The 55,089-nt window shown below is 68.6% G+C and carries 63 protein-coding genes (2 of these 63 only partly in view); 41 read left to right on the top strand and 22 right to left on the bottom strand.

Features of this window, described 5'->3' with window-relative positions; all coding sequences use genetic code 11:
* Together D1610_RS06255 and D1610_RS06250 are read right to left on the bottom strand one after the other, a co-directional pair.
* Nucleotides 1–448 carry the 5' portion of a polysaccharide pyruvyl transferase family protein gene (locus tag D1610_RS06255; protein WP_245942011.1) on the bottom strand. Its footprint begins 665 nt before the window's first position, so 448 of the gene's 1,113 nt are visible here — the first part of the coding sequence; its start codon is at nt 446–448; its stop codon lies beyond the left edge, outside the window.
* Between the two features lie 11 nt (nt 449–459).
* Nucleotides 460–1,260 (bottom strand): TIGR04290 family methyltransferase, encoded by an 801-nt coding sequence (locus D1610_RS06250; protein ID WP_118863283.1) that lies wholly within the window; start codon nt 1,258–1,260, stop codon nt 460–462.
* Between the two features lie 283 nt (nt 1,261–1,543).
* Here D1610_RS06250 and D1610_RS06245 point away from each other — a divergent pair, with 283 nt between their 5' ends.
* Both D1610_RS06245 and D1610_RS06240 read left to right on the top strand, forming a co-directional pair.
* Nucleotides 1,544–2,404 carry a glycosyltransferase family 9 protein gene (locus tag D1610_RS06245; protein ID WP_245942010.1) on the top strand — a complete coding sequence of 287 codons (861 nt, stop codon included), beginning with the start codon at nt 1,544–1,546 and terminating at the stop codon, nt 2,402–2,404.
* On the top strand, nt 2,394–2,867 hold the full coding sequence (locus D1610_RS06240; protein ID WP_222926942.1) for a DUF6165 family protein: 474 nt from the start codon (nt 2,394–2,396) through the stop codon (nt 2,865–2,867). The genes D1610_RS06245 and D1610_RS06240 overlap by 11 nt, the downstream gene beginning before the upstream one ends.
* 81 nt (nt 2,868–2,948) lie before the next feature.
* On the opposite strand, the gene D1610_RS06235 is transcribed toward D1610_RS06240, so the two are convergent.
* Both D1610_RS06235 and D1610_RS06230 read right to left on the bottom strand, forming a co-directional pair.
* A complete protein-coding gene (locus D1610_RS06235; protein ID WP_118863281.1) occupies nt 2,949–3,161 on the bottom strand; it encodes a helix-turn-helix transcriptional regulator in 213 nt (70 codons plus the stop codon).
* A gap of 2 nt (nt 3,162–3,163) precedes the next feature.
* Complete coding sequence (locus D1610_RS06230; protein ID WP_118863280.1) at nt 3,164–3,592, bottom strand: DUF2178 domain-containing protein; 429 nt, start codon at nt 3,590–3,592, stop codon at nt 3,164–3,166.
* A gap of 123 nt (nt 3,593–3,715) precedes the next feature.
* On the opposite strand from D1610_RS06230, the gene panB reads away from it, so the two are divergent.
* From panB to D1610_RS06200, 6 genes are all read left to right on the top strand, one after another.
* Nucleotides 3,716–4,576, top strand: coding sequence for a 3-methyl-2-oxobutanoate hydroxymethyltransferase (panB, locus tag D1610_RS06225; protein ID WP_118863279.1), 861 nt, complete (start codon nt 3,716–3,718; stop codon nt 4,574–4,576).
* A gap of 75 nt (nt 4,577–4,651) precedes the next feature.
* Nucleotides 4,652–5,353, top strand: a complete 702-nt coding sequence (locus tag D1610_RS06220; protein WP_118863278.1) for a tetratricopeptide repeat protein — start codon at nt 4,652–4,654, stop codon at nt 5,351–5,353.
* Nucleotides 5,350–6,678 (top strand): outer membrane protein assembly factor BamB family protein, encoded by a 1,329-nt coding sequence (locus D1610_RS06215; protein WP_118863277.1) that lies wholly within the window; start codon nt 5,350–5,352, stop codon nt 6,676–6,678. Before D1610_RS06220 ends, D1610_RS06215 begins: the two co-directional genes overlap by 4 nt.
* Before the next feature lie 227 nt (nt 6,679–6,905).
* Nucleotides 6,906–8,258: a ribosome biogenesis GTPase Der gene (gene der / locus D1610_RS06210; protein WP_118863276.1), complete on the top strand. Its 1,353-nt coding sequence runs from the start codon at nt 6,906–6,908 to the stop codon at nt 8,256–8,258.
* Nucleotides 8,258–8,458, top strand: a complete 201-nt coding sequence (locus D1610_RS06205) for a sulfurtransferase TusA family protein (protein WP_118863275.1) — start codon at nt 8,258–8,260, stop codon at nt 8,456–8,458. Before der ends, D1610_RS06205 begins: the two co-directional genes overlap by 1 nt.
* 80 nt (nt 8,459–8,538) lie before the next feature.
* Nucleotides 8,539–8,964, top strand: a complete 426-nt coding sequence (locus D1610_RS06200) for an Hpt domain-containing protein (RefSeq protein ID WP_245942009.1) — start codon at nt 8,539–8,541, stop codon at nt 8,962–8,964.
* Here D1610_RS06200 and D1610_RS06195 read toward each other — a convergent pair whose 3' ends face one another.
* The 11 genes from D1610_RS06195 to D1610_RS06145 all read right to left on the bottom strand — a co-directional run bounded on the left by D1610_RS06195 (nt 8,965) and on the right by D1610_RS06145 (nt 17,112).
* Nucleotides 8,965–9,357 (bottom strand): PIN domain-containing protein, encoded by a 393-nt coding sequence (locus tag D1610_RS06195; protein WP_118863274.1) that lies wholly within the window; start codon nt 9,355–9,357, stop codon nt 8,965–8,967.
* 4 nt (nt 9,358–9,361) lie between these two features.
* Nucleotides 9,362–9,628, bottom strand: a complete 267-nt coding sequence (locus D1610_RS06190; protein ID WP_118863273.1) for an AbrB/MazE/SpoVT family DNA-binding domain-containing protein — start codon at nt 9,626–9,628, stop codon at nt 9,362–9,364.
* Nucleotides 9,629–9,683: 55 nt separating this feature from the next.
* Nucleotides 9,684–10,169 carry a bacterioferritin gene (gene bfr / locus D1610_RS06185; protein ID WP_118863272.1) on the bottom strand — a complete coding sequence of 162 codons (486 nt, stop codon included), beginning with the start codon at nt 10,167–10,169 and terminating at the stop codon, nt 9,684–9,686.
* Between the two features lie 96 nt (nt 10,170–10,265).
* Nucleotides 10,266–10,436, bottom strand: a complete 171-nt coding sequence (locus D1610_RS06180) for a (2Fe-2S)-binding protein (protein WP_118863271.1) — start codon at nt 10,434–10,436, stop codon at nt 10,266–10,268.
* Between the two features lie 43 nt (nt 10,437–10,479).
* Nucleotides 10,480–11,739 carry a DUF418 domain-containing protein gene (locus D1610_RS06175; protein WP_118863270.1) on the bottom strand — a complete coding sequence of 420 codons (1,260 nt, stop codon included), beginning with the start codon at nt 11,737–11,739 and terminating at the stop codon, nt 10,480–10,482.
* Nucleotides 11,740–11,923: 184 nt separating this feature from the next.
* Nucleotides 11,924–12,391, bottom strand: a complete 468-nt coding sequence (locus tag D1610_RS06170) for a hypothetical protein (protein WP_118863269.1) — start codon at nt 12,389–12,391, stop codon at nt 11,924–11,926.
* 13 nt (nt 12,392–12,404) lie between these two features.
* Entirely contained in the window at nt 12,405–12,791 is a 387-nt protein-coding gene (locus tag D1610_RS06165) for a VapC toxin family PIN domain ribonuclease (RefSeq protein ID WP_118863268.1), read from the bottom strand.
* Nucleotides 12,791–13,000 (bottom strand): type II toxin-antitoxin system VapB family antitoxin, encoded by a 210-nt coding sequence (locus D1610_RS06160; RefSeq protein WP_118863267.1) that lies wholly within the window; start codon nt 12,998–13,000, stop codon nt 12,791–12,793. The genes D1610_RS06165 and D1610_RS06160 overlap by 1 nt, the downstream gene beginning before the upstream one ends.
* A 39-nt stretch (nt 13,001–13,039) precedes the next feature.
* Complete coding sequence (purL, locus tag D1610_RS06155) at nt 13,040–15,271, bottom strand: phosphoribosylformylglycinamidine synthase subunit PurL (protein ID WP_118863266.1); 2,232 nt, start codon at nt 15,269–15,271, stop codon at nt 13,040–13,042.
* Between the two features lie 91 nt (nt 15,272–15,362).
* Nucleotides 15,363–15,734: a hypothetical protein gene (locus D1610_RS06150; protein ID WP_118863265.1), complete on the bottom strand. Its 372-nt coding sequence runs from the start codon at nt 15,732–15,734 to the stop codon at nt 15,363–15,365.
* 73 nt (nt 15,735–15,807) lie between these two features.
* Nucleotides 15,808–17,112, bottom strand: coding sequence for a Y-family DNA polymerase (locus tag D1610_RS06145; protein WP_245942008.1), 1,305 nt, complete (start codon nt 17,110–17,112; stop codon nt 15,808–15,810).
* A 223-nt stretch (nt 17,113–17,335) separates the two neighbouring features.
* On the opposite strand from D1610_RS06145, the gene D1610_RS17015 reads away from it, so the two are divergent.
* Nucleotides 17,336–17,557: a hypothetical protein gene (locus D1610_RS17015; RefSeq protein ID WP_118863263.1), complete on the top strand. Its 222-nt coding sequence runs from the start codon at nt 17,336–17,338 to the stop codon at nt 17,555–17,557.
* Nucleotides 17,509–18,216 (top strand): alpha/beta hydrolase, encoded by a 708-nt coding sequence (locus tag D1610_RS06135; protein WP_118863262.1) that lies wholly within the window; start codon nt 17,509–17,511, stop codon nt 18,214–18,216. The genes D1610_RS17015 and D1610_RS06135 overlap by 49 nt, the downstream gene beginning before the upstream one ends.
* A gap of 14 nt (nt 18,217–18,230) precedes the next feature.
* On the opposite strand, the gene D1610_RS06130 is transcribed toward D1610_RS06135, so the two are convergent.
* Together D1610_RS06130 and D1610_RS06125 are read right to left on the bottom strand one after the other, a co-directional pair.
* Nucleotides 18,231–18,467, bottom strand: coding sequence for a hypothetical protein (locus D1610_RS06130; RefSeq protein WP_118863261.1), 237 nt, complete (start codon nt 18,465–18,467; stop codon nt 18,231–18,233).
* A gap of 315 nt (nt 18,468–18,782) precedes the next feature.
* Nucleotides 18,783–19,964, bottom strand: a complete 1,182-nt coding sequence (locus D1610_RS06125; RefSeq protein ID WP_118863260.1) for a BaiN/RdsA family NAD(P)/FAD-dependent oxidoreductase — start codon at nt 19,962–19,964, stop codon at nt 18,783–18,785.
* A gap of 64 nt (nt 19,965–20,028) precedes the next feature.
* Here D1610_RS06125 and D1610_RS06120 point away from each other — a divergent pair, with 64 nt between their 5' ends.
* Complete coding sequence (locus D1610_RS06120) at nt 20,029–20,748, top strand: TonB family protein (protein ID WP_118863730.1); 720 nt, start codon at nt 20,029–20,031, stop codon at nt 20,746–20,748.
* A 101-nt stretch (nt 20,749–20,849) separates the two neighbouring features.
* Here D1610_RS06120 and D1610_RS06115 read toward each other — a convergent pair whose 3' ends face one another.
* Genes D1610_RS06115 through D1610_RS06095 form a run of 5 tightly spaced genes read right to left on the bottom strand, consistent with a single transcriptional unit; the run spans nt 20,850 to nt 22,421 of the window.
* Nucleotides 20,850–21,029 carry a hypothetical protein gene (locus D1610_RS06115; protein ID WP_118863259.1) on the bottom strand — a complete coding sequence of 60 codons (180 nt, stop codon included), beginning with the start codon at nt 21,027–21,029 and terminating at the stop codon, nt 20,850–20,852.
* Between the two features lie 8 nt (nt 21,030–21,037).
* The gene (locus tag D1610_RS06110) at nt 21,038–21,439 is read right to left on the bottom strand and encodes a type II toxin-antitoxin system VapC family toxin (protein WP_118863258.1); all 402 of its coding nucleotides are present in this window, start codon (nt 21,437–21,439) and stop codon (nt 21,038–21,040) included.
* Nucleotides 21,436–21,705: a type II toxin-antitoxin system VapB family antitoxin gene (locus D1610_RS06105; RefSeq protein WP_118863257.1), complete on the bottom strand. Its 270-nt coding sequence runs from the start codon at nt 21,703–21,705 to the stop codon at nt 21,436–21,438. Before D1610_RS06105 ends, D1610_RS06110 begins: the two co-directional genes overlap by 4 nt.
* Nucleotides 21,705–21,866, bottom strand: coding sequence for a type II toxin-antitoxin system VapB family antitoxin (locus D1610_RS06100; protein WP_182466720.1), 162 nt, complete (start codon nt 21,864–21,866; stop codon nt 21,705–21,707). Before D1610_RS06100 ends, D1610_RS06105 begins: the two co-directional genes overlap by 1 nt.
* A 51-nt stretch (nt 21,867–21,917) precedes the next feature.
* Complete coding sequence (locus D1610_RS06095; protein WP_118863255.1) at nt 21,918–22,421, bottom strand: DUF1993 domain-containing protein; 504 nt, start codon at nt 22,419–22,421, stop codon at nt 21,918–21,920.
* A 121-nt stretch (nt 22,422–22,542) separates the two neighbouring features.
* Here D1610_RS06095 and D1610_RS16815 point away from each other — a divergent pair, with 121 nt between their 5' ends.
* From D1610_RS16815 to D1610_RS05950, 30 genes are all read left to right on the top strand, one after another.
* Nucleotides 22,543–23,316: a hypothetical protein gene (locus tag D1610_RS16815; protein WP_147414272.1), complete on the top strand. Its 774-nt coding sequence runs from the start codon at nt 22,543–22,545 to the stop codon at nt 23,314–23,316.
* 63 nt (nt 23,317–23,379) lie between these two features.
* Nucleotides 23,380–25,251 (top strand): ABC-F family ATP-binding cassette domain-containing protein, encoded by a 1,872-nt coding sequence (locus tag D1610_RS06090; RefSeq protein WP_118863254.1) that lies wholly within the window; start codon nt 23,380–23,382, stop codon nt 25,249–25,251.
* 174 nt (nt 25,252–25,425) lie between these two features.
* Nucleotides 25,426–25,647: a DUF885 family protein gene (locus tag D1610_RS17345; RefSeq protein ID WP_245942007.1), complete on the top strand. Its 222-nt coding sequence runs from the start codon at nt 25,426–25,428 to the stop codon at nt 25,645–25,647.
* Nucleotides 25,648–25,782: 135 nt separating this feature from the next.
* Nucleotides 25,783–26,550 carry a hypothetical protein gene (locus tag D1610_RS06080; RefSeq protein WP_222926941.1) on the top strand — a complete coding sequence of 256 codons (768 nt, stop codon included), beginning with the start codon at nt 25,783–25,785 and terminating at the stop codon, nt 26,548–26,550.
* A complete protein-coding gene (locus D1610_RS06075; RefSeq protein WP_118863251.1) occupies nt 26,550–26,882 on the top strand; it encodes an Mpo1-like protein in 333 nt (110 codons plus the stop codon). Before D1610_RS06080 ends, D1610_RS06075 begins: the two co-directional genes overlap by 1 nt.
* A 67-nt stretch (nt 26,883–26,949) precedes the next feature.
* Nucleotides 26,950–27,273: a hypothetical protein gene (locus D1610_RS06070; protein ID WP_147414270.1), complete on the top strand. Its 324-nt coding sequence runs from the start codon at nt 26,950–26,952 to the stop codon at nt 27,271–27,273.
* Nucleotides 27,274–27,536: 263 nt separating this feature from the next.
* Complete coding sequence (locus D1610_RS06065; RefSeq protein ID WP_118863249.1) at nt 27,537–28,532, top strand: cysteine synthase A; 996 nt, start codon at nt 27,537–27,539, stop codon at nt 28,530–28,532.
* Nucleotides 28,533–29,003: 471 nt separating this feature from the next.
* Nucleotides 29,004–29,294: a hypothetical protein gene (locus D1610_RS06060; RefSeq protein WP_147414269.1), complete on the top strand. Its 291-nt coding sequence runs from the start codon at nt 29,004–29,006 to the stop codon at nt 29,292–29,294.
* Nucleotides 29,291–30,238 (top strand): motility-associated ABC transporter substrate-binding family protein, encoded by a 948-nt coding sequence (locus tag D1610_RS06055; protein ID WP_118863247.1) that lies wholly within the window; start codon nt 29,291–29,293, stop codon nt 30,236–30,238. Before D1610_RS06060 ends, D1610_RS06055 begins: the two co-directional genes overlap by 4 nt.
* A gap of 185 nt (nt 30,239–30,423) precedes the next feature.
* Complete coding sequence (locus D1610_RS06050; RefSeq protein ID WP_118863246.1) at nt 30,424–30,861, top strand: division/cell wall cluster transcriptional repressor MraZ; 438 nt, start codon at nt 30,424–30,426, stop codon at nt 30,859–30,861.
* Entirely contained in the window at nt 30,858–31,799 is a 942-nt protein-coding gene (gene rsmH / locus D1610_RS06045) for a 16S rRNA (cytosine(1402)-N(4))-methyltransferase RsmH (RefSeq protein ID WP_118863245.1), read from the top strand. The genes D1610_RS06050 and rsmH overlap by 4 nt, the downstream gene beginning before the upstream one ends.
* Nucleotides 31,796–32,503, top strand: coding sequence for a colicin transporter (locus D1610_RS06040; RefSeq protein WP_147414268.1), 708 nt, complete (start codon nt 31,796–31,798; stop codon nt 32,501–32,503). Before rsmH ends, D1610_RS06040 begins: the two co-directional genes overlap by 4 nt.
* Nucleotides 32,500–34,197: a peptidoglycan D,D-transpeptidase FtsI family protein gene (locus D1610_RS06035; protein WP_118863243.1), complete on the top strand. Its 1,698-nt coding sequence runs from the start codon at nt 32,500–32,502 to the stop codon at nt 34,195–34,197. Before D1610_RS06040 ends, D1610_RS06035 begins: the two co-directional genes overlap by 4 nt.
* The gene (locus tag D1610_RS06030; protein WP_118863242.1) at nt 34,197–35,612 is read left to right on the top strand and encodes a UDP-N-acetylmuramoyl-L-alanyl-D-glutamate--2,6-diaminopimelate ligase; all 1,416 of its coding nucleotides are present in this window, start codon (nt 34,197–34,199) and stop codon (nt 35,610–35,612) included. Before D1610_RS06035 ends, D1610_RS06030 begins: the two co-directional genes overlap by 1 nt.
* A 46-nt stretch (nt 35,613–35,658) precedes the next feature.
* A complete protein-coding gene (locus tag D1610_RS06025; RefSeq protein WP_245942006.1) occupies nt 35,659–37,032 on the top strand; it encodes a UDP-N-acetylmuramoyl-tripeptide--D-alanyl-D-alanine ligase in 1,374 nt (457 codons plus the stop codon).
* Nucleotides 37,033–38,103, top strand: coding sequence for a phospho-N-acetylmuramoyl-pentapeptide-transferase (gene mraY / locus D1610_RS06020; protein WP_118863240.1), 1,071 nt, complete (start codon nt 37,033–37,035; stop codon nt 38,101–38,103).
* Nucleotides 38,100–39,464 (top strand): UDP-N-acetylmuramoyl-L-alanine--D-glutamate ligase, encoded by a 1,365-nt coding sequence (gene murD, locus D1610_RS06015; protein WP_118863239.1) that lies wholly within the window; start codon nt 38,100–38,102, stop codon nt 39,462–39,464. Before mraY ends, murD begins: the two co-directional genes overlap by 4 nt.
* Nucleotides 39,461–40,681 (top strand): FtsW/RodA/SpoVE family cell cycle protein, encoded by a 1,221-nt coding sequence (locus tag D1610_RS06010; protein ID WP_118863238.1) that lies wholly within the window; start codon nt 39,461–39,463, stop codon nt 40,679–40,681. The genes murD and D1610_RS06010 overlap by 4 nt, the downstream gene beginning before the upstream one ends.
* A complete protein-coding gene (murG, locus tag D1610_RS06005) occupies nt 40,678–41,844 on the top strand; it encodes an undecaprenyldiphospho-muramoylpentapeptide beta-N-acetylglucosaminyltransferase (RefSeq protein ID WP_118863237.1) in 1,167 nt (388 codons plus the stop codon). Before D1610_RS06010 ends, murG begins: the two co-directional genes overlap by 4 nt.
* On the top strand, nt 41,841–43,250 hold the full coding sequence (gene murC, locus D1610_RS06000; RefSeq protein WP_118863236.1) for a UDP-N-acetylmuramate--L-alanine ligase: 1,410 nt from the start codon (nt 41,841–41,843) through the stop codon (nt 43,248–43,250). Before murG ends, murC begins: the two co-directional genes overlap by 4 nt.
* Nucleotides 43,247–44,161 carry a UDP-N-acetylmuramate dehydrogenase gene (gene murB, locus D1610_RS05995; protein WP_118863729.1) on the top strand — a complete coding sequence of 305 codons (915 nt, stop codon included), beginning with the start codon at nt 43,247–43,249 and terminating at the stop codon, nt 44,159–44,161. The genes murC and murB overlap by 4 nt, the downstream gene beginning before the upstream one ends.
* 162 nt (nt 44,162–44,323) lie before the next feature.
* Nucleotides 44,324–45,244, top strand: a complete 921-nt coding sequence (locus D1610_RS05990; protein WP_118863235.1) for a D-alanine--D-alanine ligase — start codon at nt 44,324–44,326, stop codon at nt 45,242–45,244.
* A complete protein-coding gene (locus D1610_RS05985) occupies nt 45,241–46,179 on the top strand; it encodes a cell division protein FtsQ/DivIB (protein ID WP_245942005.1) in 939 nt (312 codons plus the stop codon). Before D1610_RS05990 ends, D1610_RS05985 begins: the two co-directional genes overlap by 4 nt.
* A gap of 4 nt (nt 46,180–46,183) precedes the next feature.
* Nucleotides 46,184–47,446: a cell division protein FtsA gene (gene ftsA, locus D1610_RS05980; protein WP_118863234.1), complete on the top strand. Its 1,263-nt coding sequence runs from the start codon at nt 46,184–46,186 to the stop codon at nt 47,444–47,446.
* A 108-nt stretch (nt 47,447–47,554) separates the two neighbouring features.
* On the top strand, nt 47,555–49,033 hold the full coding sequence (gene ftsZ, locus D1610_RS05975) for a cell division protein FtsZ (RefSeq protein WP_118863727.1): 1,479 nt from the start codon (nt 47,555–47,557) through the stop codon (nt 49,031–49,033).
* Nucleotides 49,034–49,144: 111 nt separating this feature from the next.
* A complete protein-coding gene (locus D1610_RS05970) occupies nt 49,145–50,998 on the top strand; it encodes an SPOR domain-containing protein (RefSeq protein ID WP_118863233.1) in 1,854 nt (617 codons plus the stop codon).
* 39 nt (nt 50,999–51,037) lie between these two features.
* Complete coding sequence (locus D1610_RS05965; protein WP_118863232.1) at nt 51,038–52,213, top strand: deoxyguanosinetriphosphate triphosphohydrolase; 1,176 nt, start codon at nt 51,038–51,040, stop codon at nt 52,211–52,213.
* Between the two features lie 60 nt (nt 52,214–52,273).
* A complete protein-coding gene (locus tag D1610_RS05960) occupies nt 52,274–53,680 on the top strand; it encodes a DUF1800 domain-containing protein (protein WP_118863231.1) in 1,407 nt (468 codons plus the stop codon).
* Between the two features lie 5 nt (nt 53,681–53,685).
* Complete coding sequence (locus tag D1610_RS05955; protein WP_118863726.1) at nt 53,686–54,834, top strand: DUF1501 domain-containing protein; 1,149 nt, start codon at nt 53,686–53,688, stop codon at nt 54,832–54,834.
* A gap of 201 nt (nt 54,835–55,035) precedes the next feature.
* Nucleotides 55,036–55,089, top strand: the beginning of a protein-coding gene (locus D1610_RS05950) for an anthrone oxygenase family protein (protein WP_118863230.1). 414 nt of this gene lie beyond the right edge of the window; only the first 54 of its 468 coding nucleotides appear in the window; it begins with the start codon at nt 55,036–55,038; its stop codon lies beyond the right edge, outside the window.

The raw sequence follows: 55,089 nt of genomic DNA, 5'->3' as shown, positions 1-55,089 counted from the left end.
CGCGCAGCCGCTCCCCGAAGAAGATGGGCCTCGACCCGTACCAGGGATGGCGGAAGTTCCACACCTCGTCGCTGCCGACCAGGACGGCGTCATAGTTTCCCGCCTCTTCGGGCCGGTCGAGCGCGAAGCGGCGCGATTCGGGCAAGTGCTCGAACGCTGAGAGAAAGCGTCGCGCCTTGGCGGCATAAAGCGGCAGGTCTGAGCGCGGCCCGCGCACCGGCAGCCGCGGCTGGAACGCGCAGCGCCACTCGGCGCGGCGCACCTCCGGCGCGTCATGGTCGAGCAGCTCGGCCTCGTGCCCCATCGCGCGCAGTCCCTCGACCAGGCAGCGCGCCTGCCAATAGGACCCGTAATTTATGCAGCGGTGGAAGGTCAGCACGCCGACCCTCATCGCGTGCCGGCTCGCCGATATGGCGGGGAAGCGCGGCGGCGCGGACGAAGCGCTCATCCCGGCTTCGTTCAACGCGCCGTCTCCCGGGCGGGATAGACCGCCGCCGGCCCGTGCTCGGCATAGGGGACCGGCGCTACGCGGCAGAGATAGACGTCGGGCTCGGGCGACGCCTCGATCGCGAAGCCGGCGGCGCGCAGCATCGCCTGGCTGCACGCCGCATTGGGCGCCCACCAGTTGGTCCAGTCGTGCGCGAATGCGCGTTCGATGAAATGCATCTTCGGATAGGCCGGATTGTCGAAATAGGGGGGCGGCGTGATCGTGCCCGGAACGAAGAAGGGGTGATCCTCCGGCACCTGAAGGATGTCGTTCGATCCCTGCTGCATCGTCTGGAACAGCATCAGATCCCCGGCGACATGTTCGCGGATCAGGTCGAGCGCGAGCAGCGGGTGCCGGAGATGGTAGAGCACGCCCATGAAGATGACGAGATCGAACCGCTCGCCCAGCGCCGCCACGTCATAGACCGAAAGGTTGCGGAACTCGATATTCTCGAAGCCGAGCGCCTCCGACACCAGCCGCGCCTGATCGAGATAGCGCTCGTCGCTGTCGATCCCGACCACCCGATCCGCGCCCCGGCGCTTCATCTCGACCGAGTAGAAGCCCGCGTTGCAGCCGATGTCGAGCACCGACTTGCCGGAAAGATCGGCGGGAATGGCGTGCGCGAACTTCTCGAACTTGAAGTTCGGATAGTCGCCCAGGAAATGGTCGGGCGCGGTGATCACCCCGCCGCCCAGATCGATATTGTGGAACCAGGGGCCCAGCGCGTCGATCCGCTCCTGCAGCGTGGCCGCGTCGCGTTGCCGGAGGGACATGATCGTGGCTCGATTCAACGAACATCCTTTCGTGCCGTACGGTTGAGGGGCGCTAGGGGAGCGCAACACCCGCAAGTTGTGGACCAAGGTTCGTTTCGCAAACGATCGGAATGGACAGCCGTTCCCCAGCATCTACTTAGCTTCTTATAAATTGATCCATGTAATATTGTTCAACTAACCTATGTGATCGCTTGAATCTTTTAAGAAAAATCGAGGAACTGCGCGCCGAAATACAGCTTTAGCTTTCGGTATGAACGACGCGTTGCAGCATTGGACTTCGGCCATGCGCGCCGGACATTATGGCGCCGCCTGGGCGATCGCGCAGGCGACGCTGGAGGCGCGCGATCCCGCTTCGCGCGACGATCCCTCGCTGCCCTATCATCTGCGCTGGGTGTGGGACGGCTCGGATGTGCGCGGCCGCGACGTGCTGGTCCGCTGCTATCATGGGCTGGGCGACACGATCCAGTTCGCCCGTTACCTGCCGCTGCTGGCGGAACGGGCGCGGTCGGTCACCATCGAAGTCCAGCCGCGGCTGCTCGACCTGCTCGCGCGCGCCGGGCCGATCGGTCGGTTGGTCCCCTTCGATCCCGAAGCGCCATTGCCCCGTTCTGAATGCGATATAGAGATCACCGAGCTCGACCTCGCGCTGCGCACGCCTCCGGAGGCGGTCGCAATACCCTACCTCCAGGCATCGCGCGCGGTCCTGCCCAGGGGGACGATCGGACTGTGTCACAGCGCGGGCGATTGGGTCGCGGATCGCAGCGTGCCCGCCAACCTGTTCAAGTCGTTCTGCGGGATCGCGTCGTGCATCACCCTCACGCCCGCGCCGACGGCACTGCCGGTGCTCAATCCGAAAGGCTGCCCGTTCGATATCGGCGCGACCGCCTCGTTGGTCGCCGGGGTCGATCTGGTGATCACGGTCGACACGATGATCGCGCATCTCGCCGGCGCGATGGGCAAACCGACCTGGCTGCTGCTCAAGGCCGATCCCGATTGGCGCTGGCCGCCCCGTGCGGCGACCAGCGGCTGGTATCCGTCGATGCGCCTTTATGCGCAGCCTTGGGCGGGCGACTGGACACCCGTCGTCGAGCGGGTCGCACGCGACCTTGCGGCGCGCGCGGAGAGGCGGGAAGATGGACGATAGCGGCTCCCCCTCTGTCCCCATCTCCTGGGGCGAGCTCCTCGACAAGCTGACGATCCTGGAGATCAAGCGCGAACGCATCGTCCGCCGCGATGCGCTGGCCAATGTCGAGAAGGAGCTGGCGTTGCTCGCCGCGCGCGCGGTCGAGGTGATGGAGGTCGCCGGCGTCGAGCCGCTCGTCGGGAAGCTGAAGCGGGTCAACAAGGCGTTATGGGAGATCGAGGACGCGATCCGCGAGCAGGAGGCCGAGGCCGACTTCGGCGCCGGCTTCGTCGCGCTCGCCCGGTCGGTGTACAAGACCAACGACGAGCGCGCCGCGCTCAAGCGCCGGATCAACGCGCTCCTCGATTCGGACCTGACCGAGGAAAAAAGCTATGCCGACGCACCAGCCGACGCCGCGGCCCCCTCCCGGCTGTTCGCCGAGCCCGCCTCTCCGCCCAAGCGGAGCGGGGCCGGCGCGCCCTAAGGGTCTGTCCTGTTCTGCATGATTCAGCGCCTGCCTGCGAAGGGGAGACGGGAACGGTCAGCTCGATTTGAACGGACTATGTCAGCATTCCCACTGGAAGACCTCTTCGAGGGGCTTGCCGAAGACCTGGGCGATGCGGAAGGCGGCTTCGAGCGAGGGGGAGTATTTGCCCTGCTCGATCGCGGCGATGGTCTGGCGGGTGACGCCGATCGCCTCGCCGAGCTCGGCCTGGGTCATCTCGCCGGCGAGGAAGCGCAACGTTCGGATCTGGTTGGAGAGCCGCGCCTCTGCCATTGTCAGAACCCCCGGCGATAGGCGATCGCCTCGCCGGCGTAGCGGACGATCTCCGCGCACACCAGCAGGCAGACCAGCGCATGGACGAGCTGGAACTGGCTGAGACCGGCAAAGGTGACGGTGATGATCGCGCCGAGCCCGATCGTGATGACGCCGTAGGCGCGGGTCGAGGCGCGCGCGGCGATCGTCCGGTCGCGCTCGTCGGCGGGGGCGTAGGACTCCTTGGGCGCGGACAGCGCCGCGGCGATCGAGCCGATGATCGCGAGGATGGTGGCGAGCACGCACATGCCGATCAGCGGCGGCACCAGCGACCAGACCGGTCCGCGCCAGCCAATCTCTCCGACGATCGCGTCGACCACATAGCAATAGACCGCGAACCCTCCGATGGCCGTGGCTAGCAAGGCCCAGGCCAGTTTCTCCCTGAACGCCATGACGCTCTCCTATGTTTGCTTCACGCGACTTTAGGTAAAGAATATCTAACATTGAGTCAAGAGGTGTTAACGTAACTGCCTCTACGGCTTGGCGGCGGTCGCACGGGCTTCTAGAGCGCGGCCATGTCCACGACCTTCACCCTCGACACCTCGACCAGCCGGGCGCACCCCACCCCGGTGCCGATGAAGCGGCTGACGGTGCCGGCGATCCAGGCCCGCAAGGGCAAGGAACCGATCGTCATGCTGACCGCCTACACGGCGCGCATGGCGCAGCTGCTTGACCCGCATTGCGACATGCTGCTGGTCGGCGACAGCCTGGGGCAGGTGATCTACGGCCTGCCCTCCACGCTGGCGGTGACGCTGGACATGATGTGCGCCCACGGCGCGGCGGTGGTGCGCGGCAGCTATCATTCGGTCGTCATCATCGACATGCCGTTCGGCAGCTATGAGGCGAGCCCCGAACAGGCGTTCGCATCGGCGTCACGAATCATGGCCGAGACGGGCGCGGCGGGGGTCAAGCTGGAGGGCGGCGAGGCGATGGCGCCGACGGTCGCCTTCCTGACCCAGCGCGGCATTCCCGTGGTGGGCCATGTCGGGCTGACGCCGCAGGCGGTGAACATGCTGGGCGGCTATGGCGCGCGGGGGCGGTCCAACGAGGAGCACGCCAAGATCGTGGGCGACGCGCGCGCGGTGGCCGAGGCGGGGGCGTTCGCGGTCGTCGCCGAAGGGGTGATCGAGCCGCTCGCCCGCACCATCGTCGGCGAGGTGTCGTGCCCGGTGATCGGCATCGGCGCGTCGGCCGATTGCGACGGGCAGGTGCTGGTGACCGAGGACATGCTCGGCATGTTCGAACGCACCCCGCGCTTCGTGAAGAAGTTCGACGACATGGCGGGCCGCATTTCCGCCGCAGTCGAGACCTATGCCAAGGACGTCCGGTCGCGGGCGTTTCCCGGCGTGGAACAGACCTATCAACCCAAGCCCTGAGACGGCTTCCCCGGTTCAGTCTGTGCGGCTAAGGTCCGCCGCCAATCTTCCCTTCACCTTATCGGAGCATTCACCTTGGCGCTGACGCCGCAGAACAACGAAGCCTTCCTGCGCGAGGTGGACGAGGAGCTTCGCCGCGACCAGCTGCGCGAATTCTGGACCAAGCGCGGAATCCTGCTGATCGCCGTGCTGGCGATCGCGCTCGCGGCGTTCGGCGGCTGGCTCTATTGGCAGCACCACAAGACCAGCCAGGCGGCGGCGCAAGGGGAGCGCTTCTCCGCCGCGCTCGATGATGTGGGCGCGGGCGCGCGCGACAAGGCGGCGCCGGTGTTCGCCGAGCTGGCCAAGGAAGGCACGCCGGGATACCGGGCGATGGCCAAGATGATGCAGGCCGATCTGGCGCTGGAGCGCGGCGAGCTGCCCGCGGCCGCCGCGATCTTCGGCGAGATCGCCGCCGACACCACGCTGCCGCAGCCGATCCGCGATCTGGCGCTGATCCGCCAGACCGCGGCGCAGTTCGACACGCTGAAACCCGAGCAGGTGATCCAGCGGCTGAAACCGCTGGCGGTGAAGGGCAATCCGTGGCTGGGAAGCGCGGGCGAGATGGTCGCGATCGCGCATCTGAAGCTCAACCAGACTCGTGAGGCCGGGGCGATATTCCAGCTAATCGCGCAGGAAGAGGGGGTGCCGGACACGCTGCGTTCACGCGCGGTGCAGATGGCGGGCGTACTGGGGGTCGACGCGGTCGACCAGAGTGAGGACAAGCAGGCACAATGATCATCAAGATGCGCTCCGCCGTGGCGATTGCGGCGCTCGTCGCGCTGAGCGGCTGCGGCATTTTCGGCGGCGGCAAGCCCAAGACGCCGGTGCTGGGCGAGCGGGTGCCGATCCTGCTGTCCGAGGACGCGGCAGAGGTCGATCCGTCGATTGCCGACGTGCAGGTGCTGCTACCCTCTCCCGAGGTCAATGCGGCTTGGGGCCAGCCCGGCGGCAATGCTGCTAAGTCGATGGGGCATCTCGCGCTCGCGGCATCGCCGACGCGCGCCTGGACCGCGCAGATCGACGGCGGCAGCAACCGCGCGCGGCTGGCGGCGGCGCCGGTGGTGGCGGGCGGGCGGCTCTATGTCGTCGACGTGGCGGGCGTGGTCCACGCCTTTGCCGCAGACACCGGCGCGCGGGTGTGGAGCCGGTCGACCAGCGACGATTCGGACAATTCCGCCGCGCTGTTCGGCGGCGGCGTCAGCGTCGAGGGCGATCGCCTTTACGCGACCAACGGCCTGGGCGACGTGATCGCGATGAACGCCGCCGACGGCGCGCAGATCTGGAAGGTGAAGCCCGGCGGCACCAGCCCCCTGCGCGGCGCGCCGACGATCTTCGGCGGCCAGGTCTATGTGATGAGCCAGGACAACCAGCTGATCGCGCTGAACGCGGCGGACGGCGCGGTGGTGTGGACCGCGTCGGGCGCGCTCGAGGCGTCGGGCGTGTTCGGCGTGGCGGCCCCTGCGGCTGCGGCGGGGACGATCGTCGCCGGCTTTTCCTCGGGCGAGCTCTCCGCCTATCGCTACGAGAATGGGCGCGTGGTGTGGCAGGACACGCTGTCGCGCACCAGCATCTCGACCTCGGTCTCGAGCCTCGCCGATATCGACGCCGATGCGGTGATCGATCAGGGCCGCGTCTTCGCGATCGGCCAGGGCGGGCGGATGGTGAGCGTCGAGCTGACCAGCGGCCAGCGCATCTGGGAGCAGTCGATCGCGGGCATCTCCACCCCGTGGATCGCCGGCGAATGGCTGTTCGTCGTAACCGACGAGGGGCGGCTTTTGTGCCTCGCCCGCTCCAACGGCAAGGTGCGCTGGGCGACCCAGCTGGCGCGCTGGCGCGACGAGGAGGACAAGAAGGGCCCGATCAGCTGGTTGGGCCCGGTGCTGGCCGGCGGACGGCTGGCGCTGGTCAATTCGGAAGGGCAGATCGCCTATGTCTCGCCTGAGACGGGGCAGGTGGCGGCGACGGTGCCGACCGAGGACAATTTCAGCCTGCCGCCGCTGGTCGCGAACAGCACGCTCTATCTGCTGGGGGACAGCGGCCGCATTTCCGCTTACCGCTAATGGCGGCAAATTCAGGCCGCAGATTCCCTGTTCCCGTCACCCCGGACTTGTTCCGGGGGCCATCGTGCCGCAAGCTTGGCGTTCACGCCTCTTGCTCCTGCCCAAGCCGCTTGATGGACCCCGGAACAAGTCCGGGGTGACGAGTAAGGTAGATGGCCGCCAGGTCAGGTGTCGCGGCGCTGAATGTCGATCCGCCAGTTGATCCGAGTTAAAGGCAAGATGCTCTCATGGCCCGATTACCCGTTGTCGCCATTGTCGGGCGGCCCAATGTCGGCAAGTCGACTTTGTTCAACCGGCTGGTCGGCAAGCGGGTGGCGCTGGTCGACGACCGGCCGGGGGTGACGCGCGACCGGCGCGAGGGAATCGCGACCCTGGTCGGCGCGGATTTCACCGTGATCGACACCGCGGGCTTCGAGACCGACGATCCGCAGACACTGCCGGGACGGATGCGCGCGCAGACCGAGGCGGCGGTGGCGCAGGCCGACGCGGCTTTGTTCATGATCGATTCGCGGGCGGGCATCACCCCCCTCGACGAGGAGATCGCGCGGTGGTTGCGCGCGGCCGACACGCCCGTGATCGTCGTCGCCAACAAGGCCGAGGGCAGAGCGGGCGAGGCGGGCATCATCGAGGCGATGGCGCTGGGCTTCGGCGATCCGGTGCCGCTTTCCGCCGAGCATGGCGAGGGTGTGGTCGAGCTGTTCGAGGCGCTGCGCCCGTTCATCGACGTCGAGATCGAGGATGAGGGCGAGGAGGCCGAAGACGGTCCGCTCAAGCTCGCCATCGTCGGACGGCCCAATGCGGGCAAATCGACCCTGGTCAACCGGATGCTGGGCGAGGACCGGATGATCACCGGGCCCGAGGCCGGCATCACCCGCGACGCGATCGCGATCGATTGGGAATGGACGCCCAAGGAGGGCGAACCCAGAAAGGTGCGGCTGATCGACACCGCGGGGCTGCGCAAGAAGGCCAAGGTGCAAGACAAGCTGGAGAAGCTGTCGGTCGCCGATGCGCTGAACGCGATCGACTTCGCCGAGGTTGTGGTGCTGCTGCTCGACGCGACGCGGGGGCTGGAGGCGCAGGAGCTGCGCATCGCCGACCAGGTGCTGCAGGAGGGCCGCGCGCTCGTCATCGCGATCAACAAATGGGATGTCGCCGAGGGCGGCAGCGCATTGTTCAACGGGATCAAGGCGGCGCTGGACGAGGGCCTCGCCCAGGTCAAGGGCGTGCCGGTGCTGACCGTCTCCGCCGCCACCGGCAAGGGCATCGACACGCTGATCCAGGTCGCTTTCGAAACGCGCGAGGCGTGGTCGATGCGGGTATCGACGGGCGTGCTCAACCGCTGGTTCGAAGCTGCCGTGGAGAAGAACCCGCCGCCCGCGCCGGGTGGCAAGCGGATCAAGCTGCGCTATATGACGCAGGCGAAGACCCGGCCGCCGGGCTTCGTCCTGTTCGGCACGCGGGTGGACCAGCTGCCGGTGAGCTATCAGCGCTATCTGATCAACGGCATCCGCCGCGATCTGGGCTTCGGCGCGGTGCCGGTGCGGCTGACGCTGCGCGCGCCGAAGAACCCGTTCGACTGATGGTGGTCGACGCGCGGGGGATGCTGTGCCCATGGCCGGCGATCCGGCTGGCGCGCGCGATCCGCGAGGGCGCGTCGGGCGAGATCGAGGTGCTGGCCGACGATCCCAAGGCGGCGGGGGAGCTGGCCGAGGTTGCGGCGGCGGCGGGGTGGACGTTCGAGAGCGGGGTGGGGCTATTCCGCGTTCGCCGCGCCGCGTAACCTCGCCTTTACACCTCCATGCCAAGGATGGGCCCGCCGGAATCGGCCCCACATGACCCGGTGAACATGGAGACTATCGCGTGCCCGTGCCTGGAGACGAGCTGATCGACTGGGAAGCTTACGGCGAATGCCGGGCGGAGCTGGGCGCCGATTTCGTGCGCATCCTGGGCTATTTCCGCGAGGACGGGACCAAATCGGTGCAGCGGATCGAGGAGGCGATGCGCGCGATGAACGCGGTCGCGCTGGTCATCCCCGCGCATACGCTGAAGGGCGAGGCGCGCCAGTTCGGCGCCGAGCCGCTCGCCGACCTGGCCGAGCTGATCGAGACCGGCGCGCGCACCTGCATCGAGCATCGCGACCGGCCCGACGCGTTGATCGCCGAGGTGGTCAAGCTGAGGCCGCTGTTCGAGGAATCGCTCGCGCTGCTGGAGCGCGAAAGCAACCCGCTGGTCGAGCGTCGCAGCCGCCCGCCGCTGCAGGCCGCGGGGACCTTCGGCCGGGCCTGATCAGGGCGCCGGCCAGACCTCCAGGTTCAGGCCGGGAATATCGGTGAAATCCTTACCATTGATGGTGATCAGGCGAGCGCCGGCCGCGATCGCTTGCGCGGCGATCATGCGATCGAGCAGCCGCGAACGGTTATAGCCGCTGGACTGGACGATATGGCCATATTCGACCGCTTCGGCCATGCCGAACGGGAGTACGTCAACCCAGGACAGCAATTCGTCTATGCGTCGGCGGTGCTCAGATGAGGCAGCGGAGTGCGCGGCGCCACCTTCGAGTTCGACCAGGGTGACGATCGATATGAACGGGCGCCCATCGAGACCGGCCATCCTCTCCAGGACGACCGGATTGCTGTCGCGCAGATAGATCGCGATATTGGTATCGACGAGGTCGGCCACGCGATCAGAGACCCGGCCGCTCCGGAATATCCACCGGAAGCCTGCCCTCCGCCCCATAGGAAGGCGGACCGAGACGCGCCAACGCATCGATCATTGCGAGCAGCCTGCGCTTCTCCTCCGCCGGATCGACCACGCGGCTGATTTCGATCTTGCCGTGCGGGCCCTGTTCCACAACGACATCGGTGCCTTCGGCGATGTCGAGGCTCTTGGGCAGGCGGATGGCGACGCTGTTGCCGCTCTTGAAGGTCTTGGTGCGGAATTGAATGGTCATCGCTCGGCCCTCGTATCTACCGTATATACGGCAGACCCCCGCGCCGCGCAATCCGCTACTCGCTGCCCTCCTCCGCCTTCGAATTGAGCTGGATGTAGTTCTGGATGCCCATTCGCTCGATCATCTCGAACTGGGTCTCGAGCGTGTCGACATGCTCCTCCTCGCTGTCGAGGATGCGGCGGAAGAGGTCGCGGCTGACATAGTCGCGGACCTTCTCGCTGTGCTCGATGGCGTCGCGCAGCAGCGGCAGCGCCTCCATCTCGAGCGCGAGATCGGCCTTCAGCACCTCCTCCACCGTCTCGCCGATGCGCAGGCGGCCGAGCAGCTGAAAATTGGGCAGGCCGTCGAGGAACAGGATGCGCTCCGACAGCCAGTCCGCATGCTTCATCTCGTCGATCGATTCGTGGCGCTCGAATTCGGCGAGCTTCTTGACGCCCCAGTGATCGAGCAGGCGATAGTGCAGCCAATATTGGTTGATCGCGGTCAGCTCGTTCTTGAGCGCCTCGTTGAGGAACTCGATGACCTTCGCGTCGCCCTTCATGCTCGCCTCCGTAAATCAGGCGGCGATCATACCCCGCCGACGGCCGAAGGACAGCCGAAAAATGGCGGAAATCTGCGGTTTTTGGTGTTGCGAGCGTTACGCAGTCGCGCGTTCGGAATCGATAATGGATCGCGCGAACGGGACGCATTGGCCGCATTTGGGCTGGTGGCCGAGCGCGCGATAGGCCTGGCACGCGCTGATCGCGCCCGAGCGCGCCGCGGCCCGCACATCGCGTTCTCTTATTGCGTTGCAGATACAAACGACCACGCGGCACTCCCAGTCCTCACGCGATCATCTAGGGATATTGCGACTAACTCGCAAGATGATTCGTGCGGCGCATCGGCTGAGGGCGCAGACGGGCGAGGCTGCGCCAGGCCCATTCGAACGGACCATAGACGAATCGGTCGAGCCACGGCTTCGACCAGGCGAGCATCAGCGCCCACATGGCGAAGACGAACAGATAGACCTCGGCGCGGCCGACATGGCCGAACAGGCCGAGGCCGTAGCCGTAGAAGATCGTCGTCATCACGATCGACGTCATCAGATAGTTGGTGAAGGCCATGCGCCCGGCGGCGGCGATGCGCGCGACGATCGCGCTTTCGCTGAAGCGCGTGACGAGGAGCACGATCAGCGCGGCGTGGGCCAGCGTCATCACCACGCGGAAGGGAATCGACCAGCCGAGAAACACCCCCATCAGCACGATGGGATCGAAGCCCGAGGCGATCTGCCAGAGCGTGATCGCCGCCATCGCAGGGAGCGAGACGGCGTAGCAGACGATCATGAACCTTCGCACGCGCGCCCGGTCCCAGCCGCCGGTGAACAGCCCGCTCTTCATCAGCGCCATGCCGAGCAGCATGTAGCCGAGCGTCTCCCCGCCGAGGATGAAGAGCAGCTGGACCGGGATCGTCGCGCGATGTTCGAGGCGATAGTCGAGCACGGTCGCGTAGTCGCCGCGATAGCCGGCGAGATCGCGCGCGATGGTCGGGCTGTCGGGACCGGGGAAGCCCCGCATCATCGCCTGATATTGCCGGACCATCTCGGCGGTCGCGTCGGGGGCGGTGGCGATCGACTGGAAATAGAGCGCGCCGGCGAACTGGACGCCCCAATAGAGCGTATGGAGCGCGAGCAGGACGATGGCGGCGCGCACCAGCGCCTTGACGCTCCAGCCCCGCACCAGGAGCAGCAGGCAGCCGAGGACGGCGTAATGGAACAGCACGTCGCCTTCCCACACCAGATAGCAATGAGCGAGCCCGAACAGCGCGAGCGCGGCCATGCGGCTGAGGTGAACGCGGGCCGCGCCTTCCGATTTCGCCTCGGCGCGCGCCATCACCAGCATGGCGCTCGCGCCGAACAAGAGCGCGAACAGTCCGCGCATCCGGCCCTCGAAGAACAGCTGGTTGATCGTCCAGACGACGATGTCCGGCAGGTCCAGCCCGCCCCAGACGCGCGGACTGACATAGGCCTGTTCGGGCATGGAGAAGCTGATGATGTTGATGAGGAGGATGCCCATCACCGCGGCGCCGCGCGTGGCGTCCAGCGTCGCGAAGCGTTCGGTTGCCGCAGTCGCCATCAATGCCCCCCGAGCTTGTGCTTTCGAGTCTGTCCTGCTTTGGCTGACCCAATTCGCTCCATCGCCCCTGCGGAGGGGGTCTATCCCGCCGCTCCTTTGGGTGTCAGCGCTTGTGGAGCCGCGGATAGGCCCCTGCCTGCGCAGGGGCGACGAAAGAAAGAACTCAGCCTAGTCAGGACGGACTTCAGGAGGCTAACGCGCTTTTCCGGCGGCCGCCAGCGGCGATCAGCGCGATCGGCAGGCCGACGAGCAGGGTGTGGAAGGCGATCGCCCAGGCGATGCGGGCGGGATCGGTCAGCGGGAAGCTGCCCGGCCAGCGCAGCGGCAGGACGATGAGGTACATCACCGCCCAGACCGCCAGCCCGTAGAGCGGGCCCCAAAAGAGCGGGCGGCGGACGAGCGCGGGAATGCGCTCCGCGGCGAGGACGAACACCGCGACGATCACCGCCATGATTGCGAAATGGATGAGGAGACCGGCCGCCGCCATGCCCGCGCCGCCGGCAAGGGCTCCGTCGCCGAGCGGCCCCGCCGCGACCGAGCGCAGCACGGCGGCGGGCGCGGCGCCGTTGGTCAGTCCTTGGATGATCGCTGCGAGGATATCGAGCGTGCCGGCGACGAGGGTGGCGAGGAGAATCGTGCGGGCGGTCTTCATCCGGTTCCCTTCCTCAATCGAGATCGGCGGCGACTCCCAGCCGTTCGGCCTGCGCGCGGAGCCGCTTGTCGCGGGTCCAGAGACTGACCGGATTGTCCGGTCCGGCGGCGCGGGGGGCGGTTAGCAGGTGCGCATCGACATAGCCGATCCCGCAATCGAAGAGGCCTAGCCACTCGATCATCGCCATGACCTCGGCGTGCGATGCGGGGGCCGCCTGCGGCAGCGCCTGGAGTTCTTCCAGCACGATCCGGCGTCGGGCGATCGAGCCCAGCGCCACTTCGCCGATAATCATCGGGTGCAGGAGGATCCGGCGGCGCTTGAGCTGCGCCGCAAGCTCTGCATCGCCCTTGCCGAGATGGTCGATCCAGATCGCGCTATCCGCGATGATGCGCCTCGCCATCAATCGGGATTGACGAAGCGCGGAGGTCGACGCCGCGGGGCGGCCTTTGCGTCCGGGTCCGAACCGCCGAGCGCGATCAGCCGCTCGGCGGCAAGTCGCTGGCGCATCTCGACAAGCGCTCGGCGCACCAAGGCGCTCGTTTCCTGGATGCCAAGGCCTTCGCGCAAGTTGGCGACCAGCTCGTCGTCAAGGGTGACCGTCGTGCGCATGCATCAAGGATAACACCAGCTGATGCGCCCCACAATGCGTCAGGCCAGCGCCGCATCCTCTCCCATGAGCTGCGGGAAGAAGCCCTCATGCGCCTTGCGGAGGTCGTCGAGGGGGATGGCGAAGTCGCCCTGGTTGAGCTCGAAGATCAAGCGGCTGGCGATGGTTCGGCCGAGCGGCTCGGCCTCGATGCCGGCGTCGGTGGCGTGGAGCAGGAAATCGAGCAGCGCGGCGTCCTGCACGGTGACGATATAGAGGCCCTGATCCTCTGCGAAATAGGAGGCGGCCACGCCGAGCGGATGCGGCGCGTTGATGAGCGCGCCGTGGCCGCCGGCGAGCGCCATCTCGGCGAGCGCGACCGCGATGCCGCCGTCCGACACGTCGTGGCAGGCGGTGACCTGCCCGCTGGCGATGGCGGCGCGGACATAATCGCCGACCAATTTTTCGGCGGCGAGATCGACGCGGGGCGGGGGACCCTCCTCGCGGCCATGGAGCTCGCGCAGCCAGAGCGACTGGCCGAGATCGCCGCGGCGCGCGCCCAACAGGATGATGACGTCGCCGGTGCCCTTGAAGCCGATCGTCGCCGATTTGCTCCAGTCGGCGAGCAGGCCGACGCCGCCGATCGCGGGAGTTGGGAGGATGGCGGAGCCGCCGCCCGTCGCCTTCGATTCATTGTAGAGCGAGACGTTGCCCGACACGATCGGGAAGTCGAGTGCGCGGCAGGCGTCGCCCATGCCTTCGAGGCAGCCGACGATCTGGCCCATGATCTCCGGACGCTGCGGGTTGGCGAAGTTGAGGCAATTGGTGATGGCGAGCGGGGTCGCGCCGACGGCGGTCAGGTTGCGCCATGCCTCCGCCACCGCCTGCTTGCCGCCTTCGACCGGATCGGCGAAGCAATAGCGCGGCGTGCAATCGGTGGTGATCGCCAGCGCCTTGCCGGTGCCGTGGACACGGACCACCGCAGCGTCGCCGCCGGGGCGCTGTACCGTGTCCGCGCCGACCATATGGTCATATTGCTCCCAGATCCAGCGGCGCGAGGCGATGTCGGGCGAGGCCATCAGCGCGAGCAGATCGGCGCGGAGATCGGCGCATTCGGGAATATCGACCAGCGCCTTGGCGGGCGGCGTCGGAACGTGCGGGCGATCGTAAAGCGGGGCATCGTCGGCGAGCGGGCCGAGCGGGATGTCGCAGACGGTGTCGCCTTGCCATTTGAGCACCATGCGGCCCCCATCCGGACCCGCTTCGGTGACGCGGCCGATGACGGCGAAATCGAGCTCCCATTTGCGGAAGATCGCCTCGGCCTCGGCCTCGCGGCCGGGCTTCAAGACCATCAGCATGCGCTCCTGCGATTCGGAGAGCATCATCTCATAGGGGGTCATGCCGGATTCGCGCTGGGGCACGTCGTCCATGATCAGCTCGATGCCGACGCCGCCCTTCGACGCCATCTCGACCGAGGAGGAGGTGAGGCCGGCCGCGCCCATGTCCTGGATCGCGACGATCGCGTCCGACGCCATCAGCTCAAGGCACGCCTCGATGAGGAGCTTCTCGGTGAAGGGATCGCCGACCTGGACGGTGGGGCGCTTTTCCTCAGCATCCTCGCCGAAGTCCGCGCTCGCCATGGTCGCCCCGTGGATGCCGTCGCGGCCGGTCTTGGAGCCGACATAGACGATCGGATTGCCGACGCCCGAGGCGGCCGAATAGAAGATCCTGTCGGTGTCGGCGACGCCGACGGTCATCGCGTTGACCAGGATGTTCCCGTCATAGGCGGGGTGGAAATTGACCTCTCCGCCGACCGTCGGCACGCCGACGCAATTGCCATAGCCGCCGATGCCGTGGACCACGCCGGCGATCAGGTGGCGCATCCTGGGGTGATCGGGCCGGCCGAAGCGCAGCGCGTTCATGTTGGCGATCGGCCGCGCGCCCATGGTGAAGACGTCGCGCAGGATGCCGCCGACCCCGGTCGCCGCGCCCTGATAAGGCTCGATATAGCTCGGGTGGTTATGGCTCTCCATCTTGAAGATGGCGGCCTGACCGTCGCCGATATCGACCACGCCGGCATTCTCGCCGGGGCCGCAGATCACCTGGGGGCCGGTGGTTGGCAGCTTCTTGAGGTGGATGCGGCTCGACTTGTAGCTGCAATGCTCCGACCACATGACCGAGAAGATGCCGAGCTCGACCAGATTGGGCTCGCGGCCGAGCGCCGCCAGGACGCGGGCATATTCGTCTTCGGACAAGCCGTGCTCGGCGACGATCTGGGGGGTGATCTGGGTCATGCGCGTGCCCTTAGCGAGGGCGTGGCGCGCGGCCAAGCAAAAGGGCCGGCGAATTGCTCCGCCGGCCCTTGTTGGTGTCGGAAGGTTGCGATCAGGCGTGGCAGTCCTTGGTCTCGCCTTCGGGGGTCTTGAGGGTGATCTCCTCGGGCGTGCCGGTGACGGTGTAGCCGTTGCCGGTGAAGCCTTCGCCCTCCGCGTTCTTCTCGAGGCGGACGGGCGGCCCGCGGCGCTCCGCCTTGTAGTTGACGAAGCTGCCGTCGAAGAAATCGACGAAGGCGAGGCTGTTGTCCTTGCAGCGGAACGAGACGCTCGCCGACACCGCCGGGGGAAGCGTGACGGGCGCGGCGTTGGCCAGCTCGTCCGCCATCGGATCGACCGGGCCCTGGACGATGGTTTCGGGTTCGGAATTGCAGCCGGCCAGCGAGAGCAGGGCTGCGGCGGGGAGAAGGAGGATACGGGTCATATCGCCCCGCGCTTTCGCGATTGCAGCAAGATTCGTCAAGTGGGTATGAGATGATGTCACCGCATCCTGCGTATCATTCATGGAATTCGCTCAGCTCCGGTATGCGGCCGAAGGCGATCTTCGCGCCGACCCGATCGAGCCGGTTGCCGGTGAGCGGGCCGACCGAGACGGCGTTGCGGCCGAAGCGCTGGTTCAATCGGTCCATCGCGCGGCTGAGCGCCAGCGTGCGCGTTTCGCGGGCGAGCGGATCGTCGGGATCGAGCCAGGCGAACAAGGACGCCTGATCGCCCTCCACCATCTCGATCTCCGCGAGCGTGACGCCGACCATGCGCAGCCGCAACCCGCCATGGCGCTCGCGTCCGGCGGCGGCGAGGCGGGGGAAGATGGTGTCGAGCGCCGACAGGATGACGAAGCTGTCCTGCGTGGCGGGCAGCCGCACCGACGTGCGCCAGTTCGCCTTGTCGTCCTCGAACTTGCCGTGGAGCACCAGCAGCCGGCTGCGATAGCCCTTGCGGCGTAGCCGGCTGGCGGCCTTCAGGGCGAGGCGGCGGGCGGTGAGGCGGACCGGCTCGAGCCCGCGCTTGCCGGGCGAGAGGACATGGCTGTGGCCGATGGTGCGGCTCTGCGTCGGCTTTTCGGGCAGCTCGACGCCGTGAAGCAGATACCAGAGCCGGTCGCCGTCGGTGCCGCCCCAGGCATGGCCGGCGTCGCGCGGGCGGCGGGCGATCAGATCGGCGATGTCGTTGACGCCGTCGCGCGCCAGCCGCGCCTCCATCTTCGCGCCGATCCCGGCGATGTCGCGCAGCTTCAAGTCGAACAGGCGGTGGGGGAGCTGGTCCTGCGTGAGGACGACGAGGCCGTCGGGCTTCATCATGTCCGATGCGAGCTTGGCCAAGAGGCGGTTGGGCGCGATGCCGATCGAGGAGGTGAGGCATTCGCCGATATTGGCGGCGATGCCCGCCTTGATGCGCATGGCGAGGGCGCGGGCGGAAGCCTCGTCATTCTCGTTGTCGAGCAGGCGGCAGGCGACCTCGTCGATCGAGCAGACGCGGGTGACGGGGACGTGGCGCCACACCTCTTCGATGATGCGATCGTGATATTCGACATAGAGCTTGTGGCGCGCGGGCGTGACGATGATGTCGCGGCATCTCTGCTTCGCCTCCCACACCGGGGTTCCGGTGAAGATGCCGTAGCGCTTCGCCTCGTAGCTCGCCGCGATGGCGACGGTGGTGTCGCTGCCGACCGGCGCGACCAGCACCGGCTTGCCGCGCAGTTCGGGCTGGAGCTGTTGCTCCACGCTGGCGAAATAGCTGTTGAGATCGAGGAACAGCCAGCGCAGCGGGCGCGGGGGCAGCAAAACTTCTCGATCTTCGCGCATGTGCGGCATGGAAATATGGGTTCCGGCGACTCGGTCGAAATGAGCCGACGGGAACATAACAGGAACTTGTGATGTAGGACATCCCCGTCATGTCGCTCATGGACGTGGCTGAACGCTATGGGCGCGGCGGCGTTGTGAGACGATACGTCCCGATTTCACCGCTGCGGACCTGGCGGAGGCGCGCCGGCTCAACGCCAGGCTCGATCGGCTGCCCCGGCTGCGGATGCAGACGGTGGTGGGACGGCTGGTGCTGAACGGCCTGCTGCGCGTCGCCGAGCTTTATCCGCTGCTGTGGCCCGCCGAGCGGGGCATAAGAAGCGCATCGCGAATGGTCACCGCGCTCGACCGCGAGATCGAGCTGCGCATATTTCGGCCCGCCGGGCGGTGCAGCGGGTCGTGCTCGACGTCCATGGCGGCGGCTGGACGATCGGCAACGCCCGGATGAACGACAGCAAGAACGCCGAGCTGGCGGCGAGGATCGGCGTGGCGGTGGTCAGCATCGACTACCGGCTGGCGCTGTCGCAGCCGATCAGCGCGGTGGTCGACGATTGCGAGGCCGCGGCGATCTGGACGATCGCCAACGCCGGGCGGATGTTCGGCTGCGCCAGGATCGCCATGGTCGGTTCGTCGGCGGGATCGCATCTGGCGGCGGCGGCGATGCTGCGGCTGCGCGACCGGCACGATGCGGCCGGCAGCATCGCGGGCCTCCTGCTTTATTACGGCCTCTATGATTTCCACGGCACCGACATGGTCCGTCAGGCGGATAAGGAGACGCTGCTGCTGCACGGGCCGACGGTGCGGTCGACCTTGTGCAAGCTGACCCCCGGCATGACCGGGGAGGAGCGGCGCGATCCGGCGATCTCCCCGGTTTACGCCGATCTGGGCGGGCTGCCGCCGGCGCTGTTCGTCGTGGGGGAGAAGGACATGCTGCTGGAGGACAATCAGCGCATGGAAGCGCGCTGGCGCGCCGCCAACGGCAATGCGGAGCTGCTGGTGGCGCCCGAATCCCCCCATGCGTTCGACCGGATGGGCACGCGCATCGCAGGCAAGATCGAGGCCTATACCGTCGAATGGATCCTCGAGCGGCTGAGGTCCGCGCCCTAGGAGCGACTTCATCGTCAGTGGGGCAGCTCGCTCGCGAGATCGGGGGTGCCGCGGGTGGTGAACAGGCCGGTGCCGAAGGCGCTGCCGCCTTCGAGCGGGAGCGCCGTCGCGCAGAAGGCGCATTCGGCGGTCATCCGCCCGACGATCCAGTTGGACTTGCCACAACCGGGGCAGACATTGCGTTCATCCAAGTGAAACATGATCCGGTAGCCGGACAGACCGGCGGCAACATTGCAGGGATACGCGAACATGACGTTTCTCCTCCTGTGTGCTTTCAACAGAAGATACGTCCCTATTGTTCCCGAATCGCAACGATACTTGCGGCGAGTGGATCATTTCGGGACTGGTCGTAGGACGATCGGCTGGGTTGAACCAACTTGCGATCTCGACACAATGACAACCTCTCTTCCCGTCACCCCGGACCTGTTCCGGGGTCCATCAAGCCGCAGGCGCAGTGCTTGAATCTCCAGCTTTGACCTCGCCGCCCGATGGACCCCGGAACAAGTCCGGGGTGACGGAGGTGGGAGCGGTGACCCCATCCAAAAGGCGAATCTCGATCGGACTGATCAGATCGCCTGGCCCGCCGCCCAGCCGCTCGCCCAGGCCCATTGGAAGTTGTAGCCGCCGAGCCAGCCGGTGACGTCGACCGCCTCGCCGATCGCATGGAGGCCGGGCAGGTGGCGCGCGGCCATGGTTTGCGAGGAGAGCCCGGCGGTGGCGATGCCGCCCACCGTCACCTCCGCCTTGGCGAAGCCCTCGCTGCCATTGGGGGTGAAGCGCCAGGTGGCGAGGCGGCGCTCGACCTCGGCGAGCGCGGCGTCGCGCTGGTTGGCGAGCTCGCCGGGCAGGGCGAGGCGGTCGGCGAGCGTTTCGGCGAGGCGATCGGGCAGGCGCTCGGCAAGCGCGGCGCGGAGATGCGCGCGCGGGCGGGCGCGCTTGGCGGCGGCGAGCCAGCCGGCGGGCGCATCGGGGAGGAAGTCTATCGCGATGCTCTCGCCATTCTTCCAATAGGACGAGATCTGCAGGATCGCGGGGCCGCTGAGGCCGCGATGGGTGAACAGCGCCGCTTCGCGGAAAGCGGCCTTGCCCGCGCTGGCGACGACTTCGGTGGCGACGCCGGAGAGGGTGCGGAACAGCGCTTCCTCTCCGCCCAGGGTGAGCGGGACGAGCGCGGGGCGGGGCTCGACCACCTTGAGGCCGAACCTGCGCGCGAGATCATAGGCGAAGCCGGTCGCGCCGAGCTTGGGGATCGAGGGGCCGCCGGTGGCGATGACCAAGGCGGGGGCGGTGGCGGTGCGGCCGCCGTGGGCGATGGTGAAGACGCCATCGGCGTGGGTGACATCGGTAATTGGCGCGGAGAGGCGGATTTCGACCCCGCCGCCTTCGCATTCGTCGAGCAGCATCCGGACGATCTGTTTGGCCGATCCGTCGCAGAAAAGCTGGCCCAGCGTCTTTTCGTGCCAGGCGATGCGGTGCTTTTCGACCAGATCGATGAAGTCCTGCGGCGCGTAGCGGCCGAGCGCGGACTTGGCGAAGTGCGGGTTGGCCGAGAGATAGCGATCGGGCGCGGTGTGGATGTTGGTGAAGTTGCAGCGCCCGCCGCCCGAGATGAGGATCTTCTTGCCCGGCGCATCGGCATGGTCGATCACCAGCACGCGCCGTCCGCGCTGGCCGGCGGAGAGCGCGCACATCAGCCCGGCGCCGCCCGCGCCGAGGATGATCGCGTCATAATGGTCGGCGGCGGGCATGGCCGCGCCCTGTCATGCCGCGAGGATATCGGCAAGCCGGGGTTCGTGGCATGATGCGGGGATGATGCTGGGCCACCGGGATGACAGGCGCGAGCGGGCGGCGTCGGCGCTGGGCGTCGCGCTGGTCCACGCGCTCATCGGCTGGGCGCTGCTGACCGGGCTGGGCTTCGAGCCGGTGCGGCAGGCGGAGGAGACGCTGGCGGCGTTCGACGTGACCGAGCCGCCGCCGCCGCCCGAGGCGAGGCCCGCGCCGGAGAAGGCGGCGGCGCGCGCCGAGGGGGCCGCCGCGCCGCCCGCGCTGGAGGCGCGGCCGAGCCCGATCGTCGCGCCGCCGCCGGTCGTCCCGACGCCTTCGCCGGTGATCGCCGCGCCGGTCGCCAGCCCCGACGATGCGCCGATATCGGGCGCGACGCCGCTGCCGGGGCCGGGCACGGGCGGCGGCGGGATGGGGACCGGTACGGGGAGCGGCGGCGCGGGCGACGGGCCGGGCGGCGGGGGCGGGGCGGTGCGAGCGAAGCAGATCGCCGGGGCGATCACCCCGCGCGACTATCCCGCCGGCGCGCGGCGCGCGGGCGCGAGGGGATCGGTGACGGTGCGCTTCACCGTGGGGACGGACGGGCGGGCGCGGGATTGCGCGGTGGCGATCTCGAGCGGGCGGAGCGACCTGGACGCGACGACGTGCCGGCTGATCGAGGCGCGCTTCCGCTATCGGCCGGCAAGGGATGCGGCGGGGCGCGCGGTGGCGGAGGAGCGCGGGTGGCGGCAGGATTGGTGGTTTGAGTGATTCCGTCGCCCTTGCGCAGGCAGGGGCCTCTGAGTTCGTGGCCCGTCTGAACCCTGTGTCTGCCTCCTGAGGCCCCTGCCTGCGCAGGGGCGACGGGATATCTACCGCAGCTTGGCGATGCTGAGGCCGTCGAGCTTGGCGCGGTCCTTGACCGATTCCTCGCTGCGGGTGAGCGCCTTGGCGATCGCCTTCAGCGCCATGCCCTTCTTCGCCAGCGTGTGGAGCTTCTGGAGCTCGTCGGGGCGCCAGGGCTGGCGGTGGCGTTCGAAGCGTTCGGCCATGACGGCTCCTATGCGGGAAGGGCGCGGGCGACGTCGGTGTGGGCGAAATCGGCGCCTTTGAACAGCAAAGGCTCGCCGGTCGCCTTGGCGAGGGCATAGGCGAAGCAATCGCCGAAATTGAGCTTGGCGGGGTGGCCGGTGCCCAAGCCATAGCGACGATAGGCTTCGCGGGCGATTTCGGCCTGTTCGATAGTGACGGGAGCTATTGAGATCGGCGCGGTTTCGATCAGGTCTTCGGCATCCGCCCATAGATGATGTTGTCCGGAGCGCGTGATAACCGCCGCCAGTTCGATCCAAGACCCTGCCGACAATGACACCTTGTCACCACCAACAACAAGGGCAGCGGCCATTGCACTGCTGTCGCTCTCGCCGCGCAATATGGCCACGATTGCCGATGTATCGACGATCACTTGAAGCCGCCGTCCTCGTCATACAGCAAGTCGCCATGCTGCGTGGACAACTCCATGTCGGCGTATTCCGGTTTCCAATGGCGCGAGGCGCGCCGCCCGATCGCCAGAATTTCCTCGACCGAGGCTCGCTTCGCCTTCGCATCATCATCAGCGAGCTTTTCCAGCGCCGCACGCACGGTGGCAGTTACCGACTTGCCGTGTTTGTGCGCTAGGCGGCGGGCCAGATTGACCGTGTCTTCGTCCTTGATGTTCAACTGCACACCCATCAGTCGATTGCCCCCTTTTTGACCTTGGACGTGAGCCGCGCGGCACGATCTTCCAATGCATCACAGACCGTCGCAGTGATAGATTTGCCCTCCAAGGCCGCGAGCCGATGAGCGAGCGCCACCGCTACGGGATTTTTGATATTGATGCGGGCGTCCGGCATGTTTCTACCTTTTCTGTGAGACATTCTACCACAGGCCGCCGTCGCCCGCAATCAGCCGCCGAGATAGTCGCGCTTGCCGATGGGGACGCCGCGCATGCGCAGCAGGGCGTAGGCGGTGGTGAGGTGGAAATAGAAATTGGGGAGGACGAAGCCTGTCGCATAGCTCCGGCCGGTGAAATCGAGGCTGCCGGTGGGGAGGGGGAGGGAGACGGGCGCTTCCTCCCTGCCGTCCACGTCCGCGCGGGGGACGGATTTGATGAAGGCAACGGTCCTGTCGATGCGCGCGTGGAGATCGGCGAAGCTGGCTTCGTCGTCGGGCATCGCGACATTCTCGGCGCCGGCGACGCGGACGAGGAACAGCTTGGCGGTGTCGCTCATCCGCTGCACCTGCGCGGGGAGGGGGTGCATGTCGGCGATCAGGCGGGTGCCGAGCAGGTCGGCCTCGGATATGCCGTTCTCCTTCGCCCAGACCTCGCCCGCGGTGAGCAGCTTCGCGCAGGTGGAGAAGCCGCGCAGGAAGGCGGGAACGGTGAGATCGTAGAGTTCGGTGGCCATGACGCGTTCCCCCTGTGTGTGGAGCGGGATGTGGGTGGGGGCGGGGTGGGGTGCAACGGTGGGCTTCTCTCTCGGGCCCATTTGTTGCAGATCAGGAACGCAATAGTGAGAGGGTTCAACCGTGACTGTATTTTTGGCCTACGATCCTCGTGATCAGGTGCGGACTGACCTTGAATTTGAAGACTTCATTGAGGTCGCGCAGGGCGGGACAATACGGAGTTGCGCGACGTCTGATAAGTTTGTTGAGATCGGTCTATCTGACGAAATTAACATCAGATTTCAAGCAATAGACTCTGGTGAACTTGTTGTTATACTAATGTCTACGTTGAATGAAGAAGATATATCGCCGCTGCGAATTCGTATCGTGGGCGAGGAAGGCGTTCCTACAGCGGCGCACATCGAGGAACAAATACGAGCCCTTAGGCAGTCCTACGCAATATCATATTTGATAAATACAGGTCGCGCCCACGAATTAGAACAGGCAATCAATGAAAATCCCGATGCTGATCTAGAAGTCGAACTGTTAGATGACATTGAGAGATTATATATTTCTGCGGCCTCCCCTGGGTCGCTTTGGCTCACCATCATAACGAAAAGCGCAAAGGCTTATGAAATCGCCAAATATTCTCTTGCTTTGCCCTACAAGGAGGGGCGGGAGGCGCTTCTGAAGCGCGTTAAAGCTGACACCAAACTAAAGGAATTAGCCGTCGAGGAAAAGCAGCTCGAAATCGGTCTCAAACGCGTTAGCGGATTGGTTGATACGCTCAGCAGTATCGACCGATTGGAGGACGTTGAAAGCCGAACTGTTTTGAGAAGGTCGTTAATTGGCAATCTTGAAGGACTTGGAGCAGCAGAAATGCTTGCACTTCCACGGCAGAAAGAGGCGGACGAATAAGTCAACGATGGGGGCACACGTCCCCTCGCCACGCGCCGCATCCCCTGCTAACCGCGCGGCGTCATGCTCAATATCAACGATATCACGGTGCGCCTGGGCGGGCGGGTCATTCTTGACGGTGCGTCTGCCGCCTTGCCGCCGCGCAGCCGGGTCGGGCTGATCGGGCGGAACGGGGCGGGGAAGTCCACGCTGGTGCGGGTGATCGCCGGGTTGCTGGAGCCGGACAACGGCGCGGCGGAGATGCCGCGGGGGGCCCGGCTGGGCTATATCGCGCAGGAGGCGCCGGCCGGCAGCGCGACGCCGTTCGAGACGGTGCTCGCCGCCGATGTCGAGCGGGCGGCCTTGCTCGCCGAGGCGGAGGCGTGCCACGATCACGACCGGATCGGCGAGATCCACGAGCGGCTGATCGCGATCGACGCGCATGCGGCGCCGGCGCGGGCGGCGCGCATCCTGGTCGGCCTGGGGTTCGACGAGGCGGCGCAGGCGCGGCCGCTCGACAGCTTTTCGGGCGGGTGGAAGATGCGCGTGGCACTCGCCGCCCTGCTGTTCTCGCAGCCCGACGTGCTGCTGCTCGACGAGCCATCCAACCATCTCGACCTGGAGGCGGTGCTGTGGCTGGAGGATTTCCTCAAATCCTATCGCGCGACGATATTGATCGTCAGCCATGAGCGCGATTTCCTGAACAATGTGGTGGACCATATCCTCCACCTCGATCGCGGCAAGCTGACGCTCTATCCCGGCGGCTACGACGCGTTCGAACGCCAACGCGCCGAACGTCAGGCGCAGCAGGCGGCGGCGCGCGAGAAGCAGCTGGCCGAGCGGGCCAAGCTGCAGGACTATGTCGCGCGCAACTCCGCCCGCGCCTCGACCGCCAAGCAGGCGCAGAGCCGGGTGAAGGCGCTCGCCAGGATGCAGCCGATCGCCGCGGTGGTGGACGATCCGTCGCTGAGCTTCGATTTTCCCGATCCGAGCGAATTGCGGCCGCCGCTGATCACGCTCGACATGGCGAGCGTGGGGTATGGCGAGACGACCATTCTCAGCCGGTTGAACCTGCGGCTCGATCCGGACGACCGCATCGCGCTGCTCGGCCGCAACGGCAACGGCAAGACGACGCTCGCCCGGCTGCTGGCGGCGCAGCTGGCGCCGATGGAGGGCGGGATGACCGCCTCGGGCAAGATGCGCGTGGGCTATTTCACCCAGTACCAGGTCGAGGAGCTCGATTCGGGCGACACGCCGCTGGAGCATATGACCCGCCAGATGAAGGGTGCGACGCCGGGCGCGGTGCGCGCGCAGCTGGGGCGGTTCGGCTTTTCGGGGGACAAGGCGACGACCAGGGTGGGCAAGCTCTCGGGCGGCGAGCGGGCGCGGCTGGCGCTGGCGCTGATCACGCGCGACGCGCCGCACATGCTGATCCTCGACGAGCCGACCAACCATCTCGACGTCGATGCGCGCGAGGCGCTGATCCAGGCATTGAACGCCTATTCGGGCGCGGTGGTGGTGGTGAGCCACGACCGCCACATGCTGGAGACCACCGCCGACCGGCTGGTGCTGGTCGATCAGGGCACGGCGCGGGAGTATGACGGGTCGCTCGACGACTATATCCAGCTGGTCCTGTCGGGCGACGCCAAGGATGCGGCGAAGGCGGGCAGGAAGGCCAGCAAGAAGGAGGACCGCCGCGCCGCGGCCGAGGCGCGCGAACGGGGCCAGGCGCTGCGCAAGGACGCGAAGGCGGCGGAGGCCGAGATCGCCAGGCTGGGCGCGGAGCGATCGGCGATCGACCATGCCATGTTCGCGCCTGCGGACGCGCGGGCGGACCTCGCCAAGCTGACGATGACCGAGCTGATGAGGCGCCGCGCCGAGGTGCAGGCGAAGCTCGACGCGGCCGAGGCGAGGTGGCTGGAGGCGAGCGAGGCGCTGGAGGCGGTCGAGGCCTGACGGGTTCTCAAATCCCTGGCGATCGCTCTATGGTCTTGCCCGACACGATATCCGATAGCGGGAGAAGGGCATGATCGATCGTCGCAACCTGTTGGGCTCCGCCGTGGCGCTGGGGGCGGGGGCCTTGCTGCCGATGCGCGCGCTTGCCCAAAGGCCAACCGGCGAGGCAGCGGCGTGGCGACCGAGATCGAGCGATACAGCGTATGGCCCGGCCAGGCGACGAGCTATATGGTCGGGCAGACGCGCTGGCTGGCGATCCGCGAGAAGCTGAAGGCGAAGATGGGCGCGAAGTTCGACATTCGCGGCTTCCACGACACCGCGCTATCGGCGGGCGCGATGCCGATGTCGGTGCTCGAGACGGTGATGGACCGCTGGGCCGACGAACGGATGGGGTGAAGTCCAAGCCGTTGTAATCACGCGGTGCCTGGCATAGTTTCGTCCGGAATTCTGTGGGAGCAACGCATGGGCTGGACCAGCGGACTTGGCGGCGCGGCGTTGATGGCGACCGCTATGCAAGGCCTGCCTCCGCCGGTGGCTTCTCCATCTGAATTGGACGCGCCGGTCGACGGCTACGATCTACGCACACCCTATCAGGTGTGGCGCTGGTGGATCGAAAGTCGCAAGGGCGAGGCGATCGAACAGGTGCTCGGCACGCCCGACGAGATCGCTGGCAAGCGGCCGTTCGGGCTACCGCTGATACGCTTCACCAAATTCAACGATTTTGGGGCGTTCGTGACCGGCGAAATCAGGCTCTATTGCGATCCGATGGAGGCCGGCGCGGTGAAGCGCGAGGACTGCATGTACCGGTTGCGCCGCGCCTATGTGCCGCACGCCGCAGGCCATTATAAGCCGGACAATCCGGTTGCGATCTGGACGCGCGAGAATTTTGACGCGCGCAGGCTCGCGGCGCACCTCAAGGCCGAGGGGATCGCGCCTGATACCGATTGGTGGCGGGCCGACCGTGCCAAGCTGTTTTCGGTCTTGCCGTCTCCGTTGCCGATGCTGGTCGAGCATGCAACGGTCGTGCGACTGGATTCGGGCGAATGCCCGGCAATGGTTGCGGCGATGAACGCGGCGGAGAATGGACGGATCGATTGGCGCACCGACATGTACGGCATCGGTGACGATGTCCGCTCCAAGCCGCCCGGACCGCATGCCGTGACCGTGCAAATGACGCTGAGGATCGCAACCCCAACGGGACCGGCGACGATCGAGGCCCCGGCTGCGGCGTTCGAAGAGATCGTAACGCCGATCCTGACCGCGGCCGATGGTTGCGAGAAGGCGCGGGAGAAAAGCTGATGGCGAACCGCATCACGACCTATGCCGAGTTCTGGCCCTTCTATCTGCGCGAGCATTCGCGGATGGCGACGCGGCGGCTGCATTATGTCGGGACCGCGCTGACCTTCGTGTTCCTGGGCCTCGCGATCTGGTCCGGCGGGTGGTGGTGGCTGGCGGTGCCGGCAGCCGGATACGGATTTGCATGGTTTGCGCATTTTCGCGTCGAGCGGAACCGGCCGGCGACCTTCACCCATCCCTGGTGGTCGCTGGTGAGCGATTACCGCATGTTCTTCCTGGCGATCGCCGGCCGGCTGGGGCCGCACCTGCGCGCGGCGGGGGTGGGACAAGGCTGACCGCGCCGCATCATGGTTAACCGCTTGTTAGGACCCCGGCTGCATAACTTGCGCAGTGGGGACCGATATGAGCACAATCCGGCAGATGGCGAACGACGTGGGCGCGAAACACGCCTGGCTGGCCTATGTTTACGAAGTGGCGGACGCGGTCGCGGATGCGCCCGCCGGCAACATCCCGCCAGGAACGACGAGCGTGCTGCACCGGGCGATCGACGCGCTGAAGGCGATGGCGCCCGGCGACGACCATATCGCGCGCGCCGAGGCGATGTCGCTGACGGTGCACCGGCTGGAATGGGCGCTGCTCGGCCGATCGACCGATGCGGCGGCGCTGCGGCGGCAATTGCGCGCGCAGAGCCGCGAATGGATCGAGGCGACGCCGCTGTTCCATTGAGCAGGGCTCGACCGATCCCAAATCACGATGCCCGTCGCCCCTGCGAAGGCAGGGGCCCATCGGACGTCAACCATTGGGCGGTAGTCCGGGTTGAGAGACCGGATGGGCCCCTGCCTTCGCAGGGGCAACGGTTCAGTTTGCCGATCAGGGCCGTTCTGCCGCTGTATCGCCCTATCGTTGTCGGCGAGGCGCGCAGGCGCAGGTTTTCGTCGCCAAAGTTTCGGTCGCTTGCCGATGGAGCGGGGGCGGTCCATCTATCGCGCATGGATAGTCTCAAGGACACGATCGCATTGATCGGCAACACGCCCCTGGTTCGCCTGAAGGGGCCGAGCGAAGCGGCGGGATGCGACATCTTCGGCAAGTGCGAGTTCGCCAATCCCGGCGCGAGCGTGAAGGACCGCGCCGCGCTCTACATCGTCGAGGACGCCGAGGAGCGCGGGTTGCTCAAGCCCGGCGGGACGATCGTCGAAGGCACCGCGGGCAATACCGGCATCGGCCTGGCGCTGGTCGCCAACGCCAAGGGATACCGGACGATCATCGTCATGCCCGAGACGCAGAGCCGGGAGAAGATGGACACGCTGCGCGCGCTGGGCGCCGAGCTGGTGCTGGTGCCGGCGGCGCCCTATTCCTCCCCCTGCCATTTCGTCCACACCAGCCGCCGGATCGCCGAGGAGACCGAGGGCGCGGTGTGGGCCAACCAGTTCGACAACATCGCCAACCGCCGCGCGCATATCCACGGCACCGCCGAGGAGATCTGGGCGCAGATGGACGGGCGGATCGACGGCTTCGTCTGCGCGGTGGGCACCGGCGGCACGCTCGCCGGGGTGGGGCTGGGCCTGAAGGAGAAGGACGAGGGCGTCACCATCGCGCTCGCCGATCCGCACGGCGCGGCGCTGTACAATTACTACGCGCATGGCGAGCTGAAGGCGGAGGGCAATTCGGTGGCCGAGGGGATCGGCCAGGGGCGGATCACCGGCAATCTCGAAGGCGCGCCGATCGACACGCAATTCCGCATCTCCGACGAGGAAGGCCTCGAATGGGTCCGCCGCCTCTTGGCCGAGGAGGGGCTCTGCCTGGGGCTGTCCTCGGGGATCAACGTCGCCGGCGCGGTGGCGCTGGGGCGGCAGTTGGGGCCGGGCAAGCGGATTGTCACTATCCTGTGCGACACCGGGTTCCGCTATCTTTCGTCGCTGTACAATGCGGACTGGCTGGCGGCGAAGGGGCTGCCGGTGTTTCCGTGGCTGGAGGGGGATGCCTGACATTTCCCCCTTGGGCTGAGCTGGGACGGATCGACATTCGGAAGATTGGTTCACGCGAAGGCGCGAAGCCGCGAAGAGAAGGAAGATTGGTTCGCGCAGAGACGCAGAGACGCGGAGAGGTGGTTCTGCCGCGTCAGCGGCTCTCATCTCTCCGCAAGGTCCCGCTTGCCGCAACGTAGCGAAGTGAGATGCGCTTCGCGCTGGGTTCGGCATCTCTGCGTCTCCGCGTCTCTGCGTGAACCCCTTCTTCTTTCTTCGCGGCTTCGCGCCTTCGCGTGAACCCCAAATCCTGCAAGGCCGGTAAATGTCGATCCGTAGTCGAAGCCCCGTACTTCCTGTCGGACGTGGCGAAGAAGGACGGTCCTTCGATACGCGGCTGCGCCGCTACGCAGGAGGAACGGGAGGAGTGGGGCATCGATAGGGCGAGCCTGATCCTCGACAGGGCGTGTTCGGCGCGTTAGACGGCTTCCCATGGCAATGAAAGCGGCTGACCGCGATCAGGGCGAACGGGTGCAGCGCGTGCGCGCCGGGGTGACCGGGCTCGCCGCCGTGCTGGTGATCGGCGGCCTTGCCGGCGCGATCTTCAATTCGGCGAGCGAGGAGCGGCCGGTCGGGCCGACGGGCACGAGCGACGCCGAGGCGGTCGCGGCGATCACCGGCAACACCGCCACCGCGATCGAGACCACCCCCAACGAACCCCTCGCCGAGCTGGGCGTCGCGCCGGCCACCACCAACGAAAGCGCCGTGGCAGCGCCCAAATGACGACGGCGCGCCGGCTGCGGCTGGCGGTGCTGATCGCGGCGCTGACGGGGATCGCGCTGGTCGTCTTCGTCGCGCGGAACCTTGACCGGGGCGAGCGGACGGGCGGGGCGGTGACGCTGTTGAGCGCGCTGCCGCTGGCGCGGGGCGAGGGCGACGTCGCCGATGTGCTGGCGGGAAGGAGCGCGCCCGATCCGCTGTATCGCTGGCTGGAGCGGCGGCGGGGGATCGCGCCGATCGACGCGGTGGGCGCCGGGGCGCTCGGCCGCGCGCCGGTGCTGCTGGCGATCCAGCCGCGCGCGCTGGCGCCCGAGGAACTGGTCGCGATCGACGACTGGGTTCGTGAGGGCGGACGCGCGGTGATGTTCGTCGATCCGCTGCTCGGCTGGCCGAGCCGCTATCCGATCGGCGATGCGCGACGCGCGCCGCTGAGCGACATGCTGGGGCCGATCGAGACGCATTGGGGGCTGACGATGACGCCGGGCGCGGACGGCGTGCGGCGCCTGCCCGGCGGCGGCCGGGTGACGGTCAGCGGCGCCGGAACCTGGGCGAGCGATGGGCGGTGCCGGGTGACGCTGGGCGGGCTCATCGCCGATTGCGCGATAGGGCGCGGGCGGGCGCTGCTGGTCGCCGATGCCGACCTGCTGCACGCGGCGCTGTGGGAAAAGCCGTTCCTGTGGCGCGGGTCCGAGGCGCCGCAGCTGCTGCTCGCGCTGATCGAGGCGGCGGAGCGGGGCGCGCCGCCGGCGGCGGTGCCCGCGACTCGACGGGTCGCGATACCGCTGGCGGTGATCGGCGCGGCGCTGCTGTTCGCGCTCGTCATCCCCCTTTTGCTGTTCCTGCGCCTGCGGACCGGGCTGCGAGCGCGGAACGCAGCGGGAACATCGGGCGGCGCGGCCCGGCCGGACCCATCGGAGGGGCAAAAAGTGGGTCAGAATCCCAGCTGAACCCAATTTCTCCCATTGTGTCCCAAGCGTACCCCTGATACCAAAAGCCTTCGTAAGAGGGCGGTGTTTACGCATGACGATTCCCTTGCCGGACGCGATTCCGGCGGCGGGAGAGCCGTGCGCGCCCTGACAAAGGGGCGGTTGTGGCCAATTGGGAGCTCATTGGGGGTCATTCCCTGGCGACGGTGGACGCGAAAGGCCGCGTCGCGCTGCCGCTCGACTTCCGCACCGCGATCCAGACCAACGCCGGCCAGCGCAGCGTGTTCATCGCCCGGCACGACAGCGATCCCTGCCTGACCGGCTACGACAAGAGCTGGCAGAACGAATATCACGACCGGCTGGACGCGCGCGAAGAGGCGCTGACCGCCGCGGGCGAGCCTATCGACTACAACGTCAAGCGCCGCTTCATGGGTGGCGGCCTCGCCGTGACCTTCGACGAGGCGGGGCGTTTCATCCTGCCCGATTACCACCGCGACCGCGCCAATATCCGGGGACTCGCTTTCTTCTACGGCTGGGGCCGGACCTTCGATATCTGGGACCCCGAGACCCTGATCGCCACCGCCCATGCCGATCCGGTGATGCGCGACATCTGCGAATATGAACTGCAGCGGAGGAAGAAGTGACGCCCGCTTCATCCCCGCACATCCCCGTCCTGCTCGATGCGGTCATCGCCGGGCTCGCCATCCGCCCCGGCGAGACCCATGTCGACGGCACCTTCGGCGCGGGCGGCTATACCCGCGCGATGCTCGACGCCGGCGCGCGGGTGGTGGCGTTCGACCGGGATCCCGACGCGGTTGCCGCGGGGGCGGTGCTGGAGGCGGAGCGCGGCGGCGCGCTCCGCCTCGTCGCCGATAATTTTTCCGCGATGGAAGGCCATCTGCCCGAACCGGTCGACGGCGTGACGCTCGATATCGGCGTGTCGTCGATGCAGCTCGACCAGGCGGAGCGCGGCTTCTCGTTCCAGGCGGACGGGCCGCTCGACATGCGCATGGCGCGGACGGGCATGTCCGCCGCCGACTTCGTCAACGAGGCCGACGAGGGCGAGATCGCCGACGTGCTCTACCATTATGGCGAGGAGCCGCGCAGCCGCCGGGTGGCCAAGGCGATCGTCGCGGCGCGGCCGCTGACCCGCACCGCCGAGCTGGCTTCGGTCGTACGCCGCGCGCTGGGCCACAAGCCGCACGACAAGAAGGACCCGGCGACGCGGACCTTCCAGGCGATCCGCATCCATGTGAACCGCGAGCTGGGCGAGCTTGAGGACGGCCTGGCCGCCGCCGAACGCGTGCTGAAGCCCGGCGGGCGGCTGGCGGTGGTGACCTTCCACAGCCTGGAGGACCGCATCGTCAAGCGCTTCCTGCGCGAACGATCGGGCGGCGAGCCGGCGGGATCGCGCCACCTGCCCGCGGCGAAGGCGGCCAATGCGCCAAGTTTCGATGGCGTGGCCAAGCCGGTGCGCGCCGGCGAGGCGGAGGTCGCGGCCAATCCGCGCGCGCGCTCCGCCACCCTGCGCGTCGCCAGGCGCACCAATGCAGCACCCTGGACGGGAAGGAACGCGGCATGATCGCAATGAAGCGGCTGAAGGGCCTGGGCTGGATCGCGCTGGGATTTCTGGCGGCGATCGCCTGCTACCTCATCTCCCTGCAGGTCTCGATCGAGCGCAACCGGCTGGCCGACGTCAATTCGGCGATCCTCGACGCCAAGCGCGACATCCGCCAGCTGGAGACCGAATTCACCACGCGCGCGAGCCTGAGGCAGCTCGAGCGCTGGAACGGCGAGGTGCTGGCGCTTTCCGCCCCAGCGTCCGTCCAGTTCATCAGCGACGAGCGGCAGCTGGCGAGCATGGACTTCGACCTGCGGCCAGACATGGCCGGGCCTTCGCCGACGATGCTGGCGCTGGTCTCCGCCGCGACGATCCAGCCCGCGGTCGAGCTGGCCGCCGCCGAGACGCCCGCGCAGGCCGAGACCCCGATCGTCACCGCCATCGCCCGCGCGGTGGTGCCGACCGCCGAGGCGGCGACGCGCGATCCGAAGCCCGTCGCCGCGCCCAGGCCCAAGGCCGAAACCAGGGTCGCGGCCGTGAAGCCCGCGGCAAGGCCGGCCAAGCCGGCCGCCAAGCCCGCCAAGCCCGATCCGGTGATGCAGCGCATGGCCGAGCTCGACACCCGCCGCGCCCAGCGCGTCGCGATGCTCGAGGACAGGCTGCTGGGCGAGGACACGCTGGGCGATATCGCCCGCACCGCCCGCGCGGAGGCGCGTCGCCGTTGACCACGCTCGTCGCCCGGCCCGAGCGCGTACGGTCGGCTGGGCAGCGCCACCAGCTGATCGCGCTAGCGCATGCGCGGCTGATGTTCCTGATGCTCGCCTTCGCCATGGGCATCGTGGTGATCTGCGCGCGGCTGCTGTGGCTGGGGGTGTATGCGCCCGGAACCGAGCTGGCGGCCTCCGCCACCACGCTGATCCCGCCGCGCGGCGATATCGTCGATCGGAACGGCGCGCCGCTCGCCCAGACGATCGACGCCTGGTCGATCGGCATCCATCCGCGGCGGCTGCTGAGCGATCCCGACGAGCTGGCGGCCGAGCTGGCGGTGCTGATGCCCCAGCGCAGCGAGGCGGAGTATCGCCGCATCCTCAGGTCCAAGGTCAACTTCACCTATCTCGACCGCCGCGCGCTGCCCGAGCTGGTGCAGAAGGTGAACGCGCTGGGCGAGCCGGCGATCGCCTTCGCGCGCGAGCCCGAGCGGCTCTATCCGCAGACCACGCTTGCGGCGCACGTGCTGGGCTACACCAATTTCGACGGCAAGGGCGTCGCCGGCATGGAGCGCGTGCTGGAGGAACGGCTGACCGATCCGATCGCGCGCGCCAGGCCGGTCGCGCTGTCGATCGACGCGCGCGCGCAGGCGGTGATGGAGAGCGAGCTCTACAACGCGCTGACCAAGCATTCGGCGGCGGCGGCGACCGGGGTGGTGCTGGACGTCGACACCGGCGAGATCGTCGCGATGGCGTCGATGCCGACCTTCAATCCCAACCGCGTCGGCAAGGCCCCCGCCGAGGCGCGGCGCAATTCGGCGACGCAGAGCGTCTACGAGCTGGGATCGACCTTCAAGCCGATCACCATGGCGATCGCGATGGAGGCGGGCGTCGTCACCTCGCTCGATAAGCGCTGGGACGCGACCGCGCCGCTGCAGGTCGGCCGTTTCCGCATCCGCGACGATCATGCCCAGAACCGCTGGCTCAACGTGCCCGAGACGCTGGTCCATTCGTCCAACATCGTCACCGCGCGGATCGCCGACGCGGTGGGGCAGAAGGGGATGGAGGCGGGCTTCAGGAAGCTCGGCTTCGACACGCCGCCCGATATCGAGCTGCGCGAGAAGGGCCATCCGCTGTGGCCCGAATATTGGGCGCGGACGACGACGATGACGGTGGGCTACGGCCACGGCATCGCGATCACCCCGCTGCAGCTGGCCAATGCCTACGCCACGCTGGTCAATGGCGGCGTGTGGCGGCCGACAACGCTGATGAAGGTAGAGCCGGGCAAGGCGGCGAAGGGCCGCCAGGTATTCTCGCCCGAGACCAGCGCCAAGATCCGCCAGCTGCTGCGGCTGATCGTCACCGAGGGCACCGGACGCCGCGCCGATGCCGAGGGCTTCCGCGTCGGCGGCAAGACCGGCACCGCCGAAAAGGCGCAGGGCGGCGGCTATAACAAGAAGGTCAACGTATCGACCTTCGCGGCGGTGTTCCCGATGGACGCGCCGCGTTATGTGGTGATCGTGATGCTCGATTCCCCCAAGGGGACGGCCGACACCTACGGCCTGACCCAGGCCGCCTGGACCGCCGCCCCCGTCGTCAGCCGCTTCATCGCGCGCGCCGGGCCGATGCTGGGGGTGATGCCCGACGCCGAGCTGGCGGCGCGGCCCAACCCGCTCGCCCACCTGTTGTGGAAAGCGAAGGGCGAGCACTGATGCGGCTGGGCGATCTCGTCCCCGGCGGCGGCGAGGTGCGGGTGACTGGCTTCGCGATCGACCACCGCAAGGTCGCGCCGGGCACGGTGTTCGGCGCCTTTCCCGGCGCGCGGGTGAACGGCGAGGACTTCATCGCCGATGCGGTGGCGAGCGGCGCCGTGGCGGTGGTCGCCGATCCGCGGGCGAAGGTCGAGGGCGCGCTCCACGTCGCCGACCGCAACCCGCGCGAGAAGTTCGCCCGGCTGGCGGCGCGGTTCTTCGCGCCGTTTCCCGAAACCTGCGTCGCCGTCACCGGCACCAACGGCAAGACCTCGACGGTCGAGCTGACCCGCCAGCTGTGGCGGATGGCGGGGCATCACGCCGCCTCGATCGGCACGCTGGGCGTCACCACCTCCGACGAGAGGGTGACGACCGGGCTGACCACGCCCGACGTCGTCACCTTCCTCGCCAATGTCGCCGGGCTGGCGCGCGAGGGGGTGACCCACCTCGCCTTCGAGGCCTCCAGCCACGGGCTGTCGCAATATCGCACCGAGGGGCTGCCGGTCGCGGCGGCCGCCTTCACCAACCTCAGCCGCGACCACCTGGACTATCACGGCGACATGGCGGCCTATTTCACCGCCAAGCTGCGCCTGTTCGCCGAAGTGCTCGACCCGGACGGCACGGCGGTGATCTGGGCCGACGATCCGCAGAGCCCGCGCGTGCTCGACCTCGCGCGCGAGCGGGGCAATCGGATCGTCACCGTGGGCACGCGCGGCGAGACGATCCGGCTGGTCGCGCGCGAGCCGAGCCTGCTCGGGCAGACGCTGACGGTCGAGGCCGGGGGCAGGACCCACAAGGTGATGCTGCCGCTGATCGGCGCCTATCAGGCGGCCAACGCGCTGACCGCGGCGGGGCTGGCGATCGCGACCGGCGGCAATGTCGAAGAAACTCTGGCGATACTGCCCCGGCTGCAGCCGGTGCGCGGGCGGCTGGAGCGCGCGGTGATCGCCCAGAGCGGCGCGCCGGTCTATGTCGATTACGCCCACACCGCCGATGCGCTGGAGGCGGCGATCGCCGCATTGAAGCCCCATGCCGCCGGGCGGCTGATCGTAGTGTTCGGCGCGGGCGGCGACCGCGACCAGGGCAAGCGCGAGCCGATGGGCGAGGTGGTCGCGCGCGACGCCGATCTGGCGATCGTGACCGACGACAATCCGCGCACCGAGGACCCGGCGCACATCCGCGCGGCGATCATGAAGACGGCGCTGGGCGCGATCGAGATCGGCGACCGGCGAAAGGCGATCGGCTACGCCATCCGTCAGGCGGGGATGCAGGACATCGTGCTGATCGCCGGCAAGGGGCACGAGCAGGGACAGATCCTGGGCGATCGGGTGCTGCCGTTCGACGATGTCCAGGTCGCGCGGGAGTGCGTGGGTTGAGGGAACTCTTCCTCTTACCCCCCTCCCCTTCAGGGGAGGGGCTTTCGTGACCCTCTGGACCTCCTCGGAGATCGCCGTCGCCACCGGAGGCGTCGCTTCGGCCGATTTCGCGGTGTCCGGCGTCGCGTTCGATTCGCGCGAAGTGGGTCCGGGCGATCTGTTCATCGCGCTCGCGGGGGAGGCGACCGATGGGCATCGGTTCCTCGACCAGGCGTTCGCGCAAGGCGCTGGCGGCGCGATCGTCTCGGCCGATTGCGCGGGGCCGCATGTGCGCGTGGCGGACACCACCGATGCGCTTGGCGCGCTGGGCGCGGCGTCGCGCGAGCGCAGCCATGCCAGGATCATCGGCGTGACCGGATCGGTCGGCAAGACGGGGACCAAGGAGGCGCTCTACGCCTGCCTCGACCGCGCCGCGCCGGGGCATGCGCACCGATCGGTCAAGAGCTACAACAATCATACCGGCGTGCCGCTGAGCCTTGCCCGGATGCCGCGCGACGCGGCGTTCGGCGTGTTCGAGATGGGGATGAACCATGCCGGCGAGCTGGCCGCGCTGACCCGGCTGGTGCGCCCGCATATCGCGCTGGTCACGACGATCGCGCCCGCCCACACCGAATTCTTCGCCGACGAGGCCGCCATCGCCGACGCCAAGGGCGAGATCTTCGAAGGCCTGGAGCCGGGCGGCACCGCGATCGTCCCGTTCGACAGCCCGCATCGCGACCGGCTGATCGCCGCGGCGCGCCCGCACGCCGCGCGCATCCTGACCTTCGGGCTGGGCGAGGGCGCCGACGTGCGCGCCGCCGAGAGCTTCCGCCAGTCGAATGGCGAAACCTTCATCACCGCGCGGCTGCCCGAGGACGAGCTGAGCTTCACGCTCGGCCTGCCCGGCGCGCACTGGATCGCGAATGCGATGGGCGTGCTGGCGGCGGTATGGGCGGCGGGCGGCGACCTGGCGTCGGCGGGGCTCGCGCTCGGCGACATGGGCGGGCTGCCCGGGCGCGGGGCGCGGCTGACCGTGCCGGCGGAGGGCGGCACGGCGACGATCATCGATGAAAGCTACAACGCCAACCCCGCCTCCATGGCGGCGACGCTGAAGGTGCTGGGCGCGGAGGACGCCCGGCGGCGCATAGCCGTCCTGGGCGAGATGCGCGAGCTCGGCGCGAAATCGGCCGACTATCATGCCGGGCTCGCCGAGCATGTGCTGGCGGCGAACGTCGATTTCGCACTGCTCGTCGGACCGGGCATGGCGGCGCTCGCCTCGGCGCTTGAGGGGCGGGTCGAATTGGTCCATGCGCCCGACGCCGCGACCGCGCGCGCGCGCCTGACGGCGATGCTGCGCGATGGCGACGCGGTCCTCATCAAGGGGTCGAACGCGGTTGGGCTCGGCGGCGTCGTGCAGGCGCTGGCGGGGGGCAAGGGTTAGATGCTGTACTTTCTCGCCGAGTATCTCGGCTTTCCCGGGATATTCAATCTGCTGCGCTACCTGTCGTTCCGCACCGGCGGGGCGGTGGCGACGGCGCTGCTGATCGGGCTGATCATCGGCCCCAAATTCATCGGCTGGCTGCGCGTGCGCCAAGGCAAGGGCCAGCCGATCCGCGACGACGGGCCGCAGACCCACCTCGCCAAGCGCGGCACGCCGACCATGGGCGGGCTGATGATCCTGACCGCGCTGGGCCTTTCGGTGCTCTTGTGGATGGACCTTTCCAGCCCGTTCGTCTGGGCTTGCCTGTGCGTGACGCTGGGCTTCGGCGCGATCGGCTTCCTCGACGATCACGACAAGGTGACCAAATCGAGCCACCGGGGGATACCGGGCAAGGTGCGGCTGCTGCTGGAGTTCGTCATCGCCGGCTTCGCCAGCTGGGTGCTGGTGCAGCAGATCGGCACCAATCTCTACGTCCCATTCTTCAGCAATTTCAGCCTCGATCTCGGCTGGTTCTACGTCGTGTTCGGCGCGTTCGTGATCGTCGGGTCGGGCAACGCGGTGAACCTGACCGACGGGCTCGACGGGCTGGCGACGATGCCGGTGATCATCGCGACGGTGGCGTTCATGGTGATCGTCTATCTCGCCGGCAACGCGATCTATGCGAGCTATCTGGGCATTCCGCACACGCCGGGATCGGGCGATCTCGCCATCTTCTGCGGCGCGATCGTCGGCGCGGGCCTCGCCTTTCTGTGGTTCAACGCGCCGCCCGCCGCGGTGTTCATGGGCGACACCGGCAGCCTCGCGCTCGGCGGCGCGCTGGGGGTGATCGCGGTCAGCGTGCACCACGAGATCGTGCTGGCGATCATCGGCGGGCTGTTCGTCGCCGAGGCCCTCTCCGTCATCATCCAGGTCGGCTACTATAAACGCACGGGCAAGCGGATATTCCTGATGGCCCCAATCCACCACCATTTCGAGCAGAAGGGCTGGAGCGAGCCGACCGTCGTCATCCGCTTCTGGATCATCGCCTTCGTGCTGGCGCTCGCCGGCCTGTCGACGTTGAAGCTCAGGTGATCACGAGCAGCGCCTGGGCGGGGAAGCGCTACGCGGTGCTGGGGCTGGCGCGATCGGGGATCGCGACGGTCGAGGCGCTGCTGGCGAGCGGGGCGGGGGTTGCGGCGTGGGATTCCAAGGAGGAGGCGCGGAGCAAACTCCCTCTCCCCTTCAGGGGAGAGGGTCGGGGAGAGGGGCAGTTCCAAACGCTTTCGCCCGTGACTGCCCCTCTCCCAACCCTCTCCCCTGAAGGGGAGAGGGCTTTGGTTGCCGATCCGCTTTCGCTCGATCTCACCGGGTTCGCTGGTGTCGTCGTCTCCCCCGGCGTTCCCATCAACCGGCATCCGATTACCGCGCATGCCGTCAGCTTCGGGGCGCCGCTGATCGGCGATATCGAGCTGTTCGCGCAGGCTCGCGCCCAACTCCCGCCGCACAGGGTGGTCGGCATCACCGGGACCAACGGCAAGTCCACCACCACCGCGCTCGTCGCGCATATCTGCGAGACGGCGGGGCTGCCGACGCGGATGGGGGGGAATATCGGGCTGCCGATCCTGGCGCAGGAGCCGCTGCCCGAAGGCGGGGTCTATGTGCTGGAGCTGTCGAGCTACCAGATCGACCTGACCTACAGCCTCGACTGCGACGTCGCGGTGCTGCTCAACATCACCCCCGACCATCTCGACCGCTATGACGGGTTCGAGGCCTATGCGGCGTCCAAGGCGCGGCTGTTCGCGATGCAATCGCCGGAGCATGCGGCGGTGATCGCGATCGACGATGCGCCATCCTATGCGATCGCGCGGGGGCGCAAGGGCGCGGACAGGATTTCGGCGGGGGCGTGCATGGATCAGTCGCGCTGGCCGGCGTTGCAGGGGCCGCACAACGCGCAGAACGCGCTCGCCGCGATCGCTGTGGCGCGGCATCTGGGGATCGACCAGGCCGCCGTCGATCGCGCGCTGGAGAGCTTTCCCGGCCTGCCGCACCGGATGGAGCGGGTGGCGGAGAAGGGCGGCGTGCTGTTCGTCAACGACAGCAAGGCGACCAACCCGACCTCTACCGCGCCGGCGCTGGCGGCGTTTCCGGCGATCCACTGGATATTGGGCGGGCAGGCGAAGACCGACGAGCTCGACGCCTGCGCCCCCTATTACGACCATGTCCGCGCCGCCTATACGATCGGCGATGCGGGCGCGATGTTCGCGGGGTTGCTGGAGGGGCAGGTGGCGATGGTGGAGGAATGCGGCGTGCTGGACGAGGCGGTGCGTCGCGCCGCCGCGCGCGCGCGGCCGGGCGAGACGGTGATGCTGTCGCCGGCCTGCGCCTCGTTCGACCAGTTCCGCGACTATGAGGCGCGGGGCGAGGCATTCAGACAGGCGGTGGGGGCGCTGTGACGACGACGGAGACATACGGAGCCGGCCGGACGCCGACCCGATTCCAGGCGAAGATCGACCGCTGGCTGGGCCGGTCCGAACAGACCGCGGTGGGCCGTTGGTTCTGGGAGATCGACCGCGTGCTGCTGTTGCTGGTGCTGCTGCTGATCGCGATCGGGCTGGTCTCGGTCGCCGCCGCCTCGCCCGCCTCCGCCCAGCGCTATTCTGGCGGATCGGTGACCTTCGCGCCGCTGACCTTCTTCTGGAAGCAGCTGATGTGGGTGGCGGTGTCGCTGCCGGTGATGCTCGCCGTGTCGATGCTGCCGATCACGCTCGCCAGGCGCGCGGCGCTGATGGGCGCGGCGTTCTTCTCCATCCTGCTGATCCTCACGCCGATCATCGGCGTCGAGGTGAACGGGGCGAAGCGCTGGATCGGCGTCGGCATCTCGCAATTCCAGCCGTCCGAGTTCCTGAAGCCGCTCTACGTCATCGCCATGGCCTGGATCCTGTCGCTGCGCGCGACCGACCGCACATTGCCGGTGGTGCCGATCACCGGCGCAATGACGCTGATCCTCGCCGCGGCGCTGATGAAGCAGCCCGATCTGGGGCAGACGGTGATCTTCCTGGCGCTGTGGGTGACGCTGCTGATCATCTCCGGCACGTCGATGAAGTTCGTCGGCGCGCTGGGCGGGATGGCGGTGGCGGGGCTCGTCTGCGCCTATCTGTTCTACGACACCGCGCGGCTGCGCATCGACGGCTTCCTGTTCAGCGAGGGCGACACCTATCAGACCGACATGGCGCACGCGACGATCACCGCGGGCGGCCTGCTCGGCTCCGGCCCCGGCGGCGGCGAGGCCAAGTTCCGCCTGCCCGAGGCGCATACCGACTATGTCTTCAGCGTGATCGGCGAGGAATTCGGCCTGATCGCCTGCATGGGCGTCGCCCTGGTGTTCCTGGCGATCGTCGTGCGGGTGTTCCTGAAGCTGCTGGACGAACAGGACGAGTTCAAGCTGCTCGCCGCCGCCGGGCTCGCCGTGCAATTCGGGCTGCAGGCGTTCATCAACATGGCCGTCAACGTCCAGATCGCGCCATCGAAGGGGATGACGCTGCCGTTCATCAGCTATGGCGGATCGTCGATGATCGCGCTGTCGATGGGGATGGGGCTGCTGCTCGCCTTCACGCGGCGCAACCCGTACCTCAACAAGTCGCCCTACATCATCCGGTGGAGCGGACGATGACGGAGCGTCACTTCGTTCTCGCCGCCGGCGGCACCGGGGGGCACATGGTTCCCGCCGCCGCGCTCGCCGCCGAGCTGATGGCGCGCGGGCACCGCGTCGCGCTGATCTCCGATGCGCGCGGGGTGCGCTTTCCGGGGCTGTTCGACGGCGTGCAGACGCATGTGCTGCCGAGCGGACGGCTGGAGGGCGGGCCGATCGGCTGGGGCCGCGCGGTCAGGAACATCTGGACCGGGCGGGCGATGACCCTCAGGCTGTTCGAGACCTTCCGGCCCGAGGCGGTGATCGGCTTCGGCGGCTATCCGGCGATGCCAGCGCTGCTGGCGGCGTTCGCGGCCAAGATTCCGGCGGCGGTGCACGAGCAGAATGCGGTGCTGGGGCGGGTCAACCGGCTGGTCGCGGGCAAGGTCGCGGCGATCGCCACCTCCTATCCGAACATCGAACGGCTGGCGGAGAAGCATCGCGGCAAGGTGCATCTGGTCGGCAATCCGGTGCGCCAGGAAGTGATCGACCTCGCCAGCCGGGGCTATCCGCCGATCAGCGAGGACGGCGTGTTCCGCGTGCTGGTGACCGGCGGCAGCCAGGGCGCGAGCGTGCTCTCCGACGTGGTGCCCGACGGGCTCGCCATGCTGCCCGTCGCGTTCCGGCGGCGCTTGCAGGTCGTCCACCAGGCGCGGCCCGAGGATATCGAGAAGGCGCGCGCCAAATATGCCGCGCATGAGATTCCGGCGGAGCTGGCGACCTATCTGCCCGATTTGCCCGAGAAGCTGGGCTTCGCGCACCTCGTCATCGCGCGCGCGGGGGCGTCGACGATATCGGAGCTGACCGCGGCGGGCCGCCCGGCGATACTGGTGCCGCTGCCGAGCTCGACCGACGATCACCAGACCGCCAATGTGCGCGAGATGGTGTCGGCGGGCGGCGCGCGGATGATCCGGCAGGACCGCTTCACCCCCAAGGAACTCGCCAAGCAGATGCAGAAGCTGGGACTCGATCCCGCCGCGCTGGAGAATGCGGCCAAGCGCGCGCTGTCGTGCGGGCGGCCCGATGCCGCGCGCGATCTGGCCGATCTGGTCGAAAGCCTGAACCCGCCGCGTGCGATGGTCGGGCCCTCACGCGCCAAGGCGGGGCTGCCGCCGGGGCTGCGGCCGGCAGGAGCGGCGGCATGAAGCGGCGTTTCGCCACCGAACTGGGCACGATCCACTTCGTCGGGATCGGCGGCATCGGCATGTCGGGCATTGCCGAGGTAATGAAGAATCTCGGCTATAGCGTGCAGGGATCGGACGTCGCCGAGGGTTATGCGATCGAGGGGCTGCGCGCCAAGGGCATACCCGTGTCGATCGGCCACAAGGCGGACAATCTGGGCGATGCGGCGGTGGTGGTGATCTCCACCGCGATCAAGCGCGGCAACCCGGAGGTCGAGGCGGCGCTGGAGCGGCGCATTCCCGTCGTCCGCCGCGCCGAGATGCTCGCCGAGCTGATGCGGTTGAAGCAGACGGTCGCAGTCGCCGGCACGCATGGGAAGACGACGACCACGTCGATGGTCGCGGCTTTGCTCGACGCCGGCGGAGTCGATCCCACCGTGATCAACGGCGGCATCATCAACAGCTACGGCTCCAACGCGCGGCTGGGCGACAGCGACTGGATGGTGATCGAGGCAGACGAGAGCGACGGCAGCTTCCTGAGGCTGGACGGCACGATCGCGGTGGTGACCAACATCGATCCCGAGCATCTTGACCATTATGGCTCGTTCGATGCGGTGAAGGACGCCTTCGTCCAGTTCATCGAGAACGTGCCCTTTTACGGCGCGGCGCTGCTGTGCCTCGACCATGCGCAGGTGCAGGCGATCCTTCCCCGCGTTCGGGATCGCCGGATCGTGACCTACGGCTTTTCGGCGCAGGCGGACGTGCGCGGCGAGAATGTGACGCCGGTGCCCGGCGGCAACCGCTTCGACGTGGTGGTGCGCGAGCGCGACGGCGGGGTGCGGCGGATCGAGGGCGTGACGCTGCCCATGCCCGGCCGGCACAATGTGCAAAACGCGCTCGCCGCGATCGGCGTGGCGATCGAGATGGGGCTGGACGATGCCACCATCCAGCGCGGCTTTTCCGCGTTCGGCGGGGTCAAGCGGCGCTTCACCAAGGTGGGCGAGGTCGACGGCGTCACCATCATCGACGATTACGGCCACCATCCGGTCGAGATCCGCGCGGTGCTGGCGGCGGCGCGCGAGGGCGCTGTAGGCCGGGTGATCGCGGTGGTGCAGCCGCACCGCTATTCGCGGCTGGGCGATTTGATGGACGATTTCCAGCAGGCGTTCAACGACGCCGACCTGGTCTATGTCGCGCCGGTCTATGCCGCGGGCGAGGCGCCGATCGCAGGCGTACATTCGGAGGCCCTGGCGCAGGGCCTTCGCCAGCGCGGTCACCGTGCGGCGATGACCGTCGCGGGCGCCGACCTGCTGGCCGGCGCGCTGGCGAACGAGGCGCGCGAGGGCGATATCGTCGTCTGCCTGGGGGCGGGCGACATCACCAAATGGGCGGCCGGGCTGGCCGACGCGATCCGGGAGAAGCGGGGATGAGCGCGGTCTGCACCGCCCTGCCGCCGCTGCGCGGATCGGCCGAGCATGAGGGGAAGCTCGCCGACTTCATCTGGTTCAGGACCGGCGGGCCGGCCGAATGGCTGGTGCGGCCCGCCGATGTGCGCGATCTTTCGGTGTTCATGGCCGGGCTCGATCCCGAAACGCCGGTGCTGCCGGTGGGCGTGGGATCGAACCTGATCGTCCGCGATGGTGGCGTGCCGGGCGTCGTGGTGCGCTTGCCCAAGGCGATGGCCAAGGTCTCGGTCGAGCCGGGCACCAAGGGTCTTTGGCGGGTGCGCGCTGGCGCGGCGGCGATGGGCATCTCCGTCGCCAGCGCGGCGCGCGATGCGGGGATCGCGGGGCTCGAGTTCCTGCGCGGGATTCCCGGCACGGTCGGCGGCGCGGTGCGGATGAACGCGGGCGCCTATGGCCGCGACGCAAGCGATATATTGGTCGAGGCGACGATCGTATTGCGCGACGGCCGGATCGAGACCTGGGCGGCGAAGGAACTCGGCTACAGCTATCGCCATTCGCTGCTGCCCAGGGGCGCGGTGGTGGTCGAGGCGCTGTTCGAGGGCGTGCCGGGCGAGCCGGCGGCGATCGGCGCCGAGATGGACCGCATCGCCGCCGAGCGCGAAGCCTCGCAGCCGCTGCGGTCGCGCACCGGTGGTTCGACCTTCAAGAACCCGCCCTTCGACAAGGCGTGGCGGCTGATCGACGAGGCCGGCTGCCGGGGCTTGCGCCGCGGCGACGCGCAGGTGAGCGAGAAGCATTGCAACTTCCTGCTCAACCTGGGGTCGGCGACGAGCGCGGACATCGAGGCGCTGGGCGAGGAGGTGCGCGCGGCGGTGAAGGCGAAATCCGGGATCGAGCTGGAGTGGGAAATCCAGCGGGTTGGAGTGGTGAAGTGAGTGAGCGGACCTTTCAGATCCTCCCTCGCGAAGCGGAGGAGGGGGACCGTCCGCAGGACGGTGGAGGGGGAGCGCCACGAGCGCTTCGTTTGCGGCTTGCCCCCTCCACCATTCGCCTTCGGCGAACGGTCCCCCTCCCCCTGCTTCGCATGGGGAGGATTTATGGTTGAATCCCTCAACATCGTTGTCCTGATGGGCGGATGGTCGGCGGAGCGGGAGGTTTCGCTGATGTCGGGCGCGGGGGTGGCCGATGCGCTGGAATCGCTCGGCCACCGGGTGACGCGGATCGACATGGGGCATGACGTCGCGGCGCGGCTGGCGGACGCCAGGCCCGACCTGGTGTTCAACGCGCTGCACGGAACGCCCGGCGAGGACGGATCGGTGCAGGGGATGCTCGACCTGATGGGCCTCCGCTACACCCATTCGGGGATGGTCACCTCGGTCATCGCGATCGACAAGCAGCTGACCAAGCAGGCGCTGGTGCCGCACGGCATCCCGATGCCCGGCGGGCATATCGTCAGGTCCGAAGGGCTGTTCGAGCGCGACCCGATGGCGCGGCCCTATGTGCTCAAACCCGTCAACGAGGGGTCTTCGGTCGGCGTCGCCATCGTCACCGAGGAAGGCAATTACGGCAATCCGATCATGCGGAGCGCGATCGGGCCGTGGAGCGAGTTCGACGAGCTGCTCGCCGAGCCGTTCATCCGCGGGCGCGAGCTGACCGTCGCGGTGCTGGGCGACCGCGCGCTGGGCGTGACCGAACTGAAGCCCAGGAACGGCTTCTACGACTACGACGCCAAATATACCGAGGGGCTGACCGAGCATGTCTGCCCGGCCGAGGTGCCCGAGGAGATCGCGCGGGCGTGCATGGAGCTGGCGGTGGAATCGCATCGGCTGCTGGGCTGCAAGGGCGCGTCGCGGTCCGATTTCCGCTGGGACGACAATATGGGGGCCGACGGATTGTTCCTGCTGGAGGTCAACACCCAGCCGGGCATGACGCCGCTCAGCCTGGTGCCCGAGCAGGCGAAGGCCGTGGGCATGAGCTATGCCGAGCTGGTCCAGTGGATCGTCGAGGAGGCGCTGTGAGCCGGGGAGCGCAATCGTCGCGGATCAAGCGCGGTGGCAGCCCGCGCAAGACGGTGAAGAAGTCGAACAGCCGCGCGCTCAGGAAACGCTCGCTGATCGACCGCGCGATGGACCATCTGCCCGTCAGCGTCGCCACGCTGCGGCGGATCGCGACCGGCGCGATCGTCGGCACGGTCGCGATCGGCGGCGTGGCCGTGGCGAGCGCGTTCGGCGTGCCGCAGGCGGCGGGGGTCGGCGTCGCCGAGGCGATCGGCCGCGCGGGCTTCGAGGTCGAGCGGGTCGAGGTGACCGGCATCGACCGGATGGAGCGGCTGACGGTCTATGCCATCGCGCTCGACCAGCACTCCATGGCGATGCCGCTGGTCGATCTCGACAAGGTGCGCGACCGGCTGCTCGATTACGGCTGGATCGCCGACGCGCGCGTGTCGCGGCGGCTGCCCGACACGCTGCTGGTCGACATCGTCGAGCGGACGCCGTCCGCGGTGTGGCAGAACAACCAGACCTTGTGGCTGGTCGATGCCGAGGGCGTGGTGCTGGAGCAGATCGCATTGGACGAGATGCCCGATCTGCCGCTGGTGATCGGCCCCGACGCCAACCGGCAGATCGCCGGCTTGAACGAGCTGATGAAGGCCGCGCCCGCGCTCGACCCGATGCTGGCGGGCGCGACCTGGGTGGGCAACCGCCGCTGGGACCTGCGCTTCCAGTCGGGCGAGGTGCTGGCGCTGCCGCAGGGCGAGAAGGAAGCGGCGGCGGCGCTGGTGCGCTTCGCGCGGATGGACGGGATGGACCGGCTGCTGGGGCGCGGCTTCGTGCGCTTCGACATGCGTGATCCGGCCAAGTTCGTCGTGCGCGTGCCGCGCGGCATGGGCAGGAAACCGGCGGCGAATGGGGAAGGCGCAGACGCGCCCACCGCGGCCGAACGGGCAGAGGGGTAGGACGATGGCACAAAGGGCGCCGGACAATCTGATCACCGCGCTGGACATCGGCACCAGCAAGGTCTCCGCGATGATCGCGCATCGGCAGGAGAACGGCCAGCTGCAGGTGCTGGGCACCGGCCAGCGCGAGAGCCGCGGCGTCAAGCGCGGCTATGTCGCCGACATGGCGCAGACCGAGCAATCGGTGCGCGAGGCGGTCGAGCAGGCGGAGCGGATCGCGGGCACCAACATCGACACGGTGTGGGTCAGCTTCTCGGCCGGCGGCCTGGTCAGCGACATCGCCAAGGTCGAGGTCGAGCTGGGCGGGCACCGGGTCGAGCAGTCGGACATCGAGGATCTGCTGTTCGCCGGGCGCAACTCGATCGATCCCGACGGGCGGATGGTGCTGCACGCCAACCCGACGCTCTACACCATCGACGGGCTGAACGGCGTCAAGAACCCGCTGGGGCTGCATGCCGATCGGCTGGGGGTGGACATCCATGTCGTCGCGGCGGACGGCAGCCCCTTGCGCAACCTCGACATGTGCGTTCGCCAGGCGCATCTCGACGTGAAGTCGATCGTCGCGGCGCCGGTGGCGACGGGCCTCGCCTGCCTGTCCGACGAAGAGCGCGAGCTGGGCGTCGCGCTGGTCGAGCTGGGCGCGGGCGTCACCAACGTGTCGGTGTTCGCCGGCGGGATGCTGGTCGGGCTGCAGACCGTGCCGTGGGGCGCGCAGGACATCACCGACGACATCGCCTCCGCCTTCGGCACCAGGCGGACCCAGGCCGAGCGGATGAAGTGCTTCTACGGCAGCGCCAACGCGTCCCCGCGCGACAATCACGACATGATCGACGTCGCGCCGATCTCCAGCGAGGACGAGGCGGCGGCGCCGCAGCGCATCACCCGCGCGCAGCTGATCGCGGTGATCCGCCAGCGGCTGGAGCATCTGGCGGGCGAGATCGGCAAGGCGCTGCGCGAGCTTGGCTTCACCGGCCCGGTCGGGCGGCAGGTGGTGATCACCGGCGGCGGGGCCGAGCTGAAGGGCATGGCGGATTACATGCAGGCGTCGCTGGGCCAGCCGGTCCGCGTCGGGCGGCCGCGCGGGCTTTCGGCGCTGCCCGATGCGCATGCCGGGCCCGGCTTCGCCACGCTGGCGGGGCTCGCCTACTATGCCGCGTCCGATCCGGTCGACCTGCGCACGCTGGCGCCGGCGCATCAGATGGTGACGCGGACGAGCGGTTTATCGCTGTGGCAGCGTCTGCTCGCCGCATCCAAGCTCAATTATTAAGATTTTGGGACTCGGGCGTTAACTTTTTAGATGACCCGCAGAATCGGATGTTGCAATGAAGGGCAGGGGCAAAGGCAGATGCCTTCGCTGGACGATGGAGACAGGCAGATGAGCATCGAATTTCTTCCGCCGGATGTCGATGAACTGACACCGCGGATCACCGTGATCGGCGTCGGCGGAGCGGGCGGCAACGCCATCGCCAACATGATCAAGGCGGAGGTCCAGGGGGTGGACTTCCTGGTCGCCAACACCGACGCGCAGGCGCTGAAATCCTCGCCGGCCGAGCAGCGCATCCAGCTGGGCGCGAAGATCACCCAGGGGCTGGGCGCGGGCTCGCGGCCCGAGATCGGCCGCGCCGCCGCCGAGGAGACGATCGAGGCGGTCGAGCGCGCGCTTGACGGGGCGCATATGTGCTTCATCGCCGCCGGCATGGGCGGCGGCACCGGCACGGGGGCGGCGCCGGTGATCGCCAAGGCGGCGCGCGACCGCGGCATCCTGACCGTGGGCGTCGTCACCAAGCCGTTCAGCTTCGAAGGCAGCCGCCGGATGAAGTCCGCCGATGCGGGCATCGCCGAGCTGCAGAAGCATGTCGACACGCTGATCGTCATTCCGAACCAGAACCTGTTCCTGATCGCCAATGCCGACACCACCTTCAAGGAAGCGTTCGCCATGGCGGACGAGGTGCTGCAGCAGGGCGTGCGCGGCATCACCGACCTGATGGTGATGCCCGGCCTGATCAACCTCGACTTCGCCGACGTGCGTTCGGTAATGGGCGAGATGGGCAAGGCGATGATGGGCACCGGCGAGGCCGATGGCGACAACCGCGCCATCCAGGCGGCGGAAAAGGCGATCGCCAACCCGCTGCTCGACGGCGTGTCGATGAAGGGCGCCAAGGGCGTGATCATCTCGATCACCGGCGGCGAGGACATGCGTCTGCTCGAGGTCGACGAGGCGGCGAACCATATCCGCGAGCTGGTCGATCCGGACGCCAACATCATCTGGGGCTCGGCGTTCAACGACAATCTGTCGGGCAAGATCCGGGTGTCGGTGGTGGCGACGGGCATCGAGGCCGATGTCTCCACCCAGGCGGAGCCCGCGCGGGTGCTGCCCTTCGCGACGCGCCGCAGCGAGCCGGCCTCCGCGCCGGTGGCCGAGGCGCCCGCCGCTCCGGTGGCCATTCCCGGCTTCAGCATCAATCTGACCCCGCCCGAGCCTGCGGCCGAGGCCGATCCGGTCCAGGAGACGGCCGAGGCGGACGATGCGCTGGAGCTCGATACCGTGGCGGAGCCGGAGCCTGAGGCGGCCGAGGCCGACGAGCTGGTGCTGGGCGAGGACTCGGTCGCGGCGGACGATGAGCCCGTCGCCGAGGGCGAGCCGAAGACCGAAGCGCCGAAGCGCCGCTGGCTCTACAGCGACGACGGCGACGAACCCGTGACCGAAGCGCCCAAGGCGCCGCGCGTCAAGGTCGGCGGCGGCACGCTGTTCGAGCGCATGTCCAACGCGACGCGCGGCGCGACGCGCACCGAGCCTGACGGCGAGGGCATGACCGACATTCCGCGCTTCCTCAACCGTCAGAACAATCAGTGAGCGAATGAAGGGCGGGGCGCGCCGGCTCGTCGCCGGTGCGCCCCGCTCTGCCGCTGCCGTTCAAATCGGACATTTGGCGTTCAGGCGGGGGAGGCTGTAACCAGCCCCACGATGCATATCCGAAAGATTCGTCTGCTCTCCGCCGGCGCGCTGGTGCTCGCGCTGCCCGCCACCTCTCTCCTCGCCCAGGGCACGCCGGGCGAGATCGTCCAGCAGATCAACCCCGAAGCCGACCGGCTGGCGCAGGACATGAAGATCCTCGCCGCCGATCCGAAGAACGTGCCCGCGCTGATCTCCGCCGGACGCGGCGCGCTGGCGATGGGCGATCCCAACGGCGCATTGAGCTTTTTCCTCCGCGCGCAGGACGTGTCGCCGAACAACGGTCAGGCGAAGGCGGGCATGGCGAGCGCGCTGGTCGAGCTCGAACGCCCCGGCGAAGCGCTCAGGCTGTTCGATGAGGCGACGCGCCACGGCGTGGCGGAGGTCGAGATCGCCGCGGATCGCGGGCTCGCTTATGATCTGGTCGGCGATCAGGCGCGGGCGCAGCGCGACTATGCGATGGCGCTGGCGCGCAGGCCCGATGACGAGGTGACGCGGCGCTACGCGCTGTCGCTGGGCATTTCGAACCGGCGCGCCGAGGCGATGGCGCTGCTCGATCCGCTGCTCCGCAAGCAGGATCGCGCCGCCTGGCGGTCGCGCGCCTTCATCCTGGCGATGACGGGAGACGAAGGCGGTGCGGCCAAGATCGCCGAGCAGACGCTGCCGGCGAGCATGGCGCAGATGCTGCGGCCCTATTTCGACAAGCTGGAGGATCTCGACGGCGGCGAGCGCGCCTTCGCGGTGCACTACGGCCATCTGGGCGGCGACGCCGCGCGGCTGGCGCGGCAGAGCGCGCCACGGCCGGCGGGGCCGGTGATCGCCGCCGCCACCGCGCCGCCGCCGCGCCCCGCCGCAGCAGCGCCGACACGCATGGCGAATGCCGACACGAGTCAGCCGACGCGAACCGAGCAGCGCGCGGCCGAACGCACCGCGCGGCAGGCGAGCCGGACCGCCCCTGCTCCTGCCATTGCGCCAGGGCGCGTGGCGGCCCCCACGCCCAGCCCGGCGCCTGCACGAACGGCGACGCCCGCGCCGACGGCGGTGCGCAGCGCGGCCGCGCCGGCCGCCTCATCCACCACGCCCGCACCGACACCGGCCCGAAACGCTTCGCCGCAAACCGTGGCGGCCCAGCAACCGGCGGCGCCCGCCGTGGCATCGCGTCCGACGCCGACACCCGCGCCAACCGCCACGCGGATCGCATCGGCGCCGACCACCGTCTACGGACCGCCGGCCTCTGCAGCCAAGCCGACGTTGCGCGCGGCCGCACCGGCGGCTTCAGCGCCAACACCGTCGCCCGCGCCTGCGCCGCCGGCAACGCGGTCCGCGGCGGTGCCGGCGACGCCGGCCGCCCGCACCGATCTGCTCGCCTCGATCATCGCCGGGATCGATATCCCGCAGGCCGAGCTCGCCGCCCGGCCGGCGGCGTCGCTGGAGGACGTCGCGCGCGTGCAGGCCGAGGAGCGAAGGGCCGCGCGCGCGGCGCGGGCGCGCGAGGAGGCGGCGGCGAAGAAGGCGGCGGAAGCCAAGGCGGCGGCCGATGCGGCCGCGGCGAAGAAGAAGGCGGATGCCGAAGCCGCGGCCAAGAAGAAGGCGGCGCCCGAACGCTATTGGGTGCAGATCGCCACGGGGGCCAATCCGGCGGCGCTGGCGCGCGATTTCAAGAAGATGGTGGCGCGCGCACCGGTGCTCAAAGGCCAGGACGCCTGGACCGCGCGCTTCGGCGGAACGCGGCGGATGCTGGTCGGGCCGTTCGGCTCCGAGCGTGAGGCGATCGCGTTCATGTCCAAGGCCAAGGCGGCGGGCGTCGACGGCTACAACTGGACCAGCCCCGAAGGCGCCGAGGTGGAGAAGCTTCCCCCCGCCTGATCATTGCCGGTGGCGAGGACAGGTCCTAGGTGCGATGTCATGGAACGCCGGACACTTGCCGCCCTTGCCAGCGATCCGGCCGCGAGCCGGGGCCGGCTACACGACGAGGGGACGGAGGCGGTGCGCGGGGGCGTGCGCGACGCCTTCCAGCGCGACCGCGATCGCATCATCCATTCGATCAGCTTCCGCCGCCTGCGCCACAAGACGCAGGTGTTCATGGCGCCCGACGGCGACCATTTCCGCGTCCGCCTGACCCACAGCCTGGAGGTCGCGCAGATCGGGCGCACGGTGGCGCGCGCGCTGGGGCTCAACGAGGACCTGACCGAGGCTTTGTGCCTGGCGCACGATATCGGCCACCCGCCCTTCGGCCATGCCGGGGAGGACGCGCTGCGCGAGGCGCTCGCGGGGCATGGCGGGTTCGATCACAACGGCCACACGCTGCGCGCGCTGACGCGGCTCGAATGTCCGTATCCCGCCTGGCCTGGATTGAACCTCGGTTGGGAGACGCTGGAGGGGCTGGCCAAGCATAATGGCCCGGTCGCCGCGCCGGGCTGGGCGCTGGTCGGCGTCGATGCCGAATGGCCGCTCGACCTGACGCGCTGGCCGAGCCTGGAGGCGCAGATCGCGGCGATCGCGGACGACATCGCCTATGACAATCACGATATCGACGACGGGCTGCGCAGCGGCTTGCTGAGCCTCGACCAGCTGCTGGCGGTGCCGCTCATCGCGCGCGGCTGGAATGCGGTGCGGGCGCGCTATCCGGGGATTTCCGACGATCGGCTGACCGGCGAGCTGACGCGCAGCCAGATCGGCGTGATGGTGAGCGACCTGATCGACGAGACGCGGCGGCGCGTGGCCGCGGCAGGGATCGAGACGGCGGACGATGTGCGCGGCGCCGGGCAGGCGCTCGCCGGCTTTTCCGAGGCGACGGCGGGGGAGGAGCGCGCGCTCAAGCGCTTCATGTACGCCGAACTCTATCACCATCCGCAGCAGACGGCGGCGGCGGAGATGGCGCGCGGCGTGGTGGCGAAGCTGTTCGCCGCCTATGCCGACGATCCCCGCCGCCTGCCGCCCGAATGGCGCGAGCGGCTGCCCGAGGGCGAGCCGCAGCGCAGCCGCCACATCGCCGATTTCATCGCCGGCATGACCGATCGCTACGCCATCGCGCGGCACCGCGAGCATGTCGGCGAGGTCGATCTTCCGGAAGCGTTCTGAACCTGGCATAGTTTTGCGACAATTCAGGCGCATGACAGGCTCAAGAGAGGAGCCGGATCGATGGACGCCACCGCGATTGCCCGCAACCGTTTCGGCCTTGGCGCGCGCGCCGGAGAGGCCGCGCCCAGGGACGCCAAGGCCTGGCTGCTCGACCAGCTCGCCCGATTCGACTCGCGCCCCGCACCGATCGCCAACGCGCCCGGCCGCGCCGAAGCCGCCGGCGAGATCGCCGAATTCTACCGCACGCGCCGCGCCGAACGCCGCGAGCGCAGGATGGAAGCGGCGGACGATGCATCGCCGCAGATGGAGGCGCGCCGCGCCGAGCGGCGCGATGTCCGCGACATCTACGCGCAGTCGGTCGCGGCGCGCGCCAATGCCGCGCTCGCCACCGACACGCCGTTCGTCGAGCGGCTGGTCCATTTCTGGTCGAACCATTTCGCCATCTCGGCGGACAAGCTGCCCGTGGCGGGGCTTGCCGGCGATTTCGAGTTCTCCGCGATCCGCCCGCATGTGCTGGGCAGGTTCGCCGACATGCTGGGCGCGGTCGAGCGGCATCCCGCGATGCTGGTCTTCCTCGATCAGGCGCAATCGATCGGCCCCAACAGCCGCGCAGGGACGCGCGCCGCCGGCCGGGGCCGCAAGCGCGGATTGAACGAGAATCTCGCGCGCGAGATCATGGAGCTGCACACGCTTGGCGTGCGCACCGGATACGGCCAGGCCGACGTCACCGAGTTCGCCCGCGCGATGACCGGCTGGACCGTCGGCGGGATCGGGCGCGGCGTCGCGCGGCGGATCGACGGCGAGCCGGGCGCCTTCCTCTTCGCGCCGCAATTCCACGAGCCCGGCACGCGCACCATCCTGGGCAAGAGCTTCGCGCAAGGCGGCGAGGCGCAGGCGCAGGCGGTGCTGGCCATGCTCGCGACGCATCCGGCGACGGCGCGCCACATCGCGACCAAGCTCGCCCGGCATTTCGCGGGCGACGCGCCGCCGGCGACCTTGGTGGCGAAGCTCGAGGCCGCCTTCCTGCGATCGGGCGGCGACCTGCCGACGGTCTATCGCGCGCTGGTCGACGCGCCAGAGGCGTGGGCGGCAGAGCCGGTCAAGTTCAAGACGCCGTGGGAATGGGCGGTGTCGGCGGGCCGCGCGGTGGGGGCGGAGAGCTTTCCCGCGGGCAATGTCGCGGGATTCATCACCCAGCTGGGCCAGGCCGTATGGCGGCCGGGATCGCCCGCGGGGTTCGACGATATCGCGGCGAGCTGGGCGGGGTCCGACGCGATCATGCGGCGGGTGGAGGCGGCGGGGCGCTTCGCCGGCCGCGCGCGGATGGAGCAGGATGCGCGGACGCTCGCCGCCAGCCTGTTCGGCGACGGGCTGAGCGAGACGACCGGGACGGGGATCGCGCGCGCCGAAAGCCCGGCGCAGGGCCTCGCGCTGCTGCTCGTGTCGCCCGAATTCATGCGGAGGTGAGCATCATGATGGACCGCAGGAACCTGCTGAGGACCGGCGCGATCGGCGCCGCCGCCGCGCTGTTCGCGCCGCGCATCGCCTTTGCCGCGGCGCCGACCGACAAGCGCTTCGTCTTCATCATCCAGCGCGGCGCGGCGGACGGCCTCGGCATCGTCGTGCCGGTGGGCGATCCGGCCTTCGCCGGCCAGCGCGGCGTGCTCGCCGATATCGCCGAGGGCGGGCTCAAGCTCGATTCGACCTTCACGCTGCATCCGATGCTGGCCGAGACGGGCAAGCTCTACGGCGCGAAGCAGGCGCTGTTCGCCCACGCCGTCGCCTCGCCCTATCGCGAGCGGTCGCATTTCGACGGGCAGAATGTGCTGGAGAGCGGCGGCAAGGGCCCCTATGCGCTGAAGGACGGCTGGCTCAACCGGATGCTGGCGCTGCTGCCCGAGGCGGATGCGCGCGCGCTGGCCATCGCCGCGGCGATCCCGCTGGCGCTTCGCGGAACCAGGGAGGTGGCGAGCTATGCGCCCTCCAACCTGCCCGACGCATCGGACGACCTGCTCCAGCGCGTGTCGATGCTCTATCAGGGCGACGCGCAGCTCCACGGGCTGTGGGAACAGGCGCTGGCGACGCGGACGCTGACCGGCGATCTCGCCGCCGACAACGGCCGCAACGCCGCCGCGACCGGCGCGCTCGCGGCGCGGCTGATGGCGCCGGCGAACGGCGCGCGGATCGCGATGATCGAAACCGGCGGGTGGGACACGCATTCGGGGCAGAAGGCGCGGCTGGGCGCGCAGCTGCGCGGGCTCGACGCGATGATCGGCGCGATCCGCACCGGTCTGGGCGCCGAATGGGCCAACACGATGGTGCTGGTCGCGACCGAGTTCGGCCGGACGGTGGCGGTCAACGGCACCAACGGGACCGATCACGGGACGGCGTCGGCGGCGATGCTGCTGGGCGGCGGCGTCAAGGGCGGGCGGGTGATCGCCGACTGGCCGGGGCTGGCGCAGGCGTCGCTCTACGAAGGCCGCGATCTCAGGCCGACGGGCGATCTGGACGGCTTCATCGCCGGGGCGGTGGCGGCGCATTTCGGGCTGGAGCCGGCGCGCGTGCTGCCCACGCTGTTCCCCCAATCGACCGCCGCGCAGCCGGTGGAGGGACTGGCCTAAAGATCCTCCCCCTGCGAAGCAGGGGGAGGGGGACCGTTCGCCGAAGGCGAATGGTGGAGGGGGGATCGCCACAAGCACCGCGTTCGGGGCGCCCCCTCCACCGCACTTCGTGCGGTCCCCCTCCCCCGCTTCGCGAGGGAGGAATAGCAGGATTGCAAGCCTTGCAATCATCGGCGAGCCTCCGGGCGGAGGGAGAAATCCATGCTGCTGACCGCCGCCATCATCATCGCCGCGCTGGGAAGCGGGCTGATCGCC

This window comes from Sphingomonas gilva (assembly GCF_003515075.1).
GTDB classification, from domain to species: domain Bacteria; phylum Pseudomonadota; class Alphaproteobacteria; order Sphingomonadales; family Sphingomonadaceae; genus Sphingomonas; species Sphingomonas gilva.
This window is presented reverse-complemented; position numbering and strand designations above follow the sequence as displayed.

Bases quoted from the DNA above. Each gene is read 5' to 3' on its own strand.
- mraY (WP_118863240.1), top strand. From the start codon at position 37,033: ATGCTGTACTTTCTCGCCGAGTATCTCGGCTTTCCCGGGATATTCAAT.
- D1610_RS06095 (WP_118863255.1), bottom strand. From the start codon at position 22,421: ATGGCCACCGAACTCTACGATCTCACCGTTCCCGCCTTCCTGCGCGGC.
- D1610_RS05965 (WP_118863232.1), top strand. From the start codon at position 51,038: ATGGAACGCCGGACACTTGCCGCCCTTGCCAGCGATCCGGCCGCGAGC.
- D1610_RS06060 (WP_147414269.1), top strand. From the start codon at position 29,004: ATGGCAATGAAAGCGGCTGACCGCGATCAGGGCGAACGGGTGCAGCGC.
- D1610_RS06235 (WP_118863281.1), bottom strand. From the start codon at position 3,161: ATGGCAGAGGCGCGGCTCTCCAACCAGATCCGAACGTTGCGCTTCCTC.
- D1610_RS06070 (WP_147414270.1), top strand. From the start codon at position 26,950: ATGAGCACAATCCGGCAGATGGCGAACGACGTGGGCGCGAAACACGCC.
- D1610_RS06170 (WP_118863269.1), bottom strand. From the start codon at position 12,391: ATGAAGACCGCCCGCACGATTCTCCTCGCCACCCTCGTCGCCGGCACG.
- D1610_RS06040 (WP_147414268.1), top strand. From the start codon at position 31,796: ATGATCGCAATGAAGCGGCTGAAGGGCCTGGGCTGGATCGCGCTGGGA.
- D1610_RS06190 (WP_118863273.1), bottom strand. From the start codon at position 9,628: ATGACCATTCAATTCCGCACCAAGACCTTCAAGAGCGGCAACAGCGTC.
- D1610_RS06160 (WP_118863267.1), bottom strand. From the start codon at position 13,000: ATGCGCACGACGGTCACCCTTGACGACGAGCTGGTCGCCAACTTGCGC.
- D1610_RS06115 (WP_118863259.1), bottom strand. From the start codon at position 21,029: ATGGCCGAACGCTTCGAACGCCACCGCCAGCCCTGGCGCCCCGACGAG.
- der (WP_118863276.1), top strand. From the start codon at position 6,906: ATGGCCCGATTACCCGTTGTCGCCATTGTCGGGCGGCCCAATGTCGGC.
- D1610_RS06105 (WP_118863257.1), bottom strand. From the start codon at position 21,705: ATGGGTGTGCAGTTGAACATCAAGGACGAAGACACGGTCAATCTGGCC.
- murB (WP_118863729.1), top strand. From the start codon at position 43,247: ATGAGCGCGGTCTGCACCGCCCTGCCGCCGCTGCGCGGATCGGCCGAG.
- D1610_RS05970 (WP_118863233.1), top strand. From the start codon at position 49,145: ATGCATATCCGAAAGATTCGTCTGCTCTCCGCCGGCGCGCTGGTGCTC.
- purL (WP_118863266.1), bottom strand. From the start codon at position 15,271: ATGACCCAGATCACCCCCCAGATCGTCGCCGAGCACGGCTTGTCCGAA.
- ftsZ (WP_118863727.1), top strand. From the start codon at position 47,555: ATGAGCATCGAATTTCTTCCGCCGGATGTCGATGAACTGACACCGCGG.
- D1610_RS17015 (WP_118863263.1), top strand. From the start codon at position 17,336: ATGCAGACGGTGGTGGGACGGCTGGTGCTGAACGGCCTGCTGCGCGTC.
- ftsA (WP_118863234.1), top strand. From the start codon at position 46,184: ATGGCACAAAGGGCGCCGGACAATCTGATCACCGCGCTGGACATCGGC.
- D1610_RS06205 (WP_118863275.1), top strand. From the start codon at position 8,258: ATGGTGGTCGACGCGCGGGGGATGCTGTGCCCATGGCCGGCGATCCGG.
- D1610_RS06230 (WP_118863280.1), bottom strand. From the start codon at position 3,592: ATGGCGTTCAGGGAGAAACTGGCCTGGGCCTTGCTAGCCACGGCCATC.
- D1610_RS06030 (WP_118863242.1), top strand. From the start codon at position 34,197: ATGCGGCTGGGCGATCTCGTCCCCGGCGGCGGCGAGGTGCGGGTGACT.
- D1610_RS06145 (WP_245942008.1), bottom strand. From the start codon at position 17,112: ATGCGCGAAGATCGAGAAGTTTTGCTGCCCCCGCGCCCGCTGCGCTGG.
- D1610_RS06150 (WP_118863265.1), bottom strand. From the start codon at position 15,734: ATGACCCGTATCCTCCTTCTCCCCGCCGCAGCCCTGCTCTCGCTGGCC.
- D1610_RS05955 (WP_118863726.1), top strand. From the start codon at position 53,686: ATGATGGACCGCAGGAACCTGCTGAGGACCGGCGCGATCGGCGCCGCC.
- D1610_RS05990 (WP_118863235.1), top strand. From the start codon at position 44,324: ATGGTTGAATCCCTCAACATCGTTGTCCTGATGGGCGGATGGTCGGCG.
- D1610_RS06125 (WP_118863260.1), bottom strand. From the start codon at position 19,964: ATGCCCGCCGCCGACCATTATGACGCGATCATCCTCGGCGCGGGCGGC.
- panB (WP_118863279.1), top strand. From the start codon at position 3,716: ATGTCCACGACCTTCACCCTCGACACCTCGACCAGCCGGGCGCACCCC.
- D1610_RS06090 (WP_118863254.1), top strand. From the start codon at position 23,380: ATGCTCAATATCAACGATATCACGGTGCGCCTGGGCGGGCGGGTCATT.
- D1610_RS06055 (WP_118863247.1), top strand. From the start codon at position 29,291: ATGACGACGGCGCGCCGGCTGCGGCTGGCGGTGCTGATCGCGGCGCTG.
- D1610_RS06240 (WP_222926942.1), top strand. From the start codon at position 2,394: ATGGACGATAGCGGCTCCCCCTCTGTCCCCATCTCCTGGGGCGAGCTC.
- murG (WP_118863237.1), top strand. From the start codon at position 40,678: ATGACGGAGCGTCACTTCGTTCTCGCCGCCGGCGGCACCGGGGGGCAC.
- D1610_RS06165 (WP_118863268.1), bottom strand. From the start codon at position 12,791: ATGGCGAGGCGCATCATCGCGGATAGCGCGATCTGGATCGACCATCTC.
- D1610_RS06100 (WP_182466720.1), bottom strand. From the start codon at position 21,866: ATGCCGGACGCCCGCATCAATATCAAAAATCCCGTAGCGGTGGCGCTC.
- D1610_RS06130 (WP_118863261.1), bottom strand. From the start codon at position 18,467: ATGTTCGCGTATCCCTGCAATGTTGCCGCCGGTCTGTCCGGCTACCGG.
- bfr (WP_118863272.1), bottom strand. From the start codon at position 10,169: ATGAAGGGCGACGCGAAGGTCATCGAGTTCCTCAACGAGGCGCTCAAG.
- D1610_RS06120 (WP_118863730.1), top strand. From the start codon at position 20,029: ATGCTGGGCCACCGGGATGACAGGCGCGAGCGGGCGGCGTCGGCGCTG.
- D1610_RS05960 (WP_118863231.1), top strand. From the start codon at position 52,274: ATGGACGCCACCGCGATTGCCCGCAACCGTTTCGGCCTTGGCGCGCGC.
- D1610_RS06250 (WP_118863283.1), bottom strand. From the start codon at position 1,260: ATGTCCCTCCGGCAACGCGACGCGGCCACGCTGCAGGAGCGGATCGAC.
- D1610_RS06245 (WP_245942010.1), top strand. From the start codon at position 1,544: ATGCGCGCCGGACATTATGGCGCCGCCTGGGCGATCGCGCAGGCGACG.
- D1610_RS06215 (WP_118863277.1), top strand. From the start codon at position 5,350: ATGATCATCAAGATGCGCTCCGCCGTGGCGATTGCGGCGCTCGTCGCG.
- D1610_RS06065 (WP_118863249.1), top strand. From the start codon at position 27,537: ATGGATAGTCTCAAGGACACGATCGCATTGATCGGCAACACGCCCCTG.
- murC (WP_118863236.1), top strand. From the start codon at position 41,841: ATGAAGCGGCGTTTCGCCACCGAACTGGGCACGATCCACTTCGTCGGG.
- D1610_RS06075 (WP_118863251.1), top strand. From the start codon at position 26,550: ATGGCGAACCGCATCACGACCTATGCCGAGTTCTGGCCCTTCTATCTG.
- D1610_RS06175 (WP_118863270.1), bottom strand. From the start codon at position 11,739: ATGGCGACTGCGGCAACCGAACGCTTCGCGACGCTGGACGCCACGCGC.